This window comes from Vibrio sp. 10N.286.49.C3, from assembly GCF_041469545.1.
In the GTDB taxonomy this organism is placed as follows: Bacteria; Pseudomonadota; Gammaproteobacteria; order Enterobacterales; family Vibrionaceae; genus Vibrio; species Vibrio tasmaniensis_A.
In genome coordinates this window covers 1-57,671 of sequence record NZ_JBFRKT010000001.1, presented here as the reverse complement: position 1 = coordinate 57,671, position 57,671 = coordinate 1, and the positions used below count along the sequence as shown (strand labels likewise).

The 57,671-nt window shown below is 43.7% G+C and carries 49 protein-coding genes (1 of these 49 running past the window's edge); 23 read left to right on the top strand and 26 right to left on the bottom strand.

Annotated features, from left to right (window positions below; translation table 11 throughout):
* Together AB4180_RS00245 and AB4180_RS00240 are read right to left on the bottom strand one after the other, a co-directional pair.
* Positions 1–222: the 5' portion of an FKBP-type peptidyl-prolyl cis-trans isomerase gene (locus AB4180_RS00245; RefSeq protein ID WP_012600489.1), read on the bottom strand. 252 nt of this gene lie to the left of the window's left edge; the window shows 222 of its 474 coding nt (coding positions 1–222); the start codon lies at positions 220–222; its stop codon lies beyond the left edge, outside the window.
* Positions 223–264: 42 nt separating this feature from the next.
* Complete coding sequence (locus AB4180_RS00240; RefSeq protein WP_102249988.1) at positions 265–891, bottom strand: thioredoxin domain-containing protein; 627 nt, start codon at positions 889–891, stop codon at positions 265–267.
* 258 nt (positions 892–1,149) lie between these two features.
* On the opposite strand from AB4180_RS00240, the gene AB4180_RS00235 reads away from it, so the two are divergent.
* Positions 1,150–1,743, top strand: coding sequence for an OmpA family protein (locus AB4180_RS00235; protein WP_102249990.1), 594 nt, complete (start codon positions 1,150–1,152; stop codon positions 1,741–1,743).
* Positions 1,744–1,851: 108 nt separating this feature from the next.
* On the opposite strand, the gene AB4180_RS00230 is transcribed toward AB4180_RS00235, so the two are convergent.
* Both AB4180_RS00230 and norR read right to left on the bottom strand, forming a co-directional pair.
* Positions 1,852–2,211 (bottom strand): glutaredoxin, encoded by a 360-nt coding sequence (locus tag AB4180_RS00230; RefSeq protein WP_009845486.1) that lies wholly within the window; start codon positions 2,209–2,211, stop codon positions 1,852–1,854.
* Between the two features lie 89 nt (positions 2,212–2,300).
* Positions 2,301–3,893 (bottom strand): nitric oxide reductase transcriptional regulator NorR, encoded by a 1,593-nt coding sequence (gene norR, locus AB4180_RS00225; protein ID WP_009845485.1) that lies wholly within the window; start codon positions 3,891–3,893, stop codon positions 2,301–2,303.
* A 349-nt stretch (positions 3,894–4,242) separates the two neighbouring features.
* On the opposite strand from norR, the gene hmpA reads away from it, so the two are divergent.
* Entirely contained in the window at positions 4,243–5,439 is a 1,197-nt protein-coding gene (hmpA, locus tag AB4180_RS00220; RefSeq protein ID WP_102249991.1) for an NO-inducible flavohemoprotein, read from the top strand.
* Positions 5,440–5,598: 159 nt separating this feature from the next.
* On the opposite strand, the gene AB4180_RS00215 is transcribed toward hmpA, so the two are convergent.
* Positions 5,599–6,579, bottom strand: a complete 981-nt coding sequence (locus AB4180_RS00215; protein WP_029222915.1) for a TDT family transporter — start codon at positions 6,577–6,579, stop codon at positions 5,599–5,601.
* A gap of 301 nt (positions 6,580–6,880) precedes the next feature.
* The gene (gene clcA, locus AB4180_RS00210) at positions 6,881–8,287 is read right to left on the bottom strand and encodes a H(+)/Cl(-) exchange transporter ClcA (protein ID WP_102249992.1); all 1,407 of its coding nucleotides are present in this window, start codon (positions 8,285–8,287) and stop codon (positions 6,881–6,883) included.
* A gap of 540 nt (positions 8,288–8,827) precedes the next feature.
* On the opposite strand from clcA, the gene AB4180_RS00205 reads away from it, so the two are divergent.
* The 3 genes from AB4180_RS00205 to AB4180_RS00195 all read left to right on the top strand — a co-directional run bounded on the left by AB4180_RS00205 (position 8,828) and on the right by AB4180_RS00195 (position 12,037).
* Positions 8,828–9,811 (top strand): GTP-binding protein, encoded by a 984-nt coding sequence (locus AB4180_RS00205; RefSeq protein ID WP_102249993.1) that lies wholly within the window; start codon positions 8,828–8,830, stop codon positions 9,809–9,811.
* A 182-nt stretch (positions 9,812–9,993) separates the two neighbouring features.
* Positions 9,994–11,280, top strand: a complete 1,287-nt coding sequence (locus AB4180_RS00200) for a DEAD/DEAH box helicase (RefSeq protein ID WP_102249994.1) — start codon at positions 9,994–9,996, stop codon at positions 11,278–11,280.
* A gap of 136 nt (positions 11,281–11,416) precedes the next feature.
* Positions 11,417–12,037 carry a LysE family translocator gene (locus AB4180_RS00195; protein ID WP_004731394.1) on the top strand — a complete coding sequence of 207 codons (621 nt, stop codon included), beginning with the start codon at positions 11,417–11,419 and terminating at the stop codon, positions 12,035–12,037.
* A 200-nt stretch (positions 12,038–12,237) separates the two neighbouring features.
* Here AB4180_RS00195 and AB4180_RS00190 read toward each other — a convergent pair whose 3' ends face one another.
* The gene (locus AB4180_RS00190; protein WP_102249995.1) at positions 12,238–14,265 is read right to left on the bottom strand and encodes a PhoX family phosphatase; all 2,028 of its coding nucleotides are present in this window, start codon (positions 14,263–14,265) and stop codon (positions 12,238–12,240) included.
* A 252-nt stretch (positions 14,266–14,517) separates the two neighbouring features.
* On the opposite strand from AB4180_RS00190, the gene AB4180_RS00185 reads away from it, so the two are divergent.
* From AB4180_RS00185 to AB4180_RS00165, 5 genes are all read left to right on the top strand, one after another.
* Positions 14,518–14,859, top strand: a complete 342-nt coding sequence (locus tag AB4180_RS00185) for a YggL family protein (protein WP_004731398.1) — start codon at positions 14,518–14,520, stop codon at positions 14,857–14,859.
* A gap of 385 nt (positions 14,860–15,244) precedes the next feature.
* Complete coding sequence (locus tag AB4180_RS00180) at positions 15,245–15,928, top strand: spondin domain-containing protein (RefSeq protein ID WP_102249997.1); 684 nt, start codon at positions 15,245–15,247, stop codon at positions 15,926–15,928.
* Between the two features lie 9 nt (positions 15,929–15,937).
* Positions 15,938–16,618 carry a spondin domain-containing protein gene (locus AB4180_RS00175; protein WP_102249998.1) on the top strand — a complete coding sequence of 227 codons (681 nt, stop codon included), beginning with the start codon at positions 15,938–15,940 and terminating at the stop codon, positions 16,616–16,618.
* A gap of 19 nt (positions 16,619–16,637) precedes the next feature.
* Complete coding sequence (locus AB4180_RS00170) at positions 16,638–17,345, top strand: response regulator transcription factor (RefSeq protein ID WP_102249999.1); 708 nt, start codon at positions 16,638–16,640, stop codon at positions 17,343–17,345.
* Positions 17,346–17,411: 66 nt separating this feature from the next.
* Positions 17,412–18,785, top strand: coding sequence for a HAMP domain-containing sensor histidine kinase (locus AB4180_RS00165; protein WP_102250000.1), 1,374 nt, complete (start codon positions 17,412–17,414; stop codon positions 18,783–18,785).
* Positions 18,786–18,945: 160 nt separating this feature from the next.
* Here AB4180_RS00165 and AB4180_RS00160 read toward each other — a convergent pair whose 3' ends face one another.
* Positions 18,946–19,437, bottom strand: a complete 492-nt coding sequence (locus AB4180_RS00160; protein WP_102250001.1) for an exoribonuclease R — start codon at positions 19,435–19,437, stop codon at positions 18,946–18,948.
* Between the two features lie 151 nt (positions 19,438–19,588).
* Complete coding sequence (locus AB4180_RS00155; RefSeq protein WP_102250002.1) at positions 19,589–20,518, bottom strand: DMT family transporter; 930 nt, start codon at positions 20,516–20,518, stop codon at positions 19,589–19,591.
* 149 nt (positions 20,519–20,667) lie between these two features.
* On the opposite strand from AB4180_RS00155, the gene AB4180_RS00150 reads away from it, so the two are divergent.
* A complete protein-coding gene (locus AB4180_RS00150) occupies positions 20,668–21,126 on the top strand; it encodes an Lrp/AsnC family transcriptional regulator (protein WP_102250017.1) in 459 nt (152 codons plus the stop codon).
* Between the two features lie 253 nt (positions 21,127–21,379).
* On the opposite strand, the gene AB4180_RS00145 is transcribed toward AB4180_RS00150, so the two are convergent.
* Both AB4180_RS00145 and AB4180_RS00140 read right to left on the bottom strand, forming a co-directional pair.
* The gene (locus tag AB4180_RS00145; protein ID WP_009845471.1) at positions 21,380–21,622 is read right to left on the bottom strand and encodes a hypothetical protein; all 243 of its coding nucleotides are present in this window, start codon (positions 21,620–21,622) and stop codon (positions 21,380–21,382) included.
* Positions 21,623–21,882: 260 nt separating this feature from the next.
* Entirely contained in the window at positions 21,883–22,458 is a 576-nt protein-coding gene (locus AB4180_RS00140) for a hypothetical protein (RefSeq protein ID WP_017097491.1), read from the bottom strand.
* Positions 22,459–22,554: 96 nt separating this feature from the next.
* Here AB4180_RS00140 and AB4180_RS00135 point away from each other — a divergent pair, with 96 nt between their 5' ends.
* The 6 genes from AB4180_RS00135 to AB4180_RS00110 all read left to right on the top strand — a co-directional run bounded on the left by AB4180_RS00135 (position 22,555) and on the right by AB4180_RS00110 (position 29,331).
* The gene (locus AB4180_RS00135; RefSeq protein ID WP_102250003.1) at positions 22,555–23,235 is read left to right on the top strand and encodes an SH3 domain-containing protein; all 681 of its coding nucleotides are present in this window, start codon (positions 22,555–22,557) and stop codon (positions 23,233–23,235) included.
* A 530-nt stretch (positions 23,236–23,765) separates the two neighbouring features.
* A complete protein-coding gene (locus AB4180_RS00130) occupies positions 23,766–24,506 on the top strand; it encodes an SDR family oxidoreductase (RefSeq protein WP_102250004.1) in 741 nt (246 codons plus the stop codon).
* Positions 24,507–24,532: 26 nt separating this feature from the next.
* Entirely contained in the window at positions 24,533–25,744 is a 1,212-nt protein-coding gene (locus AB4180_RS00125) for an acetyl-CoA C-acetyltransferase (RefSeq protein WP_102250005.1), read from the top strand.
* A 132-nt stretch (positions 25,745–25,876) separates the two neighbouring features.
* A complete protein-coding gene (locus tag AB4180_RS00120; protein WP_012600514.1) occupies positions 25,877–26,224 on the top strand; it encodes a phasin family protein in 348 nt (115 codons plus the stop codon).
* Between the two features lie 73 nt (positions 26,225–26,297).
* Positions 26,298–28,109: a class I poly(R)-hydroxyalkanoic acid synthase gene (phaC, locus tag AB4180_RS00115; protein ID WP_102250006.1), complete on the top strand. Its 1,812-nt coding sequence runs from the start codon at positions 26,298–26,300 to the stop codon at positions 28,107–28,109.
* 259 nt (positions 28,110–28,368) lie between these two features.
* Positions 28,369–29,331 carry a DUF2860 domain-containing protein gene (locus tag AB4180_RS00110; RefSeq protein WP_009845464.1) on the top strand — a complete coding sequence of 321 codons (963 nt, stop codon included), beginning with the start codon at positions 28,369–28,371 and terminating at the stop codon, positions 29,329–29,331.
* Positions 29,332–29,512: 181 nt separating this feature from the next.
* On the opposite strand, the gene AB4180_RS00105 is transcribed toward AB4180_RS00110, so the two are convergent.
* From AB4180_RS00105 to napF, 12 genes are all read right to left on the bottom strand, one after another.
* Positions 29,513–30,820: a HAMP domain-containing sensor histidine kinase gene (locus AB4180_RS00105; protein ID WP_017101829.1), complete on the bottom strand. Its 1,308-nt coding sequence runs from the start codon at positions 30,818–30,820 to the stop codon at positions 29,513–29,515.
* 2 nt (positions 30,821–30,822) lie between these two features.
* Entirely contained in the window at positions 30,823–31,503 is a 681-nt protein-coding gene (locus AB4180_RS00100) for a response regulator transcription factor (protein WP_102250007.1), read from the bottom strand.
* Entirely contained in the window at positions 31,493–34,648 is a 3,156-nt protein-coding gene (locus AB4180_RS00095) for an efflux RND transporter permease subunit (RefSeq protein ID WP_102250008.1), read from the bottom strand. Before AB4180_RS00095 ends, AB4180_RS00100 begins: the two co-directional genes overlap by 11 nt.
* Positions 34,638–35,864 (bottom strand): efflux RND transporter periplasmic adaptor subunit, encoded by a 1,227-nt coding sequence (locus tag AB4180_RS00090; RefSeq protein ID WP_102250009.1) that lies wholly within the window; start codon positions 35,862–35,864, stop codon positions 34,638–34,640. The genes AB4180_RS00095 and AB4180_RS00090 overlap by 11 nt, the downstream gene beginning before the upstream one ends.
* Before the next feature lies 1 nt (position 35,865).
* Positions 35,866–37,074, bottom strand: coding sequence for a TolC family protein (locus AB4180_RS00085; protein WP_102250010.1), 1,209 nt, complete (start codon positions 37,072–37,074; stop codon positions 35,866–35,868).
* A 400-nt stretch (positions 37,075–37,474) separates the two neighbouring features.
* The gene (locus AB4180_RS00080) at positions 37,475–38,674 is read right to left on the bottom strand and encodes an HD-GYP domain-containing protein (protein WP_102250011.1); all 1,200 of its coding nucleotides are present in this window, start codon (positions 38,672–38,674) and stop codon (positions 37,475–37,477) included.
* Positions 38,675–39,125: 451 nt separating this feature from the next.
* Positions 39,126–39,263, bottom strand: a complete 138-nt coding sequence (locus AB4180_RS00075) for a TIGR02808 family protein (protein WP_009845457.1) — start codon at positions 39,261–39,263, stop codon at positions 39,126–39,128.
* Between the two features lie 11 nt (positions 39,264–39,274).
* Positions 39,275–39,856 (bottom strand): NapC/NirT family cytochrome c, encoded by a 582-nt coding sequence (locus AB4180_RS00070; protein WP_009845456.1) that lies wholly within the window; start codon positions 39,854–39,856, stop codon positions 39,275–39,277.
* Positions 39,857–39,885: 29 nt separating this feature from the next.
* Entirely contained in the window at positions 39,886–40,347 is a 462-nt protein-coding gene (locus tag AB4180_RS00065) for a nitrate reductase cytochrome c-type subunit (RefSeq protein WP_009845455.1), read from the bottom strand.
* A 125-nt stretch (positions 40,348–40,472) separates the two neighbouring features.
* Positions 40,473–42,962, bottom strand: a complete 2,490-nt coding sequence (napA, locus tag AB4180_RS00060) for a periplasmic nitrate reductase subunit alpha (RefSeq protein WP_009845454.1) — start codon at positions 42,960–42,962, stop codon at positions 40,473–40,475.
* Positions 42,959–43,264 (bottom strand): chaperone NapD, encoded by a 306-nt coding sequence (locus tag AB4180_RS00055; RefSeq protein WP_009845453.1) that lies wholly within the window; start codon positions 43,262–43,264, stop codon positions 42,959–42,961. The genes napA and AB4180_RS00055 overlap by 4 nt, the downstream gene beginning before the upstream one ends.
* A gap of 23 nt (positions 43,265–43,287) precedes the next feature.
* Complete coding sequence (napF, locus tag AB4180_RS00050; protein ID WP_017101835.1) at positions 43,288–43,767, bottom strand: ferredoxin-type protein NapF; 480 nt, start codon at positions 43,765–43,767, stop codon at positions 43,288–43,290.
* Positions 43,768–44,020: 253 nt separating this feature from the next.
* On the opposite strand from napF, the gene narQ reads away from it, so the two are divergent.
* Both narQ and AB4180_RS00040 read left to right on the top strand, forming a co-directional pair.
* Positions 44,021–45,751, top strand: a complete 1,731-nt coding sequence (gene narQ / locus AB4180_RS00045) for a nitrate/nitrite two-component system sensor histidine kinase NarQ (RefSeq protein WP_009845451.1) — start codon at positions 44,021–44,023, stop codon at positions 45,749–45,751.
* Positions 45,738–46,370, top strand: a complete 633-nt coding sequence (locus AB4180_RS00040) for a response regulator (RefSeq protein ID WP_009845450.1) — start codon at positions 45,738–45,740, stop codon at positions 46,368–46,370. Before narQ ends, AB4180_RS00040 begins: the two co-directional genes overlap by 14 nt.
* A gap of 220 nt (positions 46,371–46,590) precedes the next feature.
* Here the strand turns inward: AB4180_RS00040 and dcuC are convergent, their stop codons facing one another.
* Together dcuC and AB4180_RS00030 are read right to left on the bottom strand one after the other, a co-directional pair.
* A complete protein-coding gene (dcuC, locus tag AB4180_RS00035; protein WP_009845449.1) occupies positions 46,591–47,958 on the bottom strand; it encodes an anaerobic C4-dicarboxylate transporter DcuC in 1,368 nt (455 codons plus the stop codon).
* Between the two features lie 565 nt (positions 47,959–48,523).
* Positions 48,524–49,240, bottom strand: coding sequence for a GntR family transcriptional regulator (locus AB4180_RS00030; RefSeq protein WP_102250012.1), 717 nt, complete (start codon positions 49,238–49,240; stop codon positions 48,524–48,526).
* Between the two features lie 317 nt (positions 49,241–49,557).
* Here AB4180_RS00030 and mngA point away from each other — a divergent pair, with 317 nt between their 5' ends.
* From mngA to manA, 4 genes are all read left to right on the top strand, one after another.
* Complete coding sequence (gene mngA, locus AB4180_RS00025) at positions 49,558–51,492, top strand: PTS 2-O-a-mannosyl-D-glycerate transporter subunit IIABC (RefSeq protein WP_102250013.1); 1,935 nt, start codon at positions 49,558–49,560, stop codon at positions 51,490–51,492.
* 238 nt (positions 51,493–51,730) lie between these two features.
* Positions 51,731–54,370 (top strand): mannosylglycerate hydrolase, encoded by a 2,640-nt coding sequence (mngB, locus tag AB4180_RS00020; protein WP_102250014.1) that lies wholly within the window; start codon positions 51,731–51,733, stop codon positions 54,368–54,370.
* A gap of 45 nt (positions 54,371–54,415) precedes the next feature.
* Positions 54,416–55,582, top strand: a complete 1,167-nt coding sequence (locus tag AB4180_RS00015) for a glycerate kinase (RefSeq protein WP_102250015.1) — start codon at positions 54,416–54,418, stop codon at positions 55,580–55,582.
* A gap of 2 nt (positions 55,583–55,584) precedes the next feature.
* Complete coding sequence (gene manA, locus AB4180_RS00010; protein ID WP_017082113.1) at positions 55,585–56,772, top strand: mannose-6-phosphate isomerase, class I; 1,188 nt, start codon at positions 55,585–55,587, stop codon at positions 56,770–56,772.
* 392 nt (positions 56,773–57,164) lie between these two features.
* On the opposite strand, the gene AB4180_RS00005 is transcribed toward manA, so the two are convergent.
* The gene (locus AB4180_RS00005) at positions 57,165–57,455 is read right to left on the bottom strand and encodes a putative quinol monooxygenase (RefSeq protein WP_102250016.1); all 291 of its coding nucleotides are present in this window, start codon (positions 57,453–57,455) and stop codon (positions 57,165–57,167) included.
* Positions 57,456–57,671: the final 216 nt, after the last annotated feature.

The window sequence follows — 57,671 nt, the reverse complement described above, 5'->3', positions numbered from 1 at the left end:
TTTGCTGTTCTTAGTTGGGTGCTCTGTACCAGTACCTTCTTCAAGAACTAGGTATTGAAGACCACTTTCAGTCGTAACAACCCCTTCTTTAGCGCCGTTTTCGATAAGGAATTGTTGGCCTTGTTCGATATTTTCTTCGCCAGATTTATGGTTCATCCAAGTGCGGTAGATCATGAAGCCAGCCAAAATAAAGACAATGACCGGGATGATAAATTTAGACATAGTAAAACCTATTTATTGTTGATTTTTTATAGAGAAAAGCCGTTAAGGCTGAGTCAAAAGGTAGTTGATCGTTTTTGCGATGCCTTGAACATCTTGGTGACCTGCTGTCAGTACTTGGTATTTACCGTTGATGATAAATGTTGGTACTGAGTTGATTTGACCTTTAACCGAGATCTCTTCAGCTTTCTTTACGTAGTCAAATAGAGCAACTTGCTGTTCTTTGTTCAGTTGGTATGGGCTAACCAGACCGCGAGAAGTGAAAGCAGTCTCCAGAGCTTGTTGACGTTGTTCTGGAGTCGCATCTGTACCCATTTGAACCGCACCAAATAGGTCGTCCATGAACGCGTGGTCAGGTGTCGCGTCAAGTTGCATCACCGCTGTGTAGTAGATCATTGCGCTGATTTGAGCACTTTCATTGAACGTAACGTGCATCTTGCCAATAGTTTGGTTCGTTAGAGATTCGATCTCTGGAATTGCACTTTCCATTTGACGGCAGTGACCACAATTTAGAGAGAAGATTTCAGTGATCGGAGACAGGTTAAATTCAGTTAGAGCAGTAGGCAGCGCTTCGTATTGAACGCCTTTCTGTGGCTCGTTTGTTTCACTACAACCCGCGATAATCAGTACGGCAGCAAGTGCTGTGATGAATTTAGTAAATGGTTTAAACATAATGTTTGCTCTAGCGTTGAGAAGTCGTGAGATTCTAACTATTTAGTACGAATTGGAAAACAATTATAAGGTAAATAAATGCAAACAGTTGGAACTGGCGGGCGATGACTGGCGAGTTGCCGGTGAACTGTGATCAAAAACACTTTTTTTGGACGTGCTTTCTTTTTGTCTAAAGTTTTTCTCTCAGTGCCGATATAGACATTAGTGAATGGTTTATCTGCATAAGTGGTTGGTGAAGTAATGAGATATTTAGCGATAATGTTAAGCATAGCTTTGGCTGGGTGCGAAACTACGTTACCAACAGGGTTATTCGGTGAGGATATGTTACAAACTGCACCGAAAACTGATTACGACATTATGTACCCTGAATGGGGTGTAGTTCAAACCACTCATCAGCAAGGAACTATTACCACTAACTACGGACGTGGTGTTTCGACCAATGATCCACTGGAAGTCTTTTTAAGACAAAACCGTATCGATTTTGAAGTTTTACCTGGCAACCATGTGATGGTAAAGCTTGTACAGCATGTGAACTTTAAAACAGGTTCGACATCTCCTGAACCCGCTTACAACAATTGGTTGGACACGTTAGGCTGTTATCTTTCTCGACGCCAAGACATTGATGTCGTCATTGAAGGACACACGGATAATACAGGCAGTGATCGTGTTAATGATCCGCTCTCTGAACAGCGCGCAAAAGAAGTGAAAGCTCGCTTAGAAAGTAACTATGTTTCGAGTCGTGCTATTTACACCCGCGGTTTCGGTGAGTACGTTCCCGCGTGTAACAACGCTTCAGCACAAGGTAAAGCCTGTAACCGCCGTGTAGAGTTGATGCTGATTGTGGCGAAATAGATGCGAGAAGCTTGATTCTTTGAATCGAAAGAGCGTATCGATTACAGACATAAAAAAATCCCTCATGAAGAGGGATTTTTTGTATTTAGCTTGTGTTGCTTTTTCCGCTTATGCGAACTGTTTTTCTAAGTAAGATACGATATCCGAAGATTCGTACATCCACTCAGTTTTACCGTCTTTCTCGATACGTAGACAAGGCACTTTCACACGACCGCCGCCAGCTTCAAGCTCTGTACGGTGTTGTTCGTTGTTTTTTGCATCACGAAGTTCAAACTGAACAGACTGACGTTTCATCGAGCGTCGCACTTTTACACAAAATGGACATGCTTCGAATTGGTACAACGTGTGCGTTTTTGCCTGTTCGTTCACTTTGCTTTGTTCTTCTTGAGAACGCTTCACACCGCGTGGGCTGAAAACAAAATTCAACAGCAAGATGACGCGACCTAAAAACCAACGGATAAACTTCATAACTCTCTCTACATATTTAAAATTAGCGTTACAATTTGCAGCATTATATACACAAGTTTTGTCAGATGCTCGCAACAAACCGCTAATATCTATTTTGTCCGTTCGATCGTGTGAGACTTCGCCACATTTAGCCCTAAACGTTTGGACAGTCGAGTCAGGTTTGCTCGGTCTGTTTTCAGAACTCGCCCTGCTTGCGCCCAGTTAAAGTTGGCATCTTCCAACACCTCAGTGATGATGCTGCGTTGAAAATCATCGGTAGCGCCACGTAAACCTGCAGATAGGTCGATCGTTGGTGTTGATAAAGGTGTGTTTTTTACCTGTGTCGTCGCTATAGGCTGATCTTGGTCGAGTGGGCCACAATCTTCTTTAGTGATTGTCACGAGATTTTTGTTGGTGCTACGAGCTAATGCTTTTAGTGCCGAACGGCTAATCACGTGCTCAAGCTCACGTACGTTACCTGGCCAACCGTAACGGTTTAGAAATACCAGTACATCAGAGCGGAATTTAACTTGGTTGATACCAAGTTTACGACGTGCCTGTTCTAGGAAGAAGCCTGCTAGCAAGCTGATGTCGTCACCTCGGTCTTTCAGAGCTGGCACTGCGATAGGGTACACACTCAATCGGTGGTACAAATCGGCTCTGAATCGACCGTCTTCAACTTCTTGCTTTAAGTCTCGGTTGGTTGCAGCCAGAACACGAACATCAATGGTTTGGATGTTGTCTTGGCCTACCGGTTGGATTTCGTTGTTTTGCAGCGCACGCAGTAACTTACTTTGTGCTGCCAAAGGCAATTCACCAATTTCATCTAAGAACAGTGTGCCGCCATCGGCTAGAGCAAACTTACCTAAGCGGTTTTTGTCTGCGCCAGTAAATGCGCCACGAACGTGACCAAATAGTTCACTCTCTACCAAGTTCTCAGGAATAGCAGCACAGTTCACGTAGACCAACGGATTACGCTTACGTTGCGATTGGTGGTGCAGGGTGCGAGCAACGAGCTCTTTACCAACACCAGTATCACCATGAATCAGAATATTAAACTCAGACGGCGCGACAACCGCGATGTCGTTCTTAAGCGCGACCATGGTGTCACTGTTACCAATTAACTCGCCGCCGTCACGTTCCCACGCTTCTACGTTCAACTCTTCCAGTAATTGTTTTGACTGTTTTGCTTGATGCTCAAGTTGCGAGAAAGTCATCGCCATCTGCATGGTTGAAGCCGCAATAGCAGCGAGAACTTCTAGGTTACGAGCAGGAATATTCGCGAAGACATCAGGTTTTAGGCTGTCTAGGGTTAGCACTCCTAACAATTTGTCACCAAACAGCAGAGGCAAACCCATGCAGGCATGCATTGGTAAATCGCCGTCGTGGTCGATCAGTAAGCCATCGAAAGGATCAGGCAATGAGCTATCCGCATCAAAACGAACTGGAGAACGCGATGCACAAATCGCATCAAAACGTGGATGTTCTGAAATAATAAAGCGGCGACCGAATGTATCTCGACTGAGCCCTTGCATTGCGATGGGTACTAGCGTGTCGCCTTGAAGGCTTAAAAGTGCGACACAATCACACGTTATGGTTTTACGAATGGCATCGATTAAGCGATTGAAACGGTCTTGATCGTTCACACCGCTGGCTAAACCAATGGTCATTTCCATGAGAGTGGATGCTGAGATATCTTGCATAAAGGGCTCATACTGTTTGTATTTTTATACATGGTAGAGTCTTTATGACATAAAAAAAAGGTCTTTTTGACTAAGTTTTGAAGAGGGTTTTTGAAGGGATGCTAGGCACAACAAGCTTTCGCATGTTGGCACCGTTTGTGCAATGTGTCCATTGCGTGTTGTCTATATGACTGAATATCTGACCTATCATTGATTTGAATCAATTAATGCGAATTTATCAGTCCACGTAATTCTCATAAAAATAGTAGCCAAAGAGCTCATTGAGAAAGAATTAATATAAAGTCATCTTTAAATAAAATTAGTCAATTTGACATGAAAGGTCAAAAGACTAAGTGTTCGGAGTAAATCAATGCTAAACAATCTACATATCGACATCATCAAATCGACGATTCCTCTTTTAGAAAGCGCAGGCCCTGCTTTAACTCAACACTTCTATCAACGTATGTTTACACATAACCCTGAGTTGAAAGATATCTTCAATATGACTCACCAAAGAACAGGTCGCCAAGGTGTGGCACTGTTTGAAGCTATCGCGGCTTATGCTAAAAACATTGAAAACCTAGCAGCGTTAACCACCGCGGTTGAACGTATTGCACAGAAACACACAAGCTTTAACATTCAACCAGAGCACTACCAAATTGTTGGTTTGCACCTGATTGAAACACTGCGTGAATTAGCGACTGAGGCATTTACTCCTGAAGTAGAAGAAGCGTGGACTGCGGCTTACCTATTCTTAGCGCAAGTATTCATCGACCGTGAAGCTGAACTTTACCTACAGCGCAAGCAAGCTGTTGGTGGTTGGGAAGCTGCACGTGCATTCGTAATTGCAGATAAAATTGAAGAATCAGCATTAGTAACAAGCTTCATCCTACAACCAAAAGATGGCGGTGACGTTCTGGATTATACGCCAGGACAATATATTGGTATCGAAGTGAAACCTGAAGGTGCTCAGTACAGCGAGATCCGTCAATACTCACTATCAGACAAGCCAAACGGCAAGCAGTACCGAATTTCTGTGAAACGTGAAGGCCAAGGTCAAGAGACTCAAGGCGTAGTATCTAATCACATGCACGATACTGTTGCTGTCGGTGATGAAGTTAGCCTATATGCTCCAGCGGGTGACTTCATGTATCAAGAGCGTAGCAAGCCAGTAACGCTTATCTCTGCAGGTGTGGGTGTAACACCAATGCAATCAATGCTTGAGTTCTTAAACAACCAGCAGAAAAACGAACCTGTACTGTACCTTCACGCTTGTGAAAACGTAGGTCAACACTCTTTCACGACTCGCGTTAAAGATATTGTTGCCGATAAAGGTTGGGAAGCGAAAACGTGGTACATGAACAAAGGCGAGTCTGCGTGTGAGAACACACATGAAGGTCAAATGGATCTAGCGTCTATCTCCGATACTAAAGGCTTTGAAGAGAGTGATTTCTATATCTGTGGCCCTGTTGGTTTCATGAAAAACATCGTAGAGCAGTTAGACGCACTTAAAGTAGATCGCTCACGCGTACACTACGAAGTCTTTGGCCCTCACGCTAATTTCTAATAGCTATCGCTAGTTCTATTAACACTCGCCTGAACTATTGACACCTTGCCTATTCAAAGGCCTCACATTGTGAGGCCTTTTTTCGTTTGGTTTGTCCAGCGAGAGACAATTGGAGATTGGAGTAGGGGGTGATCAGGGTAAGATCTTCTGGTGTTCGTTTTAAGAACGCTTAACCTTTTTGGACATGTAATCAGAATCAAAAAACTCAGGCCAGTACATTTTCACATAACCGCCTGCCACCCAAATCACTAGGATGGTCGCGATGGTTAATTCAAAGAAGCCGAATTTATGCAGCCAATACCATTGTGGGTATTCAGCACCGAAAAATGTGGTTAAGCGGTGCATCGCAATGGCGCTGATCACGGACGGGAAGGTGACGGCTGCAATCGAAGGTTGGAACTTAAGACGCATTAGACGGATGTAACATAAGTAAATCAATAGAGTCATGGTGATAGCAATGCCAGCCAATGCGCCTGTCAGAATCGGATCTGGGTTGTCGAAGTTCACCAAGTAAGCGGCTAAAGATAAGTTAACCGGAGCCGCCATGATTGCGAGTGTTGGTCTTGCTCGACGTGGCAGGTTTCCTTCGAATACCAAGCGGTACAACACCACTGGCAGCATTAGGAAATAGATACCGATACAAGTGGCCGCCAGTGTCTCTGAAAAAACGGTGTGTCCAAACTGTGTACCTGCTAAGGAACTGCTGATTAACCCCACGGGATACAGGAACCAACTCGGCACAATGTTCGACATTTTGAAATTGAGGATCTGGAAACTAAAGAACAACACCATCATGGTAAAATGCAATAACAACGCGCAGAACCAGACTGGATAGGCGATTATTGGAGATATCTCGGCGAGATAGTCACATAGAATCAATAACGCCATGCTCATCGGCGCCATTAAGCTTCCGCTAAGTGGATGGCGAATGTCATTGATAAAAGTATCAAAACTTGTGAGATAACGAAGTAAAACGGGCAGCAATAACAGTGCGCCAAACGCAGCAAGGTAAGGACGAATAAGCTCACCAACCCCTGGAAGATATAATGCCCAAGCTTGCCCCAGCCCTATAACGCCAAGTGCTAAAGACGCCTGAGATGGTGGAACATTCTTTACTTGGGTTAATCTTCTCCAGTTCAACGACTTGCTCCACTCAGTTAAATGTAGAACGTATACTCTAATCAAAACGTTCAGTCATGCTCACAATCGGTGTTGTTAGGCATGTAAATAATTTCGTGGATAATAGCAAGTTTAACGTTTGCTTTTAAGGTTTTGATTCGAAATTGATATATAAAGCGCGATGAAAGTGTTTTTGATTTTCTTGAGTGTTCTATAAATATTGAGCTTGGTTTGCTTATTGTAGTAGTGGAATTTGACTGTATTAGTGGAACTTAACGAGTTACGTTTAAGTCCCACATTTGAACTGACGTTTTCAATGTAATTAACGAACTTCCTCTTGCTGAGGGAGATCTTGCTGTCTTAGTTTCTCGTTTTTCAGCGTACGGTTAAGTAGTTGGCTGTAAATTGGCTGACCACCTAACATCTGAGCAATGATTACCGCGCCTAAGCAGGTGATGATCAACGGTAAGATGAGGTAGTAGTTATTGGTCATTTCAATAACCAACAGTATGCCAGTGATAGGCGCTCGCACGGTGGCGGCAAATAAGGCGCCCATGCCAGCAATCGCAAACATACCCGGCTCTATGTTCAGTTCAGGAAAGAATGCAGCCGCGATAAGCCCAAACGCGTAACCAAAGAGTGTTCCTAGAGCAAGCATTGGTGCAAAGATACCACCCGGTGCACCAGAGCCGAAACAAAGTAGCGTGGTGAGCACGCGCCCTAAGAAGATTAACAGCAGTACGTTTGCGCTGTAGCTGCCATTAGTGATATTTGGGATGATACCAATACCACCGCCAGTCAACTCCGGTATATAGAGCAGCAATAAGCCAAAGCAACCGCCCAACAGGGAGCCTGTCATTAAGTAGCGTTTACGATCATTCTTGTGTATTGCCACAAACAGGTCTTGCGAAAGTGTAATCAGCTTATTGAAAATCACACCAAACAGGCCGAACAATACGCCTAACAACAAGAATAACCACAGAGCATCCAGTTCAGGCGGTTGGTATTGAGGCATTGTGATAACGGCAGATTGGCCATTGATCGAACGAAATACAATATTGGCTGAAACCGCGGAGATGATGACGGCTTTAATTGAAATGAGTGAGTAGCGAAACTGTGGTCTCATCTCCTCGACTACAAACATGATTCCGGCGAGTGGTGCGTTGAATGCCGCGGCCAAACCACCTGCGGCACCCGAAGCCAATAGTGAATGTCGGGCGTCGTCATCTTTGACTCGAAAGATATCGGTGACCATGCGGCCAATACTGCCGCCCATTTGAACGGTTGGCCCTTCACGGCCTAAAACCATACCAGAACCTAATGCGCCCATACCGCCAAAGAATTTTACTGGCAATACTCTCCACCATCGAACAGGGCGCATACCGTCCATCGCCCCTTCAATTTCAGGGATGCCTGAGCCTGCAGCCTCTGGAGCGAAACGGTGAACAAGGAAGTAACCAATAAAGGCAAATGCAGCACTAATAAGGAAAGCGGCGAGCCAAAGAGGTAAATAGCTACCTATTTCATCTTTAAGCCAATCGGTACGAGTTTCGGTGATGAAATGAACCGCGACTTCGAAATAGGTACCTACCACGCCAGCAAGTACACCTACAATACAAGAAAGAAAGAGAACGGAAGCGGGTGTTTTATCTCTTGAGAGAAATTGATTAATAGCATCCCTTGGCATTTTGGCGAGTAGGGACTGCTTAATTTTCTCTCTTCTGGTCATTGAGATAAGGCTCCTGAATGGGTTGAGGCGGGACTGCAATAAATTATACGCGTCCTCTGCATATCCTATAGCAGCAAAGATGCAAAGTTGAATTTCATTTATGGAATATACGTGTTACATAAATGGAATCTATAGGCAATAGTTGAATCGCCGTCACAATTTTGATCGATTCTCCGGTGGCGGCTTGAATATCCCCAAAAATGAACCATAGTTAAATCGTAAAGCAACATAACGAACCGCAAGGAGAAGTGAGGTTTTACACACAATTTGGATGGATTCAGAATAAAGTTTTAGTTCCTCGTTAAATGTTCAGGTCGATATTTAAGGCTTCCTGATTCGCGAACTCACGATTGAGTAACGAGGGTGAGGCGTACTGAGTAAGTACGCCTTTAGTTCGTCTGGAGCATTCCTTTTTCATAGTTCCCCCCTTTCTAGTGACACTCATACAACTTCTGGCTTAAATCATTCTCCGTATAAACAAGCGATTGGGGTCAATTTCTCCGTGATTGTGTATATACTCCTAAAAAAAGGAGAACTGATATGACCAAAAAAGTTCCTACAAACATAATTACGGGTTTCTTGGGTGTTGGCAAAACGACAGCTATTTTGAACCTGCTCAAAAATAAACCTGAGAATGAAAACTGGGCTGTTCTGGTTAATGAGTTCGGGGAAATTGGCATCGATGGCGCATTGATGACAGATCAAGGTGCTTTGATTAAAGAAGTACCGGGTGGCTGCATGTGCTGTACCGCTGGTGTGCCTATGTCAGTGGGTATTAATGCTTTACTACGCCAGAAGCCGGACCGTTTATTGATTGAACCTACAGGGCTTGGTCATCCAAAGCAGGTTATTGCGACGTTAACTTCAGAGCAATACACACCTTACGTTGATCTAAAAGCGACGCTAGGTTTGGTTGACCCAAGAAATCTGTCGATTGATAAATATACGTCTAATCAGAACTTCAATGATCAATTAGATAGTGCTGACGTGATTATCGGAACCAAAGTAGATTTGGTTCACTCTGAAGATATCGACGCATTCAATGATTGGGTGACGGATCAAACACCTGCAAAAGTGTTCCATAAGCTGATTCACGATGGTGAAGTGCCATTGGAAGTGTTGGACATTGAAAGAGTATACGGCAGTGCTTCCTCTCATATTGAAGCGCATCATCACGATCACGCTGAACAAGAGCCTCAATTCCAACTGCCTCCCGGTGAAGCTTTCATCCGTAAAGAGAATAAAGGTCAGGGCTATTTCAGTTGCGGTTGGCTATTTGGCGCAGAGCATAAGTTCGACTTTGATGCGCTATTCTCTATGTTATCGGATCTTACGGCTGAGCGTGTAAAAGCCGTGGTGAATACTGACCAAGGTTGCTACGCGTTCAACGTGGCGAATCAAGTGGTGTCAGTGAACGAAATTACACTGGATGGTTTTGAATCAAGACTGGAAGTGATCGACTCGCAGTTAATGCCTTGGGACGATCTCGAGCAGATTCTACTCAAGCTGTGTGGCATCAAATAGCGCCATTTTTACTGTTTGAACTGATGATCTCGGTGTTTACTTCGTTGAAGGTGGGGTAAACACCAGATTAAATGAGAAAGTTTGCGTCATATCACGATAAATGTGAGATAAATCACTCTAATTACTTTATAGTGCTCGGCTGAAATAAGAATGTAGGCTGTCTGCTTAAGGAACCCGTAACAATGTCATTTTCCTCTCAAGGTTTTGCTCCTGAATTAGTCAAAGCGTTGACTGAGTGTGGTTATGAAAAACTCACTCCAATTCAACAAAAGGCGATTCCAATGGCTCGTAAAGGCCATGATATTTTTGCTACTGCTCAAACCGGTACGGGTAAAACAGCGGCATTTTCATTGCCTGTTATTCAGCACCTTTTGAACAGCGGTAAAAAGGCGTCTAGAGGAACGGCTCGCGGTCTTATTCTTGCTCCAACTCGAGAGCTAGCTGCGCAGATCGCTCAAAACATTAAAGACTACGTTAAATACACTGGACTAAGCGTTTCAGCGGTTTACGGTGGTAACAAAATGTCTTCACAAGTTCGTCAATTAGAACTGGGTGTTGATATTTTGGTTGCAACACCAGGCCGTTTAGAAGAGCACTTAGAAGCGGGTAACGTGTCTATTGCTAACCTAGAATTCCTAGTATTCGATGAAGCTGACCGTATCCTTGATATGGGCTTTATCAATGCCGTTCGTAAGATCATGTTGGATGTGGAAACATCGCCGCAAATCATGATGTTCTCTGCAACGACTTCTACTCAGTTAAACCAACTGTCTGTTGATATTCTGCGTAAACCAAAACGTATCAGTGTTGAGCGTGAAAACTCAACGGCTGCAACTGTTGGTCACGTGGTGTATCCAGTTGATCAAGAGCGTAAAACAGAGTTACTTTCTGAGCTGATCGGTCGTAAAAACTGGCGCCAAGTGCTTGTTTTCGTGAACTACAAAGAAACAGCAAACGATGTAGTCAAAGAGCTCAAGCTTGACGGCATTAAAGCGGTACTTTGTCACGGTGATAAAGCGCAAAGTGCTCGTCGTCGTGCGTTGGATGACTTCAAAGAAGGCAGAGCGCGCGTAATGGTTGCAACCGACGTTGCGGCACGTGGCCTTGATATCGAAGACTTACCACACGTAATTAACTATGACATGCCTTTCCTAGCGGAAGATTACGTTCACCGTATTGGCCGTACAGGTCGCGCTGGTAAACAAGGTCATGCGATTTCTTTCGTTAACCGCGAAGAAGAGTTGACTGTTGTTCAAGTTGAAACACTGATTCAACAACGTATTCGCCGTGTTGAACAACCGGGTTATGAACCGAAGAAACGTGATGCTTACATCGAGAAGCTGAACACTAAATCGGCGTACAAAAACCGCCAAGGTCGTAAGAACAACGCGAACGAAGAGCCTCAAGATCAAGCAAGCGCAGAACGTCGTTTGACTATGATGAAGCGAATTAAAAACCGTCGTAAGTAAAATTACGGTTGGTAATGGAAAAGAGCCACTGTATTGTGGCTCTTTTTCGTTGTGTCGCTAAATATAAGGTAGCTCCTTAGAAAGACAGCTCAACAAGCTAAACACTTAAATAAAAATAAGTCGATAAGGTAATAATATGGATAGCGCACTACTTTGGGCTTTTATTCCCACATTTTTCTTTGTGTCAATTACGCCCGGTATGTGTATGACCTTGGCGTTGACGCTAGGAATGAGTGTTGGATACAAGCGTACATTATGGATGATGATCGGTGAATTGGCTGGTGTTGCGGTGGTTTCTATTGCTGCGGTATTGGGTATTGCATCTATTATGTTGAACTACCCGTGGCTATTTACGGGCTTCAAATTTGTTGGTGCAGCTTACTTGTTCTATTTAGGCGTTCAGATGTGGCGTTCGAGAGGCAAACTGGCGATCAGCACTGACAACCAAACAACAAAAGTCAGCAATGATTGGGACTTGGTGGTTCAAGGCTTCGTGACAGCGATTGCGAACCCGAAAGGCTGGGCATTCATGATTTCGTTATTGCCTCCTTTCATTAACAGTAATAAAGACTTAGCACCGCAGTTGTTGATTTTAGTGTCTATTATTCTGGTTTCTGAATTTGTTTGCATGACCTTGTATGCGACAGGTGGTAAGAGCCTAAAACATATGCTGGGTAAAGCCGATAACGTTAAGTTGATGAACCGCATTGCAGGTACGTTAATGATGGGCGTTGGTGTGTGGTTGTTCGTGAGTTAATTCTGGTTAGCGATAACGGGTACAGCTCCTCGACTCAGTCATTCCTCCTTCTCGAGGATGACGGAAGGTACGTTGGGGTGAAGAGCCGTTTACGAAGCCGCAGGTACTTTGTTGAATCAAAGAATGGATAGAATATAAAAAGAGCGATAGGGTATTTAGCCTTATCGCTCTTTTTGATTTTACTTAGCTAGATTAGCGTATTAAACCGCGATTTCACCGCCGTCTTCACGACGAATCACAACCGTAGATGCTCTTGGGCGAACATTGCCCTGAGTCTGAGCCGTTGCATCTTCAGACGATGGCCAGTTTGCTGGGTGTTGAATGTTCACAAACAGTGATTTGTAATCAGGGCTGATGGTAAAGCCAGTTACTTCACAACCGTTTGGACCCACAAAGAAGCGTTTAAGTTGTGCTTGGTTGTTTGCATCAATTACCGCGCTGTTGCCGTTGTCATCCGTTAACTGAGATGGGACAACTGCCAGCATTTGGTCATTGGTGTAGCCCGTTACTTCATCTGCGCCGTTATCAGTCTGAATCCACAAGATGCCACGAGCATCAAACGCTAAACCATCAGGGCTGGCGAACTGGTTCATGTCTGTTAGGCCTGAGCGGTTAATAGACTTGTCTTCCACTGCTGGAGAGCCAAATACGAAGATATCCCAATCGAACTCGCCTGCTGTTTTGCCTTCATCCCAACGAATAACATGACCGAACTTGTTGTCTACGCGAGGGTTCGCAGAGTTCGCTTCTTTACGCTTGTTGTTATTGGTTAGCGTTAGGTAAGCCGTCCCCGTCATTGGGTCAACAGAGCACCATTCAGGGCGATCCATTGGCGTTGCGCCTACAAGGTCGGCTGCGCCTGCGGTATTAATGATAAGTGCTGCTTGAGAATCAAATGAATCACCTAGCTTGCCGCCGTTTGTGGTCTTGCTGCTCAGAGTCAGTGGTAGCCAAGTACCTGAACCATCATCATTGAACTTAGCCACATACAGCGTGCCTTGGTCCATATACTTGTCACCCGCACTTAGGCGATTGCTCGGCTCTGCATCACGTGGGTCCCATTTCTCTTCAGAAACGAATTTGTACAGGTATTCAAAGCGAGAATCGTGACCAGAGTAGAATACGATCGGCTCGCCTTCAGTCAACTTACCAAATGTACAGCCTTCGTGACGGAAACAACCCAGTGCAGAACGTTTCTTAGCGCGAGAGTTTGCTGTGTATGGGTCGATTTCAACAATGTAGCCGTGACCATGTGCTTCGTTACGGTAATCGTCCATTGCTGACTCACCTTTTGGTGTTACGTCAAAGCGTGCAAACTCGTCTAAGCGTTCTTGTTTGTTACCTGAAAGTGTGTCCCAACCGTAACGTGTTTTGTCGGTTGCGATACCAATACGCTCTTGTGCTGGCGTTGTCTCGCCTTTGTTCACGAAATAACCCGGCCAGTTTTCTTCACACGTTAGGTAAGTGCCCCATGGCGTGTAGCCATTACCACAGTTGTTCAACGTGCCACGAGCTTGGCTGCCGTCTTGTGAGAACTTGGTTTTGGTAAATTCACTGTGAGCAACAGGGCCAGATAGATCCATCACTGTTGCGCCTGTGTAGCGGCGGTTCAGTGGATCGTTATCGACCATCACCCATTGGTTGCCTTCAAGTTTCACTCGAACAACACTCACGCCGTGCGCGTTGATCTCTTTACGTACTTCATCAAGGCTAGGGCGAGCGCCTTCGTTGTATGTTGGGCCGTTGGCGTGCAGCGCTTTTTGGTCGATGTATTCGTGGTTGATCACCAATAAGCCATCATTGCTGTTGCCATTAAGCGGGAAGAAGTGCATGCCATCGTGATGCATGCCTAATGCGTTGGCTTGATCTTGTGCATTGTTGGTGCCGTCTTTTAACCAAGCATTGCCTTGCTTGTTGAGTGGAGTACCCCAAGGAACTAATACCTGTGCTGTATAGCCTTTCGGCACAACGACACTGTCTGTCAATGATCCTTTAACCGATTCGAATGAAAGTGTTGCAGTGCTTTTTTGGGCGCCCGTTGCTTGCATTGTCGCAGCGTTAGCCGTGCTGTGACCCGCTAAACCAAACGCGCCAAATGCGGTCATTGCACTGATGCCTAAACCGCCTTTCAGTACGTTTCTTCTTGAAAGGTTCGCATCTAGAACTTCTTCGAAAGGCTTGTTGTTACTCTTGTTAAAACGAGTGCTATCAAATGTTTCCTTGCTCATCGGGACTGCTTCCTGTTGGCTGACTTTATTATTCGTTATTCACGTGTAACCAAGCTATTTCTAATGAGTTAATAGCTGGTTCAATGTGTGACCAATCGTGAAGCAGTTAAGTGACAGATTTTTATAGTTTTGATTAAGGTTTTGTTTCTGCAGCACGATTTTTCCCGTTAAGCCTCTCGTGTAATACAAAACTCTTGGGAATTAACGAGGAACTGTGTATAAATGCTTTATCAAACGAAAAGAGAGACAGTTATGAAATTAGATAAAATCGAAAACAAAAATCGTCGCCTACGCAAGAAATTATACCTAGGTGAATTCGCTATTTTAGGTTTTGAAGTAAGCTGCACGACTTCGATTGCTGATTTTGACCAGTACGATGTGTTCATTGACGAATTCATCGATTTTATCGATAGCATCGGTCTGTGCTTTGGTGGCGGTGGCCTTGAGCTGTTTGAAGGTTTCTTATGTTCTATTGAGCGCTACCGTTCAGTAACAGAAGCAGAACAACTGCAAGTTGCACAATGGCTTGAAGCTCGCGCAGAAGTAAGCAAAGTTGAAGTAAGCGAACTTGTTGACGCAAACTACGCATTCTAATTTGGTGGTGTATGGTTCGCTCAGCTGAAATCGATTGAGCTTTCGTGAGAGAACTTTGACACATCAGATAAAAGGCCCAGTCGGTATGTCGATTGGGCCTTTTGCGTTTGGTCTGCGCTATTCTTGAACCGTGATTCCTTGTGTAACTCTCATTCTAGAACGAGAGTTTCTAACCACATATCAGTTTCTTAGGTCTGTCTTTCTGGATAGTAAGAAGTTTGAATAAACTTGTGAGAGTTTTATGAGAATTCAATGAAGTTGCTGATAGATTTGATCGTCATTCTTAGAGTCAATAACACCACAGTTCGTTCTGGCAAAGGTAACGGTATATCGCTGTTATTCGTTTTGTTGGCAACGATAGGACTCGATAAAGGATGGAATCAAAATGAACAAACGTACTCAAATCAGCTTAGTGATCAGCTCGGCTATGTTGACCCTCGGAGCAGCTCAGGTTCAGGCTGCAGAGCTTGAGGTGACCGTTACCAACGCAACGAAAGGGATCTACTTTACGCCTATCTTGGCAGCCGCTCATGACTCCAGCTTGTTCATGTTTAGAGCGGGTGAGAGTGCTTCTGCGGAATTGGAATCGATGGCCGAAGGTGGCGATATTTCAGGTCTATCGAGTTTGATTGCAAACGCGGGTGGGGTGGTGGTTGAAAACCCAGCTACCGGTATTCTTAATCCGGGCGTCGCAACTACGTTTGATATCGACACCGGTGATTTAGCTTACTTGTCATTGGGTGCCATGCTGCTGCCAACCAACGACGGCTTTGTTGGCTTAGACAGTTGGAAAATCCCAACTCAAGCGGGCACCTATAAAGCGACCCTCAATGGCTATGACGCAGGCACAGAAGCCAATGATGAGCTAGCGGGCAGCATGCCAAACCCGCCATTTATTACCTTTGGTGCTGGTGGTACTGGAGTTGAAACTGCAGTCTCAAACGCTAAGGTTCATATTCATCCGGGCAACATTGGTGATAGTAACGCGGCTGGCGGAATCAGCGACCTCGATAGTAGCAGTCATCGTTGGTTAAACCCTGTGGCTACTATCACCATTGTTGTGAAGTAAGGGGGATGTATGAAAGCTAGAATTCTATTTATCGCTGCATCAGTAGCTGTGTTAGCAGGTTGTCCGGACGATGACGACGATTACTATCGCTATGATGTGAGTGTTACTAACCTCGCCCCCAATCAACCAATGTCACCACTCGCAGTGTTGACTCACAATACGAATTTTGACCTGTTTGAAGTTGGGCAAAGTGCCTCTATCGATCTGGAATACTTGGCGGAAGGAGGCAGTAATGCACAATTGCTTGCGCTCAGTGACAGTGACGCCAATGTTTATCAAGGCATCTCAGGCAATGGGCTGATTCTTTCAGGTGAGCAAGACACGGTGTCTATTCGTGTTGACCCAAATCAAGAAGGGTATATCTCAGTTGCTTCCATGTTGGTGAACACCAATGATGCGTTTGTTGGTGAATCCGGTTTGTCGCTTAAGTCATTAGCCGTGGGTGATACCTTTGTGATGAACATGAATGTGTGGGACTCAGGAACGGAATTGAACGACGAGCTTGCTGCAACCATTCCAGGGCCTGCGGGCGGTGGTGAGGGTTTTAATACCACACGAGATGACACCGATGTAGTGAGTTTCCACTCTGGTGTAATCAGCCAAGATGACGGCCTTACGACGTCTGCTTTAAGTGCTAATCATCGTTTTCTCAACCCAGGAGCAAGAATCACCATTACTCGAACTGAATAATAGTGCTGCGGTAAATTTGATGGCAAACATATTGTTGGTTGAAGATGATGATGACCTAGCTGAACTGGTGCAGATGCATCTTAAGTTCCAAGGCCATGACGTAATAAGAACTAATGTGATTGAAAAGGCTCAGGCGCTCTATAAAGATGGTCATTTCGATTTGATCGTACTGGATCGTGGCTTGCCTGACGGAGATGGACTCGACTTTTGTCGGATGATCCGTCAGAAAGAAGATTGGACACCGGTACTCATGCTAACAGCAAGGGATGCTGAGCTAGATAAGGTGTCAGGTTTAGAAGCCGGTGTTGATGACTACATAACGAAACCTTTCAGCGTTCTCGAGTTTCAAGCAAGAGTGAGGAACGTACTTCGCCGTTTAAGCCATGTTGAATCAGTCACTCAAGAGGCTATGACGACAGAATCGATTATGAATTTTGGTGGGCTCATTATTCAACCTGAACGCCATCAGGTGTCACTCAATAACCAAGACGTACCGCTGACTGCAACTGAGTTTACCTTACTTCACTTCTTAGCAACCCGCCCGGGGCGTGTGTATAGCAAAGACGAGCTGCTCGATCACGTTTGGAATACTCATCACTCTGGCTATCACCATACTGTGTGTAGCACGGTCAACCGTCTAAGAACCAAGCTTGCGATGCCCAATAGTGATGATGATTTCATTAAAACCGTTTGGGGTGTTGGCTATAAGTTTGAGTCAAAAGCTTAGGTCTATGTGTCGCGCCCTAAGTTTACTAAAAATCCAGTAAGACCTACGAGCCATCGAGGAGAGAACATGAGTTTCAAATCGCGTTTAGTGCTGTTCACAAGTTTGTGGTTTTTGTTGGTAAGTGTGGTGATTGCTTACACTTATCATTGGCAAAAAGAGACAATAGAACAAAGAACCAAGCAGAGCTTACATAAAGAGCTCGCGGTTCATATGCGCGATGATAATCCTCTGATGATTGGTACCGACTACAATCCCAAAGCACTCAAATCTATATTCCACACCTTGATGCTGATAGGGCCTGATTTTGATATTTATTTTCTGGATAGTCAGGGCAATATCACCACCAATGCTGCGCCAGAAGGCACTGTGTTAGCCAATCAGATAGATCTAGCACCCATTCAACAGTTCCTAAATGACGAGCCTTATCCTATTTTGGGCGAAGACCCGATCAACCCAGGCTCTCCTAAAGTATTTTCTGTGGCGGCGATTGAAGAGCTAGGGTCGACGGTGGGTTATTTGTATGTGGTGATAGGAAGTAATCGCCATACTGTGATCACCAACTCTCAGGTTGATACACCATACATCGCACTTGCAGGGCTTGTGCTGGTTTCTATTTTTGGCTTTGCGATTGGCGCTTATCTGCTAGTGAAACGCAGTCTGTTGAACCCAATTGAGGCGGTAACCAATAAATTGCAGCAACAAGCTGAGCAAGATTTTAGATTGGAACCTAACTTTGTCCATCAAGCACCAGAGTTGGTGCCCATCGCACGTTCTTATCAATTGATGGCGAAACACATCCAACAACAGTTTTTGCAGCTTGAGTATCAGTCATCACACCGCAGACAAAGCTTATTACAGCTCAGTCATGATTTGAAAACGCCATTATCGAGTGTTCTTGGTTACCTAGAAACGTGGAAGATTCAAAATCCGAAGTCAGACCCGTTGATTGACGTCGCTTACCGCAATGGCAACAAGTTGTCTGAACAGCTCCATTCACTACTCGATAGTGCCAAGAATGATAACCCTGTGCCCACGTATCAATACGCTTCAATCGATTTTAATGTGTTGATGAACGAATGCTTAGAAACGATACAAAGCCAGCATCGCCATAAGAATGTGGAGTTGAACGTCAATATACCTATTGGAATCAAGGCTGTGGGTGACAGTGATTTACTTGAGAGGCTGATCTTGAATCTGCTAGATAATGCGTTAAGGCATAGCCCGAGCGGAACAATGGTGTCGTTAGATGTAGGTTTAGAATCGGATTCAAAACGGGTGAAGGTCGTTATCCATAATGAAGTTGAACTAGAGGCCCCTAATGGTTCGTTAGGTATTGGCACCAAAATCGCTCAGTCGATACTGATGTTGCATCATAGTGTTTTAGAAACAACAAAAGCAGAAAACTCATTTCAACAAAGTTTCTATTTGCCTTCGGTATAGCCCTGACTGCCTTCGATTTAGTTCTATTTTCTTTCGATATCGTTCTACTTGCCGCTGTTCTAGGGGATAGTCGAGTTGTTCCTTGAGTAACGAACAACTCGTTGAGTCGCTTTTAAGTTAAGAAGTTAAGAAGTTGAGAAGTTTTTAAGTTGAAGGGGATTTATGCGTCTTTTTTGGCTTCGTTGCCTTCATTGCCTTCATTGCCTTCATTGCCTTCATTTAGTTCAGCATAGAAGTGCAGCAACTCTGTGAGCTCTTTTACCCAACCAAATGCTTCTGTCGGTGCTTTCAACAAAATCTTCTCGACTTTGTCACAGTGAGTTTCAAGGCTGATCGCTTGTTCAAGGTTGAACGACATTGCATAGAAGTGCCAAAGTAATAGGCGAGTCATGCGCTCGATGTTTTGTTGTGAATTATCCGACTCACTAAACGCAAGATTCACTTCACTTAGCGCGATTGCTGTCATTCGCAACATAGCATCAAATTTTGCTGATTGCATACGTTCTTCATTGGTCACTTCTTCCTGTTCGAACGTAAACAGTTCCGTCATTGCATCTTCAGGGACAAGGCGATGAATCATTCTTAAACTAAATTCTTCTAGTTCTTCACGAGGCATGTTGTTTAAGCAAGTTAAAGTGTAATCGCGTTGCATGGTGTTCTCTTGGATGAGCAAAAAGGTCGGACAGTTTAATGGAGAAGCGGACTTAGAAAAAGTAGATTTTGGATAAGCCTACATTTGTAGGCTTATCTGTGTACTACTAGCCTTAAAATCACGGCTTAGACTGGTAGGTTTGAACCCAGAATCAGGCTTTGCTATGGCTTGGGGGTTGATACCGCATAGACTTGTCATGCCTCATGAAAATGTTGCTCGCGACCAGGCTGCCGATGCAAATCGAACCAAGCGCTAACCAAGTCATCGTATCCGGAATTTCGTTGAACAGTGGGATCGCCAACAAGGTTGCAACAGCAGGTGTTGCACTGCCAAAAGCGGCCGAGCGTTCTGCTCCTAGTGTATTAACAGCATATAGATAAGTGAATGCTGCTATTAAGCCTGCACCTACGCCTTGCACCGCAGAATGCACGGCAAGCTCTGCAATTGGCCATTGAGCAATTGGTGTATCCATTAAATGGCTAGGGAGGGTTCCTGTAAGGATAAGGACCAGCAACAGCAAAGTGGAACAAAATGAGATAAAACCTGCACTCACGAGCGCATTAAGGTTGGCAACACGTGCTGAGATGGTAAAAGTTGCCCACATCAAGCTCCCGCACAAAAACAACACGTGACCTTTGGTGTATTCAAAGTTGAAGCTGCTTAAGCTACTTCCCAGAAACAACAATATCCCAAGCGAAACCAGACCTAAACCAACGACACGGTGTCGGCTAAGCGGCTGCTTAAAAAAGAGTACCGCGATCCCTGTTACACATAGAGGAAGCGTTCCCGGAACTAAAGCACTCCCGTGTGATACCGGAACGAACTGCATGGCTGTTCCTGCAACGAGTAAATAAGGTAACCCGCACCCCACAAACATACCGGCCAAGTATCGATTCGGGACAGCAGCGATCGTGCTACGTGCTTTCCACACCAAAGGTAATAGCGCCAATGCCGGTATGAGGAATCGAGTCAGTGCGATGTCTGCAGGTGTTAAATCTGAATTTGCGCCGCCTTTAAGAGAAAGAAAAAAGCTCGCCCAGATGAGCAGAGTGACAGTAATAGATAAATAGCCAAGCTTCATAATAAACAAGGAAAGTGAATGATGATTAATTATGGGGTACTTGGTGTGCCATAGGTTGGCAAGTTTTGTTCTAACTTGAGTTGTAGTTGATGATTTCTGCTAATATCTTGCCAATTGTTAACGAATTTAACCAACAATTGGTATTTGCTATGGATAGGATTGATAGACATCTTCTTGAGTTGCTTCAGAAAGACGGCAGGCTAACCACCGCTGAGTTAGCTGATGAAGTTGGCTTATCGGCTTCACCGTGCGCGAGGCGCATCAAAAGACTGGAAGAAAAAGGGATTATTGATGGTTACCGTGTGAGCCTGTCACGGGAACAGGTCGGCATCGCAATGAGCGTGTTTGTTGAGGTGAGCTTGAACAACCACCAAGAAGTGTCGATCGATAAATTTGAAAGTGCGGTTGTCGAGATGGAAGAGGTCATCAGCTGCCACGTTGTGTCTGGGGCTTATGATTACTTGTTAGAAGTTGTCAGCCCTAACTTGATGGCTTACGAAGCATTTACCAGAAAGCTACAGCGACTCTCCAACGTAAAAGACATACATACCCATCTTGCGATTAGGCAAGTGAAAGGCAATGCGCCACTTCCGGTTTATACGAGCTAACGGTTTATACGAGCTAACGGTTTATGCGAGCTAACGGTTTATACGAACAAACGGGCTATACGAACTAACAGTTTATACCGACTAAGCCGTAGGTAGGTGACACGCTGCCCGATGACATGAGCTGAAAACGAAATGATTTTATGACTAATAGGAAGTACGGTCGCTATTAACGGCTATCTGACGAATGCGGATACGCAACAATAAAAAACGGAGCACCTCGTGAAAGGTACTCCGTATATGATAGGTGCAAAACTTAGTGATACTTAAAGTTAGAGATTGAACAATCCCCGGTTTGAGCGTTGATTCTGAATGAAAAAGCATGTGAATGATAATCCACACCGTCATTCCAAATCGTCTCTCCAAATATCTTACATAGCTCTAGCTCACTTACTGAACCGAACTCTTCCATGTGTTTAGCGACAGATAAAAGTTTACCTCTTATCTCTGCAGTCCCTTCCGTGTTACTCAAGCAGTTGAAAGCCATAGTTTTTTGCATATTACCTAGCCAAAATATTTCTTGTTATTAAGTTATATGAATAATCATGATAACAATTTTCTGGCGTTTGTAAATCTATTTTGTGATGAATATCTCACATAGTCGCTTGCATTGGTCGGAAATTGAACGTCATTGTTGATAGTTACCACATTAGTTTTACAACTTATTGATAAAGCTTTGATTGATTGTATTTCTGAATGTGTTGGTTTGTTCGAACTATGATTATTGGGATAATCAAGTTAAGCAAGTGAGTAATCATTTTAGTTTTGTACATCGTTTATCGGTTGGTTTGTGTGGCGAGCTTCGTCAATCATCGTCGCTTCTTTACGGTATTTTGAAGAGAGCTGACGAAATTTTTTACTGAGTGTATGAAGATCTTGCGAGAGTGATTGTGAGCTTTGTACATGTACCTGTGCACTTTCTGTTTGACGCGGTAGTCTTGCTTTAGCGCAGTGTTTAGCTATGGTTTGCCACGAATGCGTTAGAGACTCCGCTCCATCTAGTTCTGTAGACACAATATACGCTTGTTTTAATAGAACCTCAGAGACATCATAAGCGGTATGCATATGACTATTGAGCTGCACATTAAATCTTTGTTCGTACTTTGCCCAAAGCCCAATGATCTGCTTTTCGTTGAAATGTTTAGATAGCAACGTTTGTGATTCATAGGTCGAGAGAACTTGGTTAAATTCTTTGGTGTATTGATTATAGCGTTCTTCAAATGATAACTGGCGATCTAACAGTGTTTGCCAGTTTTCACGGTCACAATGGTCTGCTAACGCGATATCGGCACTCAGAGGTACACTTATAATGACAACCTTCACCAAAAAATTCATGATTTACCTCTACTTAACTCGCTCTCTATTAAGAGTATAGATGAGCAGCAACATGAGTTGATGTACACTTGAAACATACCTAAAACGGAAGAGCTGGTGGATTTGATGAAAAAAGCGCTGATCGCTTTACTTGTGTTATTAATATTGGGCGGAGGAGGGGCTGCATACTATTTCTTCGTCATGAAAAAAGACCCCACTCCGCCAGAGAAAGAGGAAGCGCCGGCTGTTGAAGTCGCGGCGCAGTCTGAATCTGACCTTACATCCCTCACTACTCCTCAGCCTGAGCCAGAACAGACTGAGTTCTACGTTTTAGATAGAAAACTTAAAGTAGTCGAGCAGCCTGAAATTGATGGTTTGATAACCGACTATCTTTATAAGGGTGAAAAGGTCGAACTACTAGAGAAGCAAGGCGAATGGGCTCGTATCTCTGACTATATTGTTTTAAAGGAAGGCGGACCACAGACGGCGGAATGGATTTCAATGTCTGGGCTATCTAGTGATGAAGTGATTATCTCTGAGCAAGAAAACAGAGAGATACTAGATTCATACTTATCTAAATCCGATGATCTGAAGCTCCATCAAGAGACGTTCCGCAATACGGTTGCAGAGCTGATCTCGGATGGCGAATGTGACCCAAGTGATTTCGAGGAGTTAGGTGGTTGGGTGAAATCGGTGAAGTACAGTGACCGAGATGTCTATTTTATTTATTGCGGCGGACTGTCTCTTGAAAATAAAATTTATTTAGATGTAAATACAAATGAAATATTTACGAAGTAGAATCCCACGATCTATTTGTTAATAATGTTTACTTAAGCCCACTCATAGATTGAGTGGGCTTTTTTTGTCTATTAATAATGTTCAGCTTTCCAATTCAGAACGCTAATTATATTGAGGTTTATATAGAATGATAAGGAACCATTTATTAATGGCTAATTAGAGTTTCGTTATTATTCTCATGATCAATCATTTCAGATCCCCACATTGCATTCTTCTTGAAACAAGCTGAGAGATATAGGTTTGTCTCGTATTAACAAAGACTTATCTGCTTGGTGATAAAAGTAAAATTAAATAAACCTTATTAAAATCAAAGTATTATATCGCTTTACATCCATGTAACATTTCATTGATTTTGGGACGGAAGTCTAGTTTTTAATCATAATACGAAAATATTTTATACTTGTAATAATAATTTTTGATTTTGAGCTGTAGGGTTTAATTAAAGCAAAACGTAAAATTTAATTATCGACTAAGACATTATTTTATTAACATCATTGTTATTTAATTGCTTGTAAGGGATGGAACCATTAATGAAAAAGCTTGCTTTAATTACAGGGTCAAAAGGCGGTATCGGCTCAGCAATTTCCTCTAAATTAGTTGCAGACGGTTATCGTGTTATCGCGACTTATTTCACTGGAAATTACCAATGTGCACTGGATTGGTTTAACGAAAAACAATTCACTGAAGATCAAGTGAGATTGTTTGAATTAGATGTTACCAATACTGCGGAATGTGCGCTGAGCTTAAGCAAGTTGTTAGAAGAAGAAGGCACGGTGGATGTGCTGGTCAATAACGCCGGTATTACACGTGATAGCGTCTTTAAAAAGATGGGTGCCGAAGCGTGGAAAGAGGTGATTGAAACAAACTTAAACAGCCTTTTCAACGTGACTCAACCTCTGTTCGCTCCTATGTGTGAAAAGGGTAACTGCCGAGTCATCAACATTTCTTCAGTGAACGGTCTTAAAGGTCAGTTTGGACAGACCAATTATTCCGCAGCAAAGGATGGAATGATTGGTTTTTCAAAAGCCTTGGCAGCAGAGGGGGCTAGAAGCGGAGTGACGGTAAACGTGGTTGCCCCTGGCTACACAGGCACACCTATGGTTGAGCAAATGAAGCCTGAAGTCCTTGATTCGATTAAAAACCAAATCCCAATGAAACGTCTAGCGACGCCTGTAGAAATTGCAGACGCAGTGGGCTTTTTAGCTAGTGAATCTGGCGCGTACATTACAGGCGAAACACTGTCTGTGAATGGCGGCTTGTACATGCACTAATTGGCGAAACTGAAGGGAATGGAATAATGGAAAAAGTATTTATTGTTGCGGCTAAGCGCACGCCTATTGGTGCATTCACCGGGTCACTAAAAAACGTATCTGCGGGCGAGTTGGCTGGCGTTGCGATCAAAGGCGCGTTGGAGTCCGTAGATCTTTCGTTGGATGCGATTGATGAAGTGATCGTTGGTAATGTGATTTCGGCAGGTCAAGGCATGGGGGTTGCTCGTCAGGCTTCCATCTATGCAGGGCTTCCTGAAGAAACACCAGCATACGGTGTGAACATGATTTGCGGCAGCGGCATGAAGTCGGTGATGGACGCAGCGGCGCACATCAAAGCACAAGATGCTGAAGTGGTTATTGCTGCTGGCGTTGAAGTGATGTCCCAAATTCCGTTTGTGGTGCCCGCGAGTGTTCGTAATGGTCACAAAATGGGTGATATCTCAATGAAAGACTTATTGGTTGGTGATGGCTTAACCGATGCGTTTAATCACTACCACATGGGCATGACGGCTGAAAATATCGCCAACACGTTAAATATTTCGCGCCTAGCTCAAGATAACTATGCCCTAGAAAGCCAACAGAAAGCCGTCGCAGCGATTGAAGCGGGTAAGTTTAACGAGCAAATCGTGCCTGTAGAAGTTAAACAGCGCAGACAAACCGTCATTTTTGATACCGATGAGTATCCGAAGTCAGACGCGACATTCGAAGCTCTGCAAAAGCTTCGCCCAGCCTTTGACCGTGAAGGTTCGGTTACGGCAGGTAACGCTTCGGGCATCAATGATGGCGCAAGTGCCATTATCTTAGCGTCTGAATCGGCGGTAGCGAAATATGGCCTGACACCTTTAGTGGAACTGACCAGTTACGCACAGTCAGGTTTGGACCCAAAGATCATGGGGTTAGGACCTGTAGAAGCGGTTTCTAAAGCGCTTGATAAAGCGAATCTCACCCTCGAAGAAATCGATTTGTTTGAATTGAATGAAGCGTTTGCAGCACAAGCCCTTGGCGTAATGTACCAATTGTCAGAGCAGCATGATTTACCGCTTGATGCATTCAAGCCAAAGGTCAATGTGAATGGTGGTGCAATCGCGCTTGGTCACCCTCTAGGTGCGTCTGGCAATCGAATTATTGTTTCACTCATCCATGAAATGCTTGAACAGAAAACGACTTATGGCGTTGCTTCGCTCTGTGTGGGTGGAGGAATGGGAACCGCTGTTTTGCTAAAAGGTATTGCAGGTTAGAGCCTAAGGTATCGGTAGCAAGCTTAAAAACATCGGATCAGCTTTTCAAAGCATCGCGAGCTCATAGATGAATGTTGGCTGAAACGATGATTATACAAATTTATTAAACTATGTATTCATCAGGAGTTACTTATGTACACGGATATTTTCAAAACAATTACTGACCAAACAGAAAAGCAATTTGAACCGTACTTAAAGTTCAATAAGTTGGTTGCTAAGAACATTCAAACGATGACAGAACTGCAAATGAATGCGATGCAGACTTATACGGATATGGGTCTTTCTCAAATGAAGGCAGTAAGCGAAATCAAAGATGTAAACAGCCTGACCGCTTTCAATAGTCAACAACTCACGGCATTAACTCAACTGTCTCAGCAAATGATGAGTGACAGTACAAAATTGCAAGCGGCTGCCAAAGAATTCAAAGACGATGTTGAAACACTAACAACTGAAAACTTGAAAACAGTCACACCTGCATAAATTTAATCGCCATCGAATGAGGCAGTTTTACTGTGACATTCGGTGGCGATTTTCCGATTATTGGAGTCATGTTATGTTTCAACACTTCTTTTCGGACTACCTTGTTAAACTTCAACAAACAAACCAGCAATGGTGGGATAACTTTGAACAAAACAAGGAAGCCGCGCAATCTCCCCTAAATCAAGCGATGCAAGAATTGAATTTTGATGATGCATCAAAAATCTTCGAGCAAGCCGCCAACCAACCCGCCGTCCTGCTTCAGCTGCAATCTCAATGGTGGGAACAGCAACTGCAAATCTGGCAAAACGCAGCACTGATGGGCAACACTGAAAGTGTCATCTCAGAAGATCGCAGTGATAAGCGCTTTATCGATGATGCATGGAAGAACGACCCTTTCTATAGCTTCATCAAGCAATCCTATTTGTTATTCAGTAAAAGCTACATCGACACCATCAATTCTATCGAAGGCATTGACGAGAAAACCAAAGAGCGTGTGGCGTTCTTTTCACGTCAGGCAATCAATGCTCTCTCTCCTAGCAATTTCATTGCGACTAACCCAGAGTTGATGAAACTGACGCTTGAGCGAAATGGTGAAAACCTGCTTGATGGGTTAGAGCAGTTACAAGCAGACGTTGAAGCAAGCGCCGATATACTCAAGATCCGCATGACCAACAACAACGCTTTTCGATTAGGTGTGGATGTTGCGAACACCGAAGGTGATGTTGTCTTTCAAAACGAGTTGTTTGAACTGATTCAGTACCAACCAAAGACACCGCAGGTCAATGCGACGCCTTTGCTGGTCGTCCCGCCATTTATCAACAAGTACTACATTCTTGACCTTCGTGAGAAGAACTCGATGGTACGCTGGTTACTTGAGCAAGGACATAGTGTATTCATGATGTCTTGGCGCAACCCAGGTGAAGCGCAGAGGGACACTGAGTTTGGTGACTATGTCACGGAAGGCGTGGTTAAAGCCGTTGCTGCGATTGAAAACATCACAGGCAAAGAACAAATCAATGCGGCAGGTTATTGTATTGGCGGCACGGTACTCGCGTCTACGGTGGCTTACTACGCTGCGAAGCGCATGAAAAAGCGCATCAAAACAGCGACCTTTTTTACCACCTTGTTGGATTTCTCGCAGCCGGGTGAGGTGGGCGCGTATATCAATGAGACAATCATCAATGCTATTGAGAAGCAGAACGATGGCAAGGGCTATATGGATGGTCGTTCGTTGAGCGTGACGTTCAGTTTGCTTCGAGAGAACAGCTTATACTGGAACTACTATATTGATAACTACCTCAAAGGCAGTAGCCCGATGGAGTTTGATCTTCTGTACTGGAACAGTGATAGCACTAACGTGGCGGCTAAATGCCATAACTTCTTGCTGCGAGAGCTTTATCTTGAAAACAAACTGGTTCAAGACAAAGGCGTGAAAGTGGGCGGCGTATGGATTGATTTGAATAAAATTAAGATACCAAGCTACTTCATCTCGACCAAAGAAGACCATATCGCGTTGTGGCAGGGGACTTACCGTGGTGCATTGAACACTGGTGGCAACAAGACGTTTGTTCTGGGCGAGTCTGGTCATATCGCAGGCATTGTTAACCATCCAGAGAAAAAGAAATACGGCTACTGGTTGAACGACAACCTAGACGACTCTGCTGACGAATGGCTAAACAACGCAAGTCACAACGAAGGCTCATGGTGGACACATTGGGATCAATGGTTACAAGGCTTTGAAGCTGACGAGAAAATCGAACCTTTCAATCAAGGTTCCGAGCTACACCCTGTGATTGGCAAGGCTCCGGGTAACTATGTAAAACAGGTACTTCCTATCGTCGATAAAGAAGTCGTTGATGTACAGGCTCCGAAAAGCGACGCTTAGCTTGTTTAACGTGAGTGGTTGATACCTATTTCTACTAGGGTATTAGCCACTTATATCAGAGGTGCACTTATCAAGGGCCTCAATACCCAAACGCCGAATACCACTTGAGGTGTAACAATACAAATCGTCGTAAAAAAAACGGCCGTCTAGAGTTGTTGCATATGCCGTCAGTATGCTCCCACTATGAAATATCTCTATTCACCCTAAATTTACCTTCGAGTTGGCAAACTATTCGCTACTTTCATAAGGAGAAGTAGCGATGAATTACCGCATGTTAATGACTCTAGGGGTTTTGTTTAGTGCAAATGTATTGGCTGAACTTGATGAACCAGGCTGGGGAGGCGAAGTTGGAGTATTGGTCGGCTTTGGTAGTGAAACCGATGACTCAGAGGCTGTAAAAAAAGGCAGCTTGAACAGCAAGGGAGAATCGGATTCGAGTGCGCTTGTTGTACCATTAGGACAGTTGCGCTACACATTTGGTTCAGATAGCGACCAGCAGGTCTTTATGGGGACCTCGCGTGGCGATATCATTGAAGGTGTTTTTGCTTTTGAATTTGGCTACGCACTGGAATATGGCAACGAATCGGTTGTATCTTTCTCTTACCTTCCAACAATCGCAAATGGTGAAGTATGGGAAGACCCGTTTATAGCCAATACTGCGAGGACTAAAACCGACATCTCTGGTGATACCTTTCGTGTACAACTCGACAACTTATTAGATATTGGTTTATCGGGTGATTTCGCTGTCTACAAGCAAGACATTAAAAATGACAAATCGGGCGTTCATCTAGGAGTGCCAACAGGTGTACTCCAACGTGACGCTAAAGGCTATTATGCAAGCCTATCTATGGAGATGCCTGTTAGTGAGAGCTCTTTTATCGAACCATCGTTGTCTTATCAAAAACATCTTGCAGACGGTAAAGCAGTTTCTTTCTCTGATTACTCTGGCTCGTTGACCTACATAATGATGGTGGATGATCATGCATTCTCGGTCAATGCAGATTACAGTCACCGCTCATATGATGCATCCAATCCAGTATTCAAGAAAACACGTGAAGACAATGGATATAGCGCAACGCTTGGCTATGAATATATGGACGTTATGGGTTGGGAAGACTGGGGATTCAACGCATTAGCGGGTTATTCTAGTAACAATTCCAATATCGCATTCTATGATACCAGCGGATATTTGATGAGTGTTGGTGTTAGCTATCACTTTTAAGTAATTGACTACTTAATCACGATGAGTTGAGGGCTAGCATATTTGTTAGCCCTTTTTACTGTTTACTTTTTCGGCTAGAGGCTGCAACTGAATATGAGTGATGAAGCTTAAATTCAGTCAATGGCGACCAAAAATGTCCGGTCGGATCGCCATGAAGCTTGGTCATTCAACTTAAACGAAGTTAAGCATTGGTATTTGATTTTTCTTCGACCGGCAAATGAAGCCGAGCCAACAAGCCTCCCTCTATTTCCTCTGCTTCAAGATGCCATCCTAGCTTCTTACATATTTTCTCGGTTAAATCCTGCCCAAGGCCAAAGCTATCTTGAAATGGCAGATCAAGTTCCTGTGTGTTTATATTCTTGATGACTATGCTGTTTTCTTCGAAATAGATATGGATAGTGCCGCTATGTGTGTATTGGAAAGCGTTACGAATGAGGTTACCAACGACAATTTTGATTGGAGTCTCTGGAAGTTCCACTGTTGGGGCATGAAGGTAATTGCGGATGATGTCGATCTCTTCACCTTGAATTAAATACTCCAACTCTTCTATCAAATTATCTAATAAAGCGACGACCGAAACTAAGCTCTGATTCGGTGGCGTTTCACTCTTTCGGACTAGCCAGAGCATGGTTTCGGTAATTTGCTGCATGTTGCTGCTCGCGCGGTCGATACGATTGATCGGGCGCTGTAAATCTGAGGGCAGGGAGATGCGCTCTAAGATCTCCATATTTGCTCGTATGATTGCAATAGGCGTTCTCAATTCGTGACTAGCATGAGATAGAAAACGTTGTTCTCTTTCTACCAAATGCGCATTCTTACTGAGTGCCTTTTCTAGATAAAGCGCAACTCGATTGTATTCACTGAATTTAAAGTTGGGAGCGGGGTTCGCCAATAGGTCGTTGGACGCGCTTTCTGACCATTCGACGAGTTGTTCGGTTTTTTTTCCTACTCGGTAACTGTAGAGCCAAAGCGCTAATACAATAAAAAATATATAGCCAAGAGCAATATAGATAATAAGGTTGAAGCGATGATCGAACCACACATCTATTGTGTCGCCAATTAGGCGGTAGTCGTACCGAGCGACTCCGAATACCAATCGTCCGTCTTCGAGAGCAAAACGGTAGACACCAAAGACAGCCTCTTTCTTGATGTCGTTGGTAACCGTTTCATCAACGAAGACGACAGTGAACTCATCATTAACAAATGTCACATCCCGAAGTACGTCTTTACCATCGACCTTTATGTTAGGCAATTGGTCATAATAAAATGACACTACGTAAGATTTAGGTAGTTTGGCTTCTGGATTTATAAGGCGTACTTCGTTAAAGCTCAACCATTCACTGGCGAGTCGCATTTTTACTGAATCTTCTATTCCATATTCAAAGTGACGGATTAAAAGTTCTCCGAATAGTAAGGCTGTCAGAAGTGACAAGCCCAAGAAAAAGGTAGTAAGGTGACCCCGTATTGGGAAGCTCTTTTTCATGCTCATGGTTACCCTTTGATCCTCAGACCTTGGCCAACGACGGTTTCAATCAACTTAGATTCAAAAGGCTTATCGATTTTTTGTCTCAGTTGATAAACCTGTACTTTTATGTTGTTACTTTCTGGTGCGTCATTTGGCCATAAACACTCCTCTATTTCTCTACGAGTAACCACTTGTGGACTTCGGCGCATGAGGAGTTCTAAAAGCATTAGGTTGAGTCGATTTAAGTCCAAGACTTGTCCTGATCTTGATACTTGCTGGCTTTCTAGGTCATAGACTAAGTCACCTTGTACTAACCTTTTTTGTTGGCTACTTCTTCGCTTAGAGAGCGCCTTGATACGTAAGGCGAGCTCTTTCATTGCAAATGGCTTGATTAAGTAGTCATCGGTGCCTGCATTGAAGCCAACTTCTTTGTCTTGCAGCGTATCTTTTGCCGTCAGCATCAAAATAGGCGTATCGTCACCGTCGTCTCGAAGTCTTTCACAGACAGTAAAACCATCTATTTTGGGTAACATTAGGTCAAGAAGAATAACGTCATAGTAGTTTTGTTTTGCGAGTGTAAAACCGCTTAACCCATTGTAAGAATGATCGCATTTGATGTTTTCAAATTCGAGAAACTCTGCAACAGAAGCGGCGAGCTCCTTGTCATCTTCAACTAATAACACGTTGATAGATAAGTTAGATTTCATTTTTCTTAACCCCAGTTAAAGAAGCGGATCTTTGGGTAATTATGTTGTGACACAGCCGCTTGATATCTTGTTGAACCATTAGCAATACGGGTACCAAAAGAAGTGTTATTACCGTTGCGAATAAGATTCCATACCCCATTGACGTAGCTGCTGGTATTAAAAACTGAGCTTGAGGAGAGGTCTCTGACAGTAAGGGCACTAAGCCAAAATACGTGGTTGCAGAAGTCAGCACAATAGCCCTTAAGCGTCCTGTTCCTGATTCAATTAACGCCTCGTACACGGTATCACCACTCATTATCTTGGTATTAAAGCGTGAGATCAGTAAGAGGCTATCATTCACGACGACCCCGGTTAATGCAAGCATTCCAAACAGAGAAAGTATACTGATGGGTATCCCTTGGATTAAGTGTCCCATCAAGGCGCCCACAATACCAAATGGAATTGTGCACATGATCAGCAGTGGCTGGAAATATGAATTGAGTGGTATTGCAAGCAATGCGTAGATGCCGATAAGAGCGATAGCAAACACGCTATACAGTGAATTTGATATTTGTTCCTGCTCTTGTTGCTGTCCAGAAAGGACAATGTTTAGGTCACGATACTTATTCTGTAATCTTTTAAACAGGTCGCTATCTAGCTTATCAATGATCTCTTCTGGAGAAGCGATCGTTTTATCAACATCAGCTGTTATCACGTTGACTCTGTTACGATTCATTCGTTCAATATTTTTGGACACATATCGAGTCGATATATTGGCTACCGCATTGAGTGGTACTAACTTACCATTGCTCAAGCGAATTTGTGCGTATTTGAGATTATCCAGTGTTTGTCTTTTCGCCTGAGGGTACTGAATTTTGACCTTTATTTCATGCGAATCTTCTTGAAATTGCTGCACTTCATAACCTTGATAGGCCATGTTGAGTTGCTGTAAGAGATTCGATGTAGTAAGCCCCATCGTTAACCCCATATCGTTAACTTTAATATCAACTTGGGCTTGTGTATTCGCGAGGCTACTTTTTATTCCATGCACACCTTGTACATTATTGAGATGATCAGTCAGTTCGCGAGTTGCGTTGCTGATCGTTGCTTCATTTTGACTTCTTAATTCTATGCATATTGCTTTATCGCTGATCATATCGGCTAAGAAATTGGCGCTGTCTATGCCTTCAAGTGTTGGGACCATGGATTGCCATTCTTTAGCGATTGCACCCGCGCTGATTGGGCGTTGAGTGTTGCTCGAAAGGCCAACAATGATTTGCGAACTGTTATTGGTGGTTTCTACCAATACACTTTGGATTGGTGGTACAGACAGCGCATATTGCTTAACCAACGAATCATTCAATGATGCCGCCATTTGTTCAACTTTAAGTGTTTCACGTTGTACTAATCCGTAGCCAGTATCATCTTCGAATGCGAGCTCGATCGTGATGAAGTTAGTAGAAATCTCTGGGAAAAATACCGACTTAAGTTTGCCAGTTATTAGCGAACCGCCAACTAGAATACACAGGGAAAAAAAGCCAAAAATTACAGCATAACGGTAGCGTATAGCCAGTTGTAAACAGGGTTTGTAGAGATGCCAAGTGATGTACTTGAAACCACGTAGAACACGTTGTTGAATATAGTGCCATACGGCAGGAATACCCCATGCTGAAGTCGGTTCCATTTTGACTCGGGCAAGGTGAGCTGGGAGAATTAATTTGGACTCAATGAGTGAGAAAATCAGACAGAAAGTTGCAGCCATGGCAAATTGCGCAAAGATTTTACCGAGTTCCCCTTCGATTAAGCTGAGAGACATAAAAGCGACGATGGTCGTCAACACACCAAATGTGGTTGGTGTTGCAACTTTTTGCGCGCCAGCGATGGTCGACTCAACGGAAGCTCCGTGTTTCTCTCTTTGTTCGTAAATACTTTCACCAATGACGACGGCATCATCAACAACAATTCCGAGGGCCATGATGAAGCCAAAGGTGGTTAATTCATTAAGGGTGAGTCCAAAGAAAGAATCTCCCATAAGGACCATTGCACCGGCAAACGTAACAGGTAGGCCAACGGCAACCCAGAAAGCGACACGTATGTTTAAGAGCAGAGCCAGTAAAATAACAACGAGAGCGATACCTTGAGCACTGTTCTTCAGTAGCAAAGATAAACGGTTTTTAATCGGCTCACTTTGATCATTCCATTGGGTCAGGTGGATACCGTTCGGCAGAGTCAATTGGTAAGCATCAACGATGGATTTGGTCTCTTGGGCTAGCTGGTTGATGTTTGATTGACCATACATTTTCACCTTTAATCCTACTGATGGATGGCCGTTATAACGAGTAATGCTGCCGTCGTCGTCAAATCCTAATTCAATATGTGCAATGTCGGACAAGAGTATGGTTTGCCCTGTTGCTGTGCGTTTAATGGGCAGCGAAGCGAACTCTTTCGCGCTTCGGTGTTGCTGGTCCGCTTTAAGAACTAACGTCCCTTGAGAACCTTTGAGCTGGCCGGCCGTTTGGGTTAATGATTCTGCTCTAATTTGGCTGACAATTTGCTCCATCGTGAGACTGAAAGCTTGCAATTTGGCCTCGTCAATTTCAATCGAGACCTGCTGAGATTTTCGGCCAATGTAATCAACCTTTTGTATCAAAGGAGAGTCTAGGAGCTTGTGTCGTAACTCGTCTAAATAACGTTGTAATGCACCGATAGGCACGTCACCAAACAGGTTAATTGGAACTACCTCTTCAAGGTCGGCTTGACGCGTGATCACTGGTTTTTTTGCTTCACTAGGTAAATCGCCAATAGCATCAACCGCACTTTTTACATCTTGTTGCAGTTTGTCGAGTGAATAGCCACTCGACTTAGTGATGGTTACCGTGGCACCGTCACTACTTGAACTGCTGTGTATCTGTTTGATGCCTTCTACACCTAACAATGAATCTTCTATTTTTATCGCAATGCTTTCTTCAGCAGAGCGAGCTGAGCCACTTTGATATTCGACGCTTACCGTAATATTGGTAGGGGGGAGTGAGGGGAAGCTTTCTACCCGTGATTGGATAACCGAAAAACCACCCGCGACTATGATCAAAACCATTAAAAGATTTGCGGCAACTGGGTTGTGAACAAACCATGCGATAACACCATGAGTTTTTAGGTTATTGTCCATCATTCACCTCTTTAAATGATTTGTTCCCAGAGGCAGGAGTCGGGAGGCTACGATTTAATGCGAGTTTGTCCGTGTCGTCTGGCTGAGGGCTATCCGAAAGTGCTAATACTTGCATTCCCTCCACGTAGCTGGATAACGGCTTTACAACCAAAGTGATGTGTTGATTTAGGTTGCCCTGTTCAAAACCAATCGCATCGATATCTTGAAACAGTGATTGAGTCTTGTGACGATGAAGTTGACCTTCTTTGACGTACCAAATATTGCCGTCTGCAGTAATGGAAGAGGATGAAACTACAAAACTATCTGAGTGGCTCTTACCTTGAATGACAACTCTAACAAAGCTCCCGATCAGCAAAGGATCTGGCTGTTGAAGAGGGGAGTCTATTTTTAATATGAGGTTACGCATACGTGTTGATTGTTCCACGAGCAGTGAAAGGTGACTCGCCCGTGCTGCCCATTGTTGCCCTGAATCTGAATTTGATGCTGACTGAATTGTCACCGACAGTGCACTCAAATCGGAGGGGAGCTGTTGCCAGTCGCGTTCTGTGAGCTGAAGATGTACTTCAGCCGTTTCTATGGATTTGATCTGTCCCAACGAGGTTCCGGATGCAACAACACTGCCTGTGGTGACGTTGCTTTGGCTGACAATGGCATCAAAAGGAGCATGGATACTCGTGTTATTTAGTTGTTGCTTAGCATCTTCAACTGCTTGTTGTGCGGCGTTTAATCGTGCCTTTGCTGCTTTAAACTGAGGCTCTCGCAAAGCGAGGGGGCTCGGTGCCTCTTCTATACCTGAAGTTTTCCACTCTTTTTTAGCACGTTGATGTTTGCGTTGTTCTTGGAAAAATGAAAGTTGTGCGTTAGCTAGCTCCTTTTCTGCGTTAGCCAGAAGTACTTGGTAACTGGAATCGTCAATGTGAAATAGCAGATCACCTTTAGAGATTTGTTCACCTAGTTGAAATTTTTTTGCTTTCGAAAGAATCACTCCTGAAACCTGGCTCGTGAGCGTTAAAGTTTCTTCTGGAATTACCTGACCGTAACCTTCAATGGTAGAGCGGTGTTGCCCGGCAGCAATGTCGACTGTGGTGACTTTGATATATTGGTGAGGCTGAGCTTCCAGCGCTAACGTTGTTTCTTCGGGGATTGACTTCATGATGTACATCGCGGTGGCAATGATACTGAGCAAGCCCAAAGCCGTAACAAGTATCTGTTTCATTTTAAACCCCCATTCCTAATGCTAACCCTAAGGTAATTCTGTTTGAGAGCCGAGTACGCTGAGTATTAAGCAACTGGATTTTAGATTGGTAAATAGATTGTTGGGCGATAAGCAGTGCCAAAACGTCACTGGCTCCTTCCTGGTAAAGGTTTTGATAGTTTTTCATACTAGCCTTGGAGAATGTAAAAGCATCTCGATAATGCTGTTCTTGTTGTTTGAGGTAGAACTCTTTGTCTAGTGCATTTCCTACCTCATTGATGGCAACCAATAGTTTCTTTTGGTAATCAACAAAGCTCTCTTCTGCTTGAAGCTGAGCTATTTTTGCTTGGGTTTGTAGTGATGATTGGTCAAGAAGAGGTGCGCTGATCCCTCCAACGAGATTCCACAGGGAAGGATTGTCGATAAGCTGGTTTGGTGTTGAACCGCTACGATAAACAGAGGCAGACAGCGTGAATTTAGGCAGTAGATCTTTGTAAGCAACTGCCGCGCTTTTGTCGGCGGCGAGCACTTGCTGATAAGCGGCAAGGAGATCAGGACGTGATCCAATCATTTCTCCGGGAAGACGTAATGGCGGAGCTTCAACTTCTGGGATCGTGAAAATCATTTGGTTAAGCTTGGTGTCGCTCTTACCTCGCAAGGTATTAAGTCCTCTGATTGCGATAAGTTGATCTTGCTCTTTAGCCGCTAAACTCGCTCTTACTCTGGATGTTGCAGCACGAGCTGTGTCGAGGTCTGCTTGTTCTTTAAACCCATCGAGCACTTGCTCTAGTACAATATTCTCAGTGTTTGAAAGGCTTTGTAGCCAGCGTTGTTCAACCCCGATCACTCTTGCTCTGTAAGCAACATCAAGCCACGTCTCTATTACGCGAGCCGCGAGAGAGTTTTGTGCGTAAACATAGTCAAGTTGTGTTGCCTGTTGTTTCGCGTTAGCTGCTCTTGCTGTGTCAGCTAAGCGTCCCCAAACATCAAACTCCCAACTTAAATTCAAAGACAGTTTGTGACTGTTCTGAATCTGACTTGTTTTTTGTCTAGAGGCTTGAAAGTCTGTATTTAAAGAAGGTTGAAGGTATTGATCACTTTGAGCCGCTAATAGTTCAGCTTGCTTCAAGCGAAGTGCAGTTTTATGTAGGTCGTGGTTATTGGTGAGGGCTTCTTGAACCAGATCGGCGAGAGCTTGATTGTTGAACAGCGAGAGCAATTGTGTTGACATCGTAGTGTTTACGTATCGTTGAGAGCTTTCCCATTGCTCGGGAATCTGGGTTGTATTGTTCAAACTGGCTTGCGGCGTTGGTGATAGAGAAGCGCAACCCGTGAGATAGGTCAGACTACCCAGTAGTAATAATGCGGATAGGGGGCGGTGTGTGTTCATGCTGTCTTACTCTAAGGTATTTATCTATAGATATACCTAACAGCGAGTAAATTGGAGGTGAAATGAGTGTTTGGTTATTGATTAAAATTGGATATGGGTATGGGCTAGTAAAGGGTTTATGAAAGAACTTCTGAAAACATAAAAGCCACTGAAATCAGTGGCTTTCTAGACTTGTCCGTTTTATCTAATCAGGCCATACATGGAAAGTGCTGACCTCATCCCCCTCGAATAGCAGGTTCTATTAAAAGAAAGGGGTGACATCAATTTCAGCCTTCGTAGGAGAAATTGCTTTTACAATCGTATGCCAGCTGTGTTTTAAATCCACATACTTGACGTCAATGAAACGTTTATTCTTTCGTGAATAGAAGCACTTAACGACAGGCTCAACAGGAGCATCATCATTCGATGACCATACAATTCCAAGATGGCCATTGCTCAGCTCAACGATGGCCCCAATAGGGAAAATACCAATGCAATTAATAAATTTGTACACCAATTGTCGGTCTAAGTGATTAGGTGTCATACCTAACATGATTTTAAACGCTTCCGCTGGGCTCATTCCACGTTTGTAGCAACGGTCAGCCGTCAATGCGTCATAGATATCGACGATACAAGCCATTCGGCCGTGCTGCGGAATTTGCTCGCCACTCAATCCATTAGGGTAACCTGTACCATCTAACTTTTCATGGTGCATTAAACATACATCACGGCTAATTTGACTTAAGCCTTCGATTTTTTTGATGATAGGTTTAGCGAATTCTTGGTGTTGCTTGATGTGAGCGAATTCCTCCTCGGTTAAACGAGAAGGCTTGTGCAAAACATTATCATCGATATGCACTTTACCGACATCATGAATAATCCCACCAATAGCCAATGGCTTTAATCGGTCTTTGCCAAAACCCAAATGCTTGCCAAATGTGACCAAAAGTGTGGCGACATTAACGGAATGTTCAAGCAAATAGGCATCTTTCTTACGTAATGCAGAAACACATTGCAAGGCATCTGAATTGATCAGTGCTGATTCAATCAGCTCATCCGCCCAACCATCCAGTTCATCCGAAACAAACGTATGCGAATCAAATGTTGCCGTAATAATTTTCTGAGCAAGACCGCGCGCTTCTTGGATGATTCGCTCTGCATTTTTTTGTCTTACTTCTCGAGAGACCAATTTACTTGGAGAATTTTTACTGCTCTTTTGTTGTTCCTCACTCGTTTCGTCATCAGGAACGGGGTGAAATTTACAACCTTTAGCAGAGAGCTTCTTGTCAACCCAGACATACTTAATGCCTTTATTAACTAATGTATCAATTCCTTTTTTTGAAGACACGCGTCCAGCGTTAGATAAATAAACACGCTCACTTTTCTGAATTGATGTAACAAACATTCCCACAACCAATGTGTTTATGGAAATTTTTACTGAGTCTTTAAGGTCGAACTGCATTAAATTCAATTAAGTGTTGTCAAAAACAGTGTGATTCTAATCCAATTTCGCGACGAATCTAGTCAAATTGTTGATTTATTTACTCAAAACACCTGAAATTAATCGTGAAACACGTGAAATCAATAGCAAAACACATGAAATTAAAAACAAAAGGCCGAAATGTCACAGAGTTATGCTTCGATCTTAGCGATATTGTTTAAAACGGTTAAGTGGCAGTGGTGTAGTAATAAGCGTTCTTTTCTAATCGAAGTGTCTATCTAAAGGGCTCTGTAGAAAGGTACTTTGTATTGTGGATGTGACTTAAGAGGTGAGGTAGGGAGGTTGCCACCTATTAATAAAAAGATAAAACGTTAGATATTAAAAAAGCCACTGAAATCAGTGGCTTTTTAGAGTCAACCCATATCAGAATGGATTAAAATTAGCTGATAAAAGTTGACGTACTCTTCGATTTCTAATCGATTTCTTTGTCTTTAGTCATAGATAAAAGCCAAAGAGATACGGCTGCAACACCTGCAAAGCCACCAAGAATGATAACTGGCATAGCGCTGTAACCTAGGATGTGCCAAATTACGTTCTCTAAAGTACTCATTCAATCGCTCCTTATTGCCAGCCTTCAACGCCGTGCATGTCTGGTAGTTTGTGTGCGATACCTTTGTGACAGTCTACACACGTTTTTTCACCAGAAGCTAGCGCTGTCGAGTGTTGTTTCGCACTACGAGGGCTCTGCTCTGAGAAGTCCATGTAATCGAACTGGTGACAGTTACGACACTCAAGTGAATCATTCTTTTTCAATCGAGCCCATTCGCGTTCTGCTAAGTGAGCACGACGTGCTTTGAACTTTTCTTCAGTATTGATGGTTTTCGCAATAAAGTGTGCGTATAGCTCTTTAGAAGCCTGAACCTTACGAACAATTTTATCTGTCCACTCATGAGGTACGTGACAGTCTGAACAGATAGCACGAACACCAGAACGGTTAGAGTAGTGAATTGTTTCTTGGATTTCAGCAACGATAGGTGCGTGACAACCAGAACAGAACTCTTCCGTATTGGTTGCTTCCATACCCGTGTTGAATGCACCCCAGAACAAAAGACCACCCGAGAAACCCAAGAACAAAACAACGCCTACCGCCGCTTTACTTGGTGTCGCGAGTCTTTTCCAAAACGCTTTAAGTAATTTTATCATATATAGCCTCTCTTACAGTCCGGCTACGATTAACGCAGTGAATCTACAGGTTTGAACTCGTTCTCAACTAGCGGTTTAGCATTAGCTTGAGGTACGTGACACTGTAGACAGAAGTAACGACGAGGTGAAACATCAGCAAGTACCGCATCTTCGCGGTTCATGTAGTGAGTTACACTCACTTTAGTTGCACCCATTTCTTTTGCGTTTTTCCAGCTATGACAAGCAAGACACTTGTTAGCGTTAAGAGACACTTCATAGCTACGAATAGTATGAGGTACTAAAGGTGGTTGGTATACGTAGTCACTCTCAAGTACTTGGTCACGAGGAAACTTTTTGAAGTCATCTGCTGCGCGAGTTGCTTCAAGTTCACTTGCACCACGTAGAGATTCTACGCCACCAATGCCGCCTGGGTTATCCAGCTCAGCTTGAGCTTGAACTGCACCAGCTAGCAAAAGACCAGCTGATAGTAGGGCAGTAATCAGTTTTTTCATGGTTAATTTCTCCGCCTAAAGGCTAATTCTTTGAGTGGACTACTTCCTTCAAAAAGTGATGAAAAAAGTAGTCGCAATATTAAATACGTTAGATCTTGTATCTAGGTTCGAAAAGCGCTTGGCTCTTAAGAAACCTTAGTGATCTTAACTGGACACTTCTTGTAATCCGTCTGCTTAGACAGAGGATCCGTTGCATCCAAGATCAACTTGTTGATCAGAATTCTTGCATCAAAGAATGGTACGAATACCAAGCCTTGTGGTGGACGGTTACGACCACGAGTTTCAACACGAACGCGTACTTCACCACGTTTGTTTTCGATAAGAACTTCATCACCACGGCGAAGGCCACGAGCTTTAGCATCAGCAGGGTGGATGTAACAAAGTGCATCCGGTACTGCTTTGTAAAGTTCTGGTACACGACGAGTCATAGTACCTGTGTGCCAGTGCTCAAGAACACGACCTGTACATAGCCACATGTCGTATTCGTCGCTTGGTACTTCTGGTGGCGCTTCGTAAGGAGCATTGATGATAAGAGCTTTACCATCTGGCTTACCGTAGAAATCCCAACCAGAACCTTTCTTAGCGTATGGATCTGAACCTTCTTTAAAGCGCCACAGTGTTTCTTTACCGTCAACAACAGGCCAACGTAGGCCGCGGACTTTGTGGTAAGTGTCGTAAGGTGCTAAATCGTGACCGTGGTCGCGACCAAAGGCTGCGTATTCTTCGAATAGACCTTTTTGAACGTAGAAACCTTGAGCTTGAGCATCGTCGTTAAGCTCTTGTGCTTCAGACAGTGGGAATGCATCAACGTTGCCGTTTTTGTACAGCACGTCGTACATCGTTTTACCACGATACTCAGGTGCTTTAGCTAGAAGCTCTTCGCCCCAAACTTCTTCAACAGTGAAGCGTTTAGAGAACTCCATGATTTGCCATAGGTCAGACTTTGCTTCACCTACGGTTTTAACTTGTTGGTACCATGCTTGTGTACGACGCTCAGCGTTACCGTAAGCACCTTCTTTTTCAATCCACATTGCTGTTGGAAGGATAAGGTCAGAAGCTTGAGCTGTTGCTGTTGGGTACGGGTCAGAACATACAATGAAGTTGTCTGGGTTACGGTAACCTGGTAGACGTTCAGTGTTGATGTTTGGACCAGCTTGCATGTTGTTGTTACACATTACCCAGTACGCGTTGATCGTACCATCTTTTAACGCACGGTCTTGCGCAACAGCGTGTTTACCCGGTTTAGGTGGGATAGTGCCTTCTGGAAGCTTCCAGATGTCTTCTGCAATCTTACGGTGTTTAGGGTTAGCAACCACCATATCTGCCGGTAGACGGTGAGAGAACGTACCTACTTCACGAGCTGTACCACATGCAGATGGTTGGCCAGTAAGTGAGAATGGGCTGTTACCTGGAGTAGAAATCTTACCTGTAAGAAGGTGGATGTTGTACACAAGGCTGTTCATCCATACACCACGAGTATGTTGGTTCATACCCATAGTCCAAAGTGACATTACTTTGATGTTTGGATCTGCGTATTGCTTAGCCAGCTTGATAAGGTCATCTTGAGATACACCTGACATTTCAGATGCTTTTTCAACGGTGTATTCAGCAACAGAAGCTTTGTAGTCTTCGAAGCTGATATCAGTCATTTTACCTGAGTTAGGGTTCGCAGCGGCTTTCTGTAGTGGGTCATTGTCACGAAGGCCGTAACCGATGTCTGTTGTTGCTTGCTTGAAGTTCGTGTGTTTGTTCACGAATTCCCAGTTCACCGCATCGTTTTGAATGATGTAGTTAGCGATGAAGTTAGCAATCGCAAGATCTGATTGAGGTTCGAAGATGTAACCTGTGTCTGCAAGCTCGAAAGAACGGTGGTAGTAAGTAGACAGTACGTTTACTTTAACGTGTGGGTGGCTTAGACGACGGTCTGTAATACGAGTCCATAGTACTGGGTGCATTTCTGCCATGTTTGAACCCCACAGTACGAATGCATCTGCGTGTTCAAAGTCATCGTAACAACCCATTGGCTCATCGATACCGAAGGTACGCATGAATGCACCTACCGCAGAAGCCATACAGTGACGAGCGTTTGGATCGATGTTGTTTGAACGGAAGCCCGCTTTCATCAGCTTAACCGCTGCGTAGCCTTCCATTACTGTCCACTGGCCTGAACCGAACATACCAACGCCTGTTGGACCATTCTTCTTCAGAGCGGCTTTCCATTTCTCAGCCATTACGTCGAAAGCTTTGTCCCAAGATACTGGTGCAAAATCACCATCTTTGTGGAACTCACCATCTTTCATACGAAGAAGAGGCTGTTCAAGACGGTCTTTACCGTACATGATTTTTGAAAGGAAGTAGCCTTTAATACAGTTAAGGCCTTTGTTTACCGGTGCTTCTGGGTCGCCTTGAGTCGCGACCACTTTACCGTTTTGAGTACCAACTAGTACCGAACAGCCCGTACCACAAAAACGACAAGGCGCTTTATCCCACGTGATTTTTGTTTGATCAGAGCTAGCAATCAGGTTGGTTGCTGTTGCTGGTAGAGTTACACCTGCAACGGCTGCCGCTGATGCAGCTGCGTTTGCTTTCACAAACGCGCGTCTTGTCATTTTCATACTTCACCCTCAAGTTGAGAATTGTTGCTTCCAGTTTCTAAATCCGTTTCGTCTAGTCCAGTCTCGATTTGGTGGTAAACCAAAGCTGTCCCTAAAACGTTCGTAATATTATTAATTTCTTCGATGGTGTCCGTAACAAAACCTTGGTTCTCGGTTTCTAGGACCACGATGATTTTGCCTTCAGGGCTACTGCCGTAGATTTCCGCATTATCGTATTGCTCGATTTGTGCTTTGATCTCGTCTAGATGCTCTGGGCTCACATGCACGACTAAACTTGATATATGCACTTCATTTAGTGCCATAAATTGCTCTCGTTATTTTTGTTTTATGCATTACTCACAAGAATAGCCGAAGTAGGGCAAACTGCTACGCAGGCTCCACAACCGCTACACTCATCTAACTCGATTTTTGGTAGAGCAACACTGCCTGCTCTAAGTTGAAATTGAATCGCCATAGGTTCACACATGTCACCACAGCTTCGGCATTCAACATTTTGTTGGGCCAAGCATTTATCAGAGATAGTTGCTTTTGCCAGCCAAGGCGTTTCTTCCTTGGGTTTAAAAATTGGCTCTGGACAAACGTCTGCACATTGATAACAGAATGTACATTCGTCTTTTGAGAAGTCGACAGTAGGAAAACCACCGTCGCCGACAATGATGATGTGTGTCTCGCAACTTTCGATGCATTTACCACAACGTGTACAATCATCTGCGAAGCTTTCTAGACTTTTAATCCAAGGCAATCGAATTTGGCTTGAATCTACTTTTCGCCTAGAAAATAGGCGTCGTCTCGATAGGTCTACCACTAAATGCCTACTAATGTTGCTAAGATGTTGTAATTGTAGATCATTGTTTCGTTAATATCTTGTCATTTATCCTCACAAGTAGTGTAGTTTTAGAAATATTTGTATAAATACCCCTTAAGGGCTAAATAGGATCCTATATTGTCTTAGATCAATAAATTATGAAGCGTTTGGTCACATATTGAATGGAGCTCTGTTTTTTGATGTGTGACAATAGGTTCTCGATAGCCATTTTTATACCTTCAGGATATTAACTTTGCTTATTAAACCTGTTTCATCTGTGACGAGTACAATAGCTAAATCATTGCTATTTATATTGCTCCTTTCAGTTGCCACCACCGGTTTTGCTATTTTTACATTGGCGTCCAGCCTTAATGATGCCGAGGCGGTTAATGTAGCTGGCTCGATGCGCATGCAAAGCTACCGTTTAGCGCATGATATTCAAATAGAATCAGTGGATTACGATTCTCATATTCGTGAATTTGAAAGTTCCCTTTATTCCACATCGATGACTAATTTGGTGAGTTGGGAAGTGCCAACTGATATTACAAATGATTATTATTTAATAATTGGCCGTTGGCATGAATTGAAGCAGGTCTTAAATAGCGAAGATAGAAAACACTACCTGGTACTTGTTGAAAATTTTGTTATTGAAATCGACCGCTTTGTTTTTAAGTTACAAGAATTTTCAGAAAATAAATTAATTAAATTGGCATGGGCTGGTGGTATAGGTCTAGGTGGAATACTCGTCATATCTCTTTTTGTTGTTCATTTTGTACGTAAACAAGTTGTTAAGCCTCTACACGCTCTCGTTAGAGCTAGCCAGAGAATAAAAAATAGTGATTTCGAGGTTAAGTTGGAGGTTACCAACAATAATGAACTGGGCATTTTGACCAAAACATTTAACTCGATGGCGAAAGATTTAGGCGTGCTGTATCGAAACCTTGAAGATGTTGTCGATGCCAAGACGGTTGAGTTACAAAATGCCAACCAATCATTGCAAGCTCTCTATTATTCTTCTCAAGAACTCACGGTAACGCGTGTTGCACCGGAAAATTTCCGAGCTATTTTGCAGCACTTGGTCAGCCTAGAAGGGATTGAATCGCTAAGGTTAGAAATCGTCGATAATTCGGGACGTTCTTTGATTATGGATGAAGGTTACGACCCGACTTGCGATTATGAAAAGTTTGAAATGAAACTGGATGATAACGAGCTTGTTTTGGGCTATCTGTATTGCTCATATCATCATGGTCATTCAACTAAGACGCTAATTGAGAGTTTTATTCAACTGTTATCGAGAGCTATCTACTATAATCGCGCTCAAAAGAAAGCAGAGCAGCTTATTATTATGGAAGAGCGAGCGACGATTGCGCGTGAACTGCATGATTCATTGGCCCAATCGCTGTCGTATTTAAAAATCCAAGTGACATTGTTAAAGCGTGTTATTGGTAAACTTCCGGAACACAAACATCGAGAGCAGTCTGAGCAGATAGCATCTGAGATAGGGAATGGGTTAGCCGGTGCCTATACTCAATTGAGAGAGCTACTCACCACATTTAGGTTATCCATCAAAGAGGGTAGCTTTGGAGATGCTTTGAGCACCATGCTAGAGCAACTTAGTGAAAGAACCGATGCGAAGATTAAATTAACTAATAACCTTTCATCGCTAGAGCTTGATGCGCACAGTCAGGTTCACTTGCTTCAATTGATTCGTGAAGCAACAATAAACGCAATAAAACACGCCAATGCCGACTTGATAGATGTATGCTGTATCGATGAGGACGGACAAGTATTAGTCGTGATTAAAGATAATGGAGAAGGCTTTGACCCAAGTAGTTCGAAGATGAACCACTACGGAATGAGTATTATGCAGGAGCGTGCGGCAAGACTGAATGGTGACTTAACGATTGAAGCGGCTCAAGGTGAGGGCTGTACAGTCATATTGAAATATAAAAGTTTAAAGGAAGTTAAAGTTGACGATTTGTAAAGTAATGTTGGTTGATGATCATCCATTGATGCGCAGAGGTATAAGCCAATTACTGAGCTTTGAAGATGAATTTGAAGTGATTGCAGAAGCAAGTAACGGTACTGAAGCGGTCGCTCTTGCCCATGAAGAAGAACCTGATTTGATCCTGTTGGATCTGAATATGAAAGGCATGTCTGGGCTAGATACTCTGAAAGCACTTCGTACTGATGGTTCAAGCGCTAACATCGTTATTTTAACGGTTTCTGATAGCCCTGCGGATATCGAAGCGATTGTTAAAGCGGGCGCTGATGGTTACTTACTGAAAGATACTGAACCCGATGAGTTGATTGAACTGCTTAAGCAAGCACATAGCGGCGATAAGGCATACAGCAGTGTGGTAGCTCGCTATTTGAATGATGCTGACAGTCGAAATGATATCTTCGACCAATTGACTGAACGTGAAATGCAAATTCTTCAAGAAGTCGCGAAAGGTTACCGTAACAAGCAGATCGCCGATCACCTGTTTATTTCTGAATCGACAGTTAAGGTACATATGAAGAGTTTGTTGAAAAAGCTGCAAGTGCCTTCTCGTACCGCAGCAACCGTTCTTTATTTAGAACGTTATGGAGACATGAAGTAGGGCTTGTTCCTTTGAAGTAATACTATTTAAAGCCGTGCTGTTTCAAGATCTTGTGACATTTTTAGTGTCATGCTCCAATAGATAGAATTTTGAATTGTCTAAAATAATATGACGTAAAAAAGGCGCTGAATTTATTAAGTTCAGCGCCTTTTTGTTAGGGCATTTTATATCGGCATCTCTATCTTAGCTTGTATCAGTCTAGATAGAGTTTTTCTTAAAGTTAAGCTGCCATTGGAACCAATACCAGCGTACCAAAGATAACCGTGATAAGACCACAGATTACTGGAACAGAAGTACGTTTTACAACTTCAAACGGGCTGATTTTACCCATACCCGATGTCGCAACAATTACGCCAGATACTGGAGAAATGGTACGGCCTAAGTTAGATGCTTGAAGCATAGGGATGATTAGGAACGCTGGGTTCAAGCCCATTTTCGCCGCTAGTGATGGAGCCAGTTCTACGAATGCATAGAAAGGCGCGTTACCAGAACCTGTCGCGATAGCTGCAGCAACCGTTAAACCTGTTAGGATAAGCATCAATGCGATACCGCCTGCGCCTGCAGATTCAGCAAGACCGATTAGGTTATCAATCGCACCGATAGACATTAGACCTTGAGCAAATACGCCCGCCGCAACCAACAACATTACCACGCCTTTGAACGCGTCAGCCATGCCTTGGTAGCAAGAATCTAAGTCTTCTAATGTTTTCTCGCCGTCAAACTTCTTAACAACGTAATCGATAACTGCGCCCACGAAGATAGAACCTACAACAATGGTGTAGATATCAAGTGAAAGCCCTGGAATCGTGCGGCCGTTGAATAGGAAAACGCCGATGATAGGTAGGAATGGCAGTGCAGCGTAGAAAGCCGGTGCTGTTGTTTCGATTTCAGAAACGTCTACTTTTTCCATTGGCGTGTTTTCTTTTTTATCTAGGTATTTGTTCCAGAAGAAAGCCGCGCCAGCCATCACGATGATTGCACAGATAGAAACAGGCAATACTGTTTGAACAGCAAACACATCAAGAGACATGCCTGATTTTTCAGCTGCGATAACCACATCACCAGAGGTTGGTGAAAGAATGATTGCTGCAGGTGATGCACAAACGGCAACCGCTGCTGGGCGTGAAATACCCATCGCCGTCATCATTGGGAATAGTGTCGCCATCAGTAACACACCAAGGCCTGTTGCAGAACTTACTGCTAGAGACATTAGACACGCTACGATGTAAGCCGCAACAAGAAGTACATATGGAGATTTGATAGCAGCAAGCGGTTTAGAGAACTGTTTCACTACTACGTTGTTAGCACCAATGTGCGTCATATAAGAAGCAAAACCACAAAGAAGCATGATTTGCATGCCTAGGCCGCCCCCACGGTACTGAAGCATGTACTTAACAAATTCTAGTGAGTCGGTAACCATGTTACCTGTTGAGGCGACTTTAGCAGGTAAGACTGTGTGACCAATAAGGCCAGTAATAAGAAGTAGGGCAAGGCCAGCAGTTAGTAAGACGCCTGCCGCTTTATAACCTTTCACAATAAAGTAACCAACAGCGATGGTAATTACTAATCCGATCAAGAGCTCTAACATAGAAATCTCCACAAAGTTTAAAAAATATAAGAAAGTGTTTCAGAATATGACAATGAATGTACAGAAAACTGCACTGTGGCACGAGGCATAGTTGAGGTTGGTATGATCTAAGACAAACATTTTTTTCGATGTTAATTGTGGTTGTAAATATTGATTAACCACTGTTGTTTGGATGTTAATAAACAAATTTTGTGACTCCCTAGAATATAACTTGGATCACCTTTGCTTGTTTTAGTTTCATATGACAGGAAGGGTTGGATAACTTTAGCCGTTGATGTGCAAATGGTGATAATAGCGAGAAAATAGAGTTATATGGGGCAAGAGACGAACGGGCGATTTGATGTGGGGAGCACAATCAAAGTGTTACAGCCTTATGATGTTTTAGAGTGGTTTTAATGCTATCGAGCACTTCGCGTTGAAGCCTGGAGGGAGATTTAATTCTCGGTGATCAAATCACACAACGCGTATCTGGTGTGTGATTTGGTATTAAAGGTAAAAGAAGCTCTAAGTGTGGAAGAGCTTTTTTGGTGCATTCGTTTAGGTAAACCAAAGCCTATAGTATTGCTTACCTTTGGCGTCTTGCGACCAAAGTAAATCGGTAATCGTTAGACGTGAAGTAGTTACGGCTGTATTCAAACACCGTGTTATTGGCAAGGTAACCACGAGTACGTTTTTCAATGATAGGCTGAGCTGGGTCAATACCTAGCTGTTTCGCAACATCTTCAGGCGGAAGAATCGGCACCAATTCTTGCTCACTTCTATCAATCACCATGCCTTTGGTGTTCTCAATAAAGTCGTACTTTGATGTCTGCATCACTTGATAGGTGAGATCTGGGAATAGGGCAACAGGTAACCAAGTTTCTTCAACCGTGATTGGATTGTTGTCTATGAAACGAACACGCTTTACGTAGAAAACCAATTCGCCTTCTTTGATATCTAAATGCTCAGACATCGCCAAAGAACACGGCTTCATTTCAAAGGCCAGAACGTCACTGTGTGTAACCACATCCAAATGCGCCCATTTTTCTTGAAAGCTCGACTGTTTGTAGATGTCGTAATTGATCTTGTTCTCTTTGACGTAAGTGCCGCTGCCTTGAACGCTTTCAAGCTCATCGTTTTCGATCAGTAGTTTCAGCGCTTGTCTAACCGTTACACGGCTTACCGAGAATACTTCACGCAATTGCGCTTCTGTTGGGAGTGCTTCTCCAACTTTATATTCTCCAGAACTGATTTTTTCTCTTATTGCACCTGCGATTTGGCGATACATCGGGAGTCTTGCCATTTTTGCCTCATTTGTGCGCTAGAACAACTAGACTTTGATTAACAACCTGTACCTTAAATACGTAAATTTGCTCTATATAAGCCTTGCTTTAAAGGTTAGTGTGAGCGTCGTATCGGCGTTTTGTAGTACATATAATACAAATTAAACGATACATAACAAGCTTTCTTAAAGGAATTGCCAATACGATTTAAATACAAATTAAATACAAATATGTATTGGTGAGATCGTGATCACGGATTAAATGTCTTAAGGTTGTATTATTATTCTCGTCGACAGGGACGACTGTCGTACTAATCCGTGACTATGGGACAAAGGTTATGAAACTTACTACTCTAACGAATAAGTCGCTCGTAAATCTGCAAACTACGTTTAGCAGTCGAGAAGAAGCGATTTACGCACTTGCTGACCAACTGGATCAGCAAGGCAAACTGCATAACAAGCAAGAGTATCTTGATGCAGTATTTGCTCGTGAAGAGCAAGGCCCGACAGCGCTTGGCGAAGGCCTAGCAGTACCGCATGGCAAGACTGACGCGGTTAAAGAAGCTGGCTTCGCTGTAGCAACGCTTAAAGAAGACATGAAATGGAAAGGCTTGGATGAAGACGAAGATGTAAATCTTATCTTCCTAATTGCGATTCCAAATGCAGAAGCTGGTTCTACCCACATGCATCTGCTCACTGCATTGACAACTACATTGGTTGACGACGATGTTCGCGAAGCGGTATTAAAAGCGACAACGGCTGAAGAAATCTTTGCGCTTCTTGATGGCGACAATCAACAAGAAGAAAAACAAGACAACTTAGATACAAATGCACCGACAATTGTATGTGTTACTGCTTGCCCTGCAGGCATTGCTCATACTTATATGGCGGCAGAATATCTTGAAAAGGCGGGCAAAAAGCTTGGCTACAAGGTTTATGTTGAAAAGCAGGGCGCAAACGGTATTGAAGATCGCTTAACTGCGGAACAACTTAATAATGCTGTGGCGTGTGTTTTTGCTGCTGAAGTGGCGATTAAAGAATCTGAGCGCTTTAACGGCATTCCTCGTATTGAAACGCCAGTCGCAGAACCGATTAAACACGGTGAGCGCATTTTAAACGAAGCGATCGAAGAGTCGAGAAAAGGCAACGGTGCAGAGCGTAAAGTAGCTACTGATGATAAACCGAAGAAACTGCCACTGAAAACTGAGCTCAAACAAGCACTGCTTTCTGGTATTTCTTACGCGGTTCCTCTTATTGTTGCTGGTGGTACTGTTCTTGCGGTTGCTGTTCTTATCGCGCAAATTTTTGACCTGCAAGAGCTCTACGCAACAAAAGATTCTTGGCTATGGATGTATCGCAAACTAGGTGGCGGCCTACTGGGTACATTGATGGTGCCAGTATTGGCGGCTTACACAGCTTACTCATTAGCAGACAAACCCGCACTTGGTCCTGGCTTTGCCGCGGGTATTGCAGCAAACATCATTGGCTCTGGTTTCCTTGGCGGTGTTGTTGGCGGTTTGATTGCGGGTTACGTGATGCGTTGGGTGAAAGAGCATGTTCGCTTAGGCCCTGCGTTTAACGGCTTCCTTACTTTCTACCTTTATCCAGTGATCGGTACTTTGGTGGCAGGTAGCTTGATGCTATTTGTTATAGGTAAACCTGTAGCGTTCCTAAACCAAGGTCTAACGGACTGGTTGAACGGTATGTCTGGCACCAATGCGCTGTTATTGGGTGCGATTCTTGGTCTGTTTGTATCATTCGACTTAGGTGGTCCGGTAAACAAAGCCGCTTACGCATTCTGTTTAGGTGCAATGGCGAACGGTGTTTATGGCCCATACGCAATCTTTGGTTCAGTAAAAATGGTATCAGCGTTCACCGTAACGGCTTCAACCATGATTGCTCCACGCCTATTTAAAGACTTTGAGATTGAAACCGGTAAATCTACATGGCTACTTGGCCTAGCGGGTATTACCGAAGGTGCGATCCCAATGGCGATTGAAGATCCAATCCGTGTAATCGGCTCATTCTTACTAGGATCAGTGGTTACAGGTGCGATGGTTGGTGCGGCAGGTATTGGTCTATCGACTCCGGGTGCAGGTATCTTCTCTATCTTCTTGTTACACGATTCAGGTTTGGGCGCATTCTCTGCTGCTGCAATCTGGTTCGGTGCTGCGATTGTCGGCACAGTGATTTCAACTGTTACTCTTCTGATATGGCGTGGTCATGCTGTAAAAAAGGGTAAGTTTGAAGCAAGTACTGCAACACAGAACTAACTGAATTTTGAGCTCACTTATAGCTCGTAAGTAAAAACACCATATAAAAAATAACGAACAACTTGGCTGTCCTAAATACCTGTGCTCCTAACGGTTTTATTCACACAGATTCTGGGCGTGGTTTTCTGCACCCTAAATTTAGTGGCAGCCAATTTCAACCCCTTGAAAAACTTTAATTTAGTCGTATTTGAGTGCGAATTTTAGATTTACTCGAAACGACACATTTAGGTAAATGATTATGACTACATCACGCGTACATATTACTCCACACATGCACTGGGATCGTGAATGGTATTTCACAACAGAAGAGTCTCGTATTCTTCTAGTGAACAACATGGAAGAAATCATGAACCGCCTGGAGAGTGATCCAGAATACAAATACTACGTTCTAGATGGTCAAACAGCCGTTCTAGAAGATTACTTCGCAATCAAACCAGAGAACACAGAACGCGTAAGAGCATTGGTTGAAGCGGGCAAGCTAATTATTGGCCCTTGGTATTCTCAAACCGACACAATGCAAGTTTCTGGTGAGTCAATTGTACGTAACATGATGTATGGCATTCGCGACTGCATGAAATTTGGCGATGCAATGAAGATCGGTTACCTACCAGATTCATTCAGCATGAGCTCTCAGCTACCGATGATCTACAACGGCTTCGATATCACGCGTGCAATGTTCTGGCGTGGTTGTTCAGAGCGTCACGGCACCAACAAAACAGAATTCTTATGGCAGTCAAACGACGGCAGTGAAGTAACGGCACAAGTGCTTCCGCTGGGTTACGCGATTGGCAAATACCTTCCTCAAGATGAAGAAGGCTTGCGTGCTCGTTTAGATAAGTACTTCCCAGTGCTAGAAAAGCCATCGGTGACTAAAGATATCTTGCTGCCGAATGGCCATGACCAAATGCCGATTCAAAAAGACATCTTTGAAGTAATGGACAAACTTCGCGAAATCTACCCAGATCGCGAATTCTCAATGAGCCGCTTTGAAGAAGTATTCGAAAAAGTAGAAGCAGCACGCGACCAACTCGACACAATTGAAGGCGAATTCAACGACGGTAAATACATGCGTGTTCACCGTACTATTTCGTCTACGCGTATGGACATCAAACTGATCCATGCAGAAATCGAAAACAAGATTGTAAATATCTTAGAACCGCTAGCATCTATCGCTTGGACATTAGGCTTTGAATACCACCACGGTTTGATTGAGAAAATGTGGAAGGAGAGCATGAAGAACCACGCTCATGACTCGATTGGCTGCTGCTGTTCTGACAAGGTTCACGCTGAGATCCTAAACCGTTACATCCTTGCGGACGACATGGCGACCAACCTGATTCATTTCTACAAGCGTAAGATTGTTGACCACATGCCGGATCGAGAAGGTTGCGACAAACTGGCGATGTTTAACCTTTCTCCATACGAGCGTGAAGAAGTGGTGAACACAACCATTACTATCCGTGCTCAAGAATTTTCAATCTTTGATGAAAACGAAAACCCAGTTGAGTACTTCATCCAAGACAAGCGCCAAATTGACCCAGGTAAAGTAGACCGCCAAATCGTTCACTACGGTAACTACGACCCGTTCATGGAGTTTGATATTCAAATCAAACGCACTGTTCCAGCTATGGGCTTCACCACGTTACATATCCAAGGTAACGAGAAGGGCGCTGTAAAAGTTGCCGAGCAAAAGGACTACCTATTAGAAAACGAGTACTACCGAATCAATGTAAACGACAACGGTACTCTGACTATTTTCGATAAAGAGACAGAGCAAGTATTCGACCAAGTCCTTCGTTTAGAAGACGGTTCTGATGACGGCGATGAGTACGATTACTCTCCATCTCGTCAAGAGTGGTTACTGTACTCAGATGAATTCCCAGTCGAAACATCGATTGATCACCAAGGCTTCCAATCGGTAGCGAACATCGCTTTCCGCATGAACGTGCCTGCCAACCTTACAGAGCGTGAAGAACGTACGGGTCAAAACGGATTCGTTGAAGCGCAATGCCAAGTGGTATTGAAGCAAGGTTCTCGCCGCATTGAAGTACGCATGGAACTAGACAACCAAGCCGACGACCACCGTGTACGTGTGCTAGTACCAACGCCATTCGTTTCTGAAACTGTGGTTGCAGATAACCAGTTCGGTTGTATTACTCGACCAACCAATGACCCTGCTATGGCGGTTTGGGAAGAAGAGAAGTGGAAAGAAGCGCCAGTTCCTGTGTATCAGTTAATGAACTTTGCTGCGTTAGAAAACGGTAACGCGGGCATGGCAATCATGTCGAATGGTCTACGTGAATTTGAAGTGATTGCATCTCAAGGTGACGAAAACCGAGATACCTTCGCACTGACACTATTTCGTGGTATCGGTGTGTTGGGTAAAGAAGAGCTATTGCTTCGTCCGGGTCGTCCTTCAGGTATCAAGATCCCGACCCCTGATTCACAAGTGCGCGGCAAGCTAGTGTGTGAATTCACGCTGTGTGGCTTCTCTGGCAACCATATTGACGCCAACATCATGGCGCAAGCACGTGACAATGTCACTCAAATCGAATGCTACAACAAGATCCCTTACAACGCGATGAAGCTAAACGTAGGTGAGCAGAACCTACCGTTGAGTTTTAGCCTTTTGTCTAAGCAACAATCAGGCGCTGTGCTGAGTGTGCTGAAGAAAGCGGAAGATGAAGATGCGTTGATCATGCGTGTCTACAACCCGGCAGAAACAGGTTCAGTGTCAGATTCAATCTCCTTCACTCAAACCGTTTCGAGTTGGAAAGAGACAAGCATGGACGAGCGAGTACGCGAAGGTGATGTAGCATCTGAAGACTTCGGCCAGTTGGCATCTTGCCAAGCAAAAACATTCCAAATCAAATTCTAATTTCAATCACCCGCTCACCTTGGTGAGCGGGAATGGTGAACGACAATGAAAATTGTAATTGCCCCCGATTCATTTAAAGAATCACTCGACGCTCATCAAGTTGCGTCTTGTATTGAGCGTGGGTTTGCTGATGTTTTCCCTTATGCAGAGTTCGTCAAACTGCCTCTCGCTGATGGTGGTGAAGGCACAGTAGACGTGTTGCTAGAGGCTCTCAATGGTAAGAAAAAACGGCTGCAAACGACGGATCCAATCGGACGTGAATGTACGGCTTATTGGGCTTCACTTGAACAACAGGTTGATGGCAAAAACGTAAACACTGCCTTGGTAGAGTTTGCCCAAGCATCGGGTTTAGATCGACTAACCATAGAAGAAAGATCACCTCTTACAGCATCATCTTACGGCACAGGGTTGCTGATTAGAGATGCGCTAAATAAAGGCGTGGAACAAATCATCATTGGTCTGGGCGGTAGTGCCACCAATGACGCAGGTGCTGGCATCTTACAAGCGTTGGGAGGCAAGTTATTAGACAAGCAAGGCAACGAGCTATCTGGTGGCGGTGCCGAATTAAGTCAGCTAGCAAGCATCGATCTTGATGGGCTGCACCCGAGATGTAAAGAAGTCACGTTCGTGGTCGCGTGTGATGTAAATAATCCACTGTGTGGCGAAAGCGGAGCAAGTGCTGTGTTTGGTCCGCAGAAGGGAGCATCAAAAGCTCAAGTTGAACAACTTGATACTGCGATCGGACACTTTGCCGATATCGCTCAAGCGCGTACGGGTATTAATCATCGAGACACAGCTGGTTTTGGTGCGGCTGGTGGTACACCACTGGGGTTAAGTCTGGCATTCAATATCCAAATTAAAGCGGGTATTGAGATGGTACTAGATGCTTTGGATGCAGATAAGGTTCTTGAAGGTGCTTCACTGGTCTTGACCGGAGAGGGACAGATGGACAACCAAACCCTGCAAGGTAAAACACCTTTCGGTATCGCTCAGCGAGCTCAAAAGCTGAATATTCCAACGATAGGAATTGCTGGCTCTTTGGGGCAAGACGTTGAAAAGCTTTACGGTTCAATGTCTAGCTTATTTGGAACTGTACGTTCACCTCAGTCTTTAGACCAAGTTTTATTAGAAGCGAATCAAAACCTGACTCGTACTGCCCGTAATATCGCCGCCACGCTCAAGCTTGGCAGCCAGATTTTTAATGAGAAGTAATTATGTCTCTATTTAAACTCGACAACGTTATTCAAAACTACGCGTGGGGAAGCAAAGACTCCATTAACCAACTGTTTGGTATTGTGAACCCAAACCAAGAACCTCAAGCAGAGATTTGGATGGGTGCTCATCCAAATGGTTGCTCAAAAGTAGGCGATACCGGTGAGCCGCTTTCTCACATGATTGATGAAAATAGAATTGATGTCTTAGGTGGGTACACGGCGGCACGTTTCGGTGAACTCCCTTTCCTGTTTAAGGTGTTAGCCGCTGAAACACCGTTGTCGATTCAGGTTCATCCGAATAAGCGCAAATCTGAATTAGGCTTTGAGCGAGAGAATGCACTTGGTATCCCTTTGAATGCGTCAAATCGTAATTACAAAGATCCAAACCACAAGCCTGAGTTGGTTTATGCGTTGACCTTCTACAAAGCGATGAATGGCTTTCGTCCAATCGACGATATTATTGCCTTGTTCGAAGAAGCGGATATTCCTTCGTTAGCGATTGAGCTTGATGTACTTAAAGCCAATGCCGACAGTGATTCTCTGAAGTCTTTCTTTAGCGCCATTATGTCTCTTGAAGGTGACCGTAAAGCGTCTGCGCTTAATGAGCTTTATGCTGCACATGCGCGACCAGCTAAAACGGTCATGGGGCGTGAAGCTCTGCAATACAGCATTGAATTCAAGCAGCATTATCCAGGTGATATTGGTTTGTTTGCACCATTGATGCTTAACACAGTTGAACTGGCGCCGGGTGAAGCGATGTTCCTATTCGCAGAAACCCCACATGCTTATGTTCAAGGTACGGGTTTAGAGATTATGGCAAACTCAGACAATGTGCTTCGTGCCGGTCTCACCCCCAAGTACATAGACGTTCCTGAGCTTATCGATAACACGATCTTTGAGCCGATTAAGCCAGAAGATATTCGCCTTAAGCCTGTATTGAAAGAGGGCAAGATGAGCTATCCGATTCCTGTGGATGACTTTGGCTTTGATATCTTATCTGCGACTGATGAGAGCAAGTCACAGTATCTACGTAGCGCGGAGATCTTGTTCTGTGTGGAAGGAGAGGCGACCGTCACTTCAGAAGGACGGTCAGTTTCTCTTAAACCCGGAGAATCGGTCTTTGTAAGTAGTAATTCAAGTGTTTACCAATATCAAGGGAATGGCATTTTGGCTCGTGCTTTTAACTAGTGCCCCCGTGCTAGCGATCAGCAAAAGAAATGTCAGAGTGCCACTGTAAAGTGGTACTCAATATTGGATTGATGGTTGTTATACCAATCACAGTAAGTAAGTGATCAGAAATAGCGCAGGAAAAAGACTTGAGAACAAGGCAGAATTTTTCGATAAGTAGTTATTCTACAATCAAAAATTCTAACGCAGTTATCAAGTTTTTGAACCAGCTAGGCTGACAGTTATTTACTACGATTGGTATTATCTATCTGTCTTTGACAGTCATGATTATTGACCATACCCGCTACTCTTGCGGGTTTTTTTATAAGTAGAATGAGCAGATATAAGTGTGTACAAAAGATAAACCCTGCGATCAGAGCAGGGCTTTTATTGAATCAGTACTGAGTGACTGGTTAGGCAATGTGCGTCATTTTATTAAGCACAAAGGTTTCGATACAGTCTTCAGTCGCAGCCATGTACTCAGCGATGTGTTGGCTCGCTAAGTGTTTCTCTAGGTGAGCTTCAGACTCCCAGTTCTCATGAAAAACGAAGTGAGCAGGGTTACTGTTATCTTGGTGTAAGTCGTAGTTTATACAACCGTCTTCAACACGGGTTCTATCGATCAATTTAATCATCTCTGATTTAACTAACTCAATCTTATCTTCTTTAGAGACGATTGTTGCAATAATAGTCAGTTTGCTCATTTTCAATTCCTTAGGTCTAAACTCAGTAAGTTAAAGTAATATAAGTATAAATTCAGATTGAAGAAAGAGTTCTGAAATCCAATAACTATGGTTCTTGAAGCCCATAATTTAGACTTGAGAGTATTTGGCTAATGGCTAATGGCTAATGGCTAATGGCAAATAGGTTACGCTCATAAAAAAGCCCTCATAGTAATATGATAATGCCGATCGTTTAAG

What these genes read in the sequence shown, in the direction of transcription:
- AB4180_RS00240 (WP_102249988.1), bottom strand. Translation starts at nt 891, where the DNA reads ATGTTTAAACCATTTACTAAATTCATCACAGCACTTGCTGCCGTACTG.
- AB4180_RS00235 (WP_102249990.1), top strand. Translation starts at nt 1,150, where the DNA reads ATGTTAAGCATAGCTTTGGCTGGGTGCGAAACTACGTTACCAACAGGG.
- AB4180_RS00230 (WP_009845486.1), bottom strand. Translation starts at nt 2,211, where the DNA reads ATGAAGTTTATCCGTTGGTTTTTAGGTCGCGTCATCTTGCTGTTGAAT.
- norR (WP_009845485.1), bottom strand. Translation starts at nt 3,893, where the DNA reads ATGCAAGATATCTCAGCATCCACTCTCATGGAAATGACCATTGGTTTA.
- hmpA (WP_102249991.1), top strand. Translation starts at nt 4,243, where the DNA reads ATGCTAAACAATCTACATATCGACATCATCAAATCGACGATTCCTCTT.
- clcA (WP_102249992.1), bottom strand. Translation starts at nt 8,287, where the DNA reads ATGACCAGAAGAGAGAAAATTAAGCAGTCCCTACTCGCCAAAATGCCA.
- AB4180_RS00205 (WP_102249993.1), top strand. Translation starts at nt 8,828, where the DNA reads ATGACCAAAAAAGTTCCTACAAACATAATTACGGGTTTCTTGGGTGTT.
- AB4180_RS00200 (WP_102249994.1), top strand. Translation starts at nt 9,994, where the DNA reads ATGTCATTTTCCTCTCAAGGTTTTGCTCCTGAATTAGTCAAAGCGTTG.
- AB4180_RS00195 (WP_004731394.1), top strand. Translation starts at nt 11,417, where the DNA reads ATGGATAGCGCACTACTTTGGGCTTTTATTCCCACATTTTTCTTTGTG.
- AB4180_RS00190 (WP_102249995.1), bottom strand. Translation starts at nt 14,265, where the DNA reads ATGAGCAAGGAAACATTTGATAGCACTCGTTTTAACAAGAGTAACAAC.
- AB4180_RS00185 (WP_004731398.1), top strand. Translation starts at nt 14,518, where the DNA reads ATGAAATTAGATAAAATCGAAAACAAAAATCGTCGCCTACGCAAGAAA.
- AB4180_RS00180 (WP_102249997.1), top strand. Translation starts at nt 15,245, where the DNA reads ATGAACAAACGTACTCAAATCAGCTTAGTGATCAGCTCGGCTATGTTG.
- AB4180_RS00175 (WP_102249998.1), top strand. Translation starts at nt 15,938, where the DNA reads ATGAAAGCTAGAATTCTATTTATCGCTGCATCAGTAGCTGTGTTAGCA.
- AB4180_RS00170 (WP_102249999.1), top strand. Translation starts at nt 16,638, where the DNA reads ATGGCAAACATATTGTTGGTTGAAGATGATGATGACCTAGCTGAACTG.
- AB4180_RS00165 (WP_102250000.1), top strand. Translation starts at nt 17,412, where the DNA reads ATGAGTTTCAAATCGCGTTTAGTGCTGTTCACAAGTTTGTGGTTTTTG.
- AB4180_RS00160 (WP_102250001.1), bottom strand. Translation starts at nt 19,437, where the DNA reads ATGCAACGCGATTACACTTTAACTTGCTTAAACAACATGCCTCGTGAA.
- AB4180_RS00155 (WP_102250002.1), bottom strand. Translation starts at nt 20,518, where the DNA reads ATGAAGCTTGGCTATTTATCTATTACTGTCACTCTGCTCATCTGGGCG.
- AB4180_RS00150 (WP_102250017.1), top strand. Translation starts at nt 20,668, where the DNA reads ATGGATAGGATTGATAGACATCTTCTTGAGTTGCTTCAGAAAGACGGC.
- AB4180_RS00145 (WP_009845471.1), bottom strand. Translation starts at nt 21,622, where the DNA reads ATGCAAAAAACTATGGCTTTCAACTGCTTGAGTAACACGGAAGGGACT.
- AB4180_RS00140 (WP_017097491.1), bottom strand. Translation starts at nt 22,458, where the DNA reads ATGAATTTTTTGGTGAAGGTTGTCATTATAAGTGTACCTCTGAGTGCC.
- AB4180_RS00130 (WP_102250004.1), top strand. Translation starts at nt 23,766, where the DNA reads ATGAAAAAGCTTGCTTTAATTACAGGGTCAAAAGGCGGTATCGGCTCA.
- AB4180_RS00125 (WP_102250005.1), top strand. Translation starts at nt 24,533, where the DNA reads ATGGAAAAAGTATTTATTGTTGCGGCTAAGCGCACGCCTATTGGTGCA.
- AB4180_RS00120 (WP_012600514.1), top strand. Translation starts at nt 25,877, where the DNA reads ATGTACACGGATATTTTCAAAACAATTACTGACCAAACAGAAAAGCAA.
- phaC (WP_102250006.1), top strand. Translation starts at nt 26,298, where the DNA reads ATGTTTCAACACTTCTTTTCGGACTACCTTGTTAAACTTCAACAAACA.
- AB4180_RS00110 (WP_009845464.1), top strand. Translation starts at nt 28,369, where the DNA reads ATGAATTACCGCATGTTAATGACTCTAGGGGTTTTGTTTAGTGCAAAT.
- AB4180_RS00105 (WP_017101829.1), bottom strand. Translation starts at nt 30,820, where the DNA reads ATGAGCATGAAAAAGAGCTTCCCAATACGGGGTCACCTTACTACCTTT.
- AB4180_RS00100 (WP_102250007.1), bottom strand. Translation starts at nt 31,503, where the DNA reads ATGAAATCTAACTTATCTATCAACGTGTTATTAGTTGAAGATGACAAG.
- AB4180_RS00095 (WP_102250008.1), bottom strand. Translation starts at nt 34,648, where the DNA reads ATGGACAATAACCTAAAAACTCATGGTGTTATCGCATGGTTTGTTCAC.
- AB4180_RS00090 (WP_102250009.1), bottom strand. Translation starts at nt 35,864, where the DNA reads ATGAAACAGATACTTGTTACGGCTTTGGGCTTGCTCAGTATCATTGCC.
- AB4180_RS00085 (WP_102250010.1), bottom strand. Translation starts at nt 37,074, where the DNA reads ATGTCAACACAATTGCTCTCGCTGTTCAACAATCAAGCTCTCGCCGAT.
- AB4180_RS00080 (WP_102250011.1), bottom strand. Translation starts at nt 38,674, where the DNA reads ATGCAGTTCGACCTTAAAGACTCAGTAAAAATTTCCATAAACACATTG.
- AB4180_RS00075 (WP_009845457.1), bottom strand. Translation starts at nt 39,263, where the DNA reads ATGAGTACTTTAGAGAACGTAATTTGGCACATCCTAGGTTACAGCGCT.
- AB4180_RS00070 (WP_009845456.1), bottom strand. Translation starts at nt 39,856, where the DNA reads ATGATAAAATTACTTAAAGCGTTTTGGAAAAGACTCGCGACACCAAGT.
- AB4180_RS00065 (WP_009845455.1), bottom strand. Translation starts at nt 40,347, where the DNA reads ATGAAAAAACTGATTACTGCCCTACTATCAGCTGGTCTTTTGCTAGCT.
- napA (WP_009845454.1), bottom strand. Translation starts at nt 42,962, where the DNA reads ATGAAAATGACAAGACGCGCGTTTGTGAAAGCAAACGCAGCTGCATCA.
- AB4180_RS00055 (WP_009845453.1), bottom strand. Translation starts at nt 43,264, where the DNA reads ATGGCACTAAATGAAGTGCATATATCAAGTTTAGTCGTGCATGTGAGC.
- dcuC (WP_009845449.1), bottom strand. Translation starts at nt 47,958, where the DNA reads ATGTTAGAGCTCTTGATCGGATTAGTAATTACCATCGCTGTTGGTTAC.
- AB4180_RS00030 (WP_102250012.1), bottom strand. Translation starts at nt 49,240, where the DNA reads ATGGCAAGACTCCCGATGTATCGCCAAATCGCAGGTGCAATAAGAGAA.
- mngA (WP_102250013.1), top strand. Translation starts at nt 49,558, where the DNA reads ATGAAACTTACTACTCTAACGAATAAGTCGCTCGTAAATCTGCAAACT.
- mngB (WP_102250014.1), top strand. Translation starts at nt 51,731, where the DNA reads ATGACTACATCACGCGTACATATTACTCCACACATGCACTGGGATCGT.
- AB4180_RS00015 (WP_102250015.1), top strand. Translation starts at nt 54,416, where the DNA reads ATGAAAATTGTAATTGCCCCCGATTCATTTAAAGAATCACTCGACGCT.
- manA (WP_017082113.1), top strand. Translation starts at nt 55,585, where the DNA reads ATGTCTCTATTTAAACTCGACAACGTTATTCAAAACTACGCGTGGGGA.
- AB4180_RS00005 (WP_102250016.1), bottom strand. Translation starts at nt 57,455, where the DNA reads ATGAGCAAACTGACTATTATTGCAACAATCGTCTCTAAAGAAGATAAG.